Raw genomic sequence first — 56564 nt, 5'->3', positions numbered from 1 at the left:
GCGGCAAGGCCGAGGGTTATGGCTGCAGACAGAAGAAGATTGCGGGCATGGAAAGTCATGTCGATATCCTTTCGAAGGAGAAATCAGGCAGTGGGGCTGATCAGGCGTTGGGTTGTGACCAGCGGCAAAGGTTGCGCTGAAGCAAAACGAGTAGCGCGTTGGCGGCGAGCCCAAGCAGGGCGAGCAGCAGGATTGCGGCAAACATCAACGGGATCTGGAAATTGTACTGCGCGTTCATGACCTGGAAGCCGATGCCCTTGTTCGCGCCGATCATCTCGGCAGCGATCAGCAGCAGAAGGGCCGTGGTGGCCGAAAGGCGCAAGCCGACGAAGATCGCCGGCACGGAGGCGGGCAGCACCACCCGGCGGAAGACGGTGAGCGGTCCGGCCCCGTAGGTTCGGGCCATTTCGATCAGCTTCCTGTCGACCTCCTTGACGCCGCCGATGGTGGATAGCAGGAGCGGAAACAGCGTGGCCCAGAAGATCACGAAGACCTTTGAGGTCTCGCCGAGGCCGAGCAACAGGATAAAGACCGGATAGAGCGCCAGGGCCGAGGTCTGGCGGAAGAGCTGCAGGATGGGATCGAGCGCCTGTTCGACCAGCCGCACCTGACCCATGAACAGGCCGAGCGGGATGCCGACGACAACGGCTGCCGCAAAGGCGATCCCCGATCGCTGCAGGCTGATGGCAATGTCATCCAGCAGCGCGCCACTGGCGAGAGCACCCCAGAGCGCCGACAGGATCACATCGAGGGGTGGAAAGACCGCCGGGTTGACCCAGCCGAGCGTGCTGGAAAGCTGCCAGAAGGCGAGAAAACCGAGCACCACACCATAGCGCGCCACGATCGACCCAAGCAGGGCGCGCCAGCGGGAAACGATGGCCGGGAGGGCAGTGGGGGCCTGCCCCTCGGCACGGCCAAGTCCGAAACTTGCGGCAAGCGATGTGTTGACGTGTTCATAGGACATGATCGTACCTCACTCTGCTGCCTGAACGGCCGATCGCGCGACGGCCCAGCGGTTGACGGGAACGGGCAGGCCGAGGTTTTCGCGGAGTGTCCGCCCCTCGTATGCCGTGCGGAAGAGCCCGCGGCGCTGCAGCTCCGGGATCACCAGCTCGACAAAGTCGTCAAGCGCGGTCGGGAACCAGGGCGGCAGGATGTTGAAGCCATCGGCCGCTTCGTTTTCGAACCACTCCTGCAGGGTGTCGGCGATCTGTTCGGCCGAGCCGACAATCGTGTAATGGCCGCGCGCCGAAGCAATCCATTGATAGAGCTGGCGAATGCTGAAGTTGTTCTCGTCGGCGATCTGGCGGATCAGCGCCTGGCGGCTCTTCATGCCCTCGGTCGGCGGCGCCGGCGGCAGCGGCCCATCGAGATCGTAGCCATGAAGATCGAGCGTCCCGCCGGTCAGGCCATTGAGCAGTCCGATGCCGTCTTCTTCGACGATGAGCGAGGTCAGGCGTTCGTACTTCTCGCGCGCCTCGGCCTCCGTTCGTCCGACGAACGGAGAGACGCCCGGCATGACCAGAATGTGGTCCGGGTTGCGACCAAGACCGCGGGCGCGGGCCTTGATGTCACGGTAGAATTCCTGCGCCGTCTCGATATGCTGGTGCGCGGTGAAGATTACCTCCGCGGTCGCCGCGGCCAGCCCGCGTCCGTCATCGGACTGGCCAGCCTGCACGATGACAGGGTGGCCCTGTGGCGAGCGCGAGATGTTGAGCGGGCCGCGGACCTTGAAATGTTCGCCGCGGTGATCCGTGTCGTGCAGCTTCGCCGGGTCGAAGAAGACACCCGTTTCCTTGTCGCGGATGAAGGTGTCGTCCTCGAAACTGTCCCAGAGCTTCTTGACGACGTCCACATGTTCGGCCGCGCGGCGATAGCGCTCCGCATGCGGAAGCTGCGTGTCTCGGTTGAAGTTCTGCGCTGTCGGATCGCCCGTTGTCGTCACCACGTTCCAGCCGGCGCGGCCACCGGAAATGAGATCCAGCGACGCGAACTTGCGCGCGGTGGTGTAGGGCTCCTCATAGGTCGTCGACGAGGTGGCAATGAAGCCGAGATGAGTGGTGAGTGGCGCCAGTGCCGAGAACAGGGTCACCGGCTCGAAGCCCGCCACGCGGGCATTGCCGCCCTCACGTGCGCCGCCGAAGCCGATCGCCAGCCCGTCGGCAAGGAAATACGCATCGAACAGGCCGCGTTCGGCCGTTAGCGCCAGTTGCTTGTGAAATTCGAAACTGGTCGCCCCGTCGGCGGGTTGGTCGGGGTGGCGCCAGGCGGCGATATGCTGTCCGCCACCGGGAAGAAATGCTCCAAGCCGGATCTTGCGTGTCATCTCAATCCTCTCCTCTTCTCGCTGCAAACTCATGGGGGTCAAGCGCCCCGGCGCCGGAGATGAAGGGCTGTCTGCGGCCAGACCCAAGACCTCGTTGCCATACAGACAAGGTACATTATCTATAATGTTTATAGAGAAAGAGTATTTCGTAAGCACCCGAAGCAAGTGAAATGATTTTCGACGCAAACCCAGAAAGCGGGATCAGTCGCCGCATGCCTGGAAGCGAAGACTTGTAAGAAAGGGGATGCGGCGAAAGTTTTGCAGGAGCGGACCCGACGGGTTGAGCTATTCGACAGCTCTCCATCGCTACTCCCGCCACCCAGGCGAACGCGCAAAGTCGACGCCGCATGCGTCGCTTCGGCCGAAGCACAGCCTCTCCGTGAGATCCGAGTAGTCGTCGGGCACAATCGCGTCGGGGAAATTATTCCACTCTGAGTGGTTTTCGAGCCAAAGGGTTTCTTATCCCGAAGCAGGCACTCGACTATTTCCTGGGCACTTGCGGCGACCGTTGCCTAAAAATGCGGCCGCCGCCGTTCAATGAGAGTGCAAGACGTGTCCCAAGCAACCACCAAATCCTCACAAAAGCCGATTTTCACCTCCTTCGGCTTTCAAGTCCTGGCCGCCATGGTCATCGGCCTGCTGCTCGGCCTCATCGCCCGCAATATGGGCGTCGATGCCAGCGGCAATGCCAACTGGCTGACCGTGACCCTGCAGACGATCGGCTCGATCTTCGTCCAGCTTCTGCGCGCTCTCGTGCCGCCGCTCGTCTTTACCGCGATCGTCGCCTCGATCGCCAATCTGGCGACGCTGCAGAATGCCGCCAAACTCGTCTGGCAGACGCTTCTCTGGTTCGCGATCACCTCGCTGATCGCCGTCGTCATCGGCATCGCACTCGGCCTCATCCTCCAGCCGGGCGTAGGCTCGGCCGTTTCGCAGGAGGCCGCGAAGGCGCCTTCCTATTCCGGCTCGTGGCTCGATTTCCTCAAAGGCTTGGTGCCCGCCAACATGCTCGGGCTCGAAGCCAGCACCAAGGTCACCGATACGGGCGCCACCACCTCGCTCAATTTCAATGTCTTGCAGATCCTCGTCGTTTCGATCGCCGTCGGCGCCGCTGCGCTCAAGGTCGGTGACGCCGCCAAGCCGTTCCTCGCCTTCAATCAGTCGCTGCTTGCAATCGTGCGCAAGATCCTCTGGTGGGTCATCCGCCTGACGCCGATCGGCACCATCGGCCTGCTCGGCCGCGCCGTCGCACAATATGGCTGGGAAACGCTGGCGCAGCTCGGCTGGTATGCCGCTGCGGTCTATATCGGCCTCGCCATCGTGCTCTTCGTGGTCTACCCGGCGCTGCTCGTCGGCCACGGCCTGAAGCCCTCGCGCTTCTTTGCCGGCGCCTGGCCGGCGATCCAGCTCGCCTTCGTTTCGCGTTCCTCGGTCGGCACTCTGCCCGTTACCGAAACCGTGACCGAAAAGAGCCTTGGCGTGCCGCGCGAATACGCAGCCTTCGCCGTCCCGCTCGGCGCGACCACCAAGATGGATGGCTGCGCTGCGATCTACCCGGCAATCTCGGCGATCTTCATCGCCCAATTCTTCGGCGTGACACTCGGCATCCAGGAATATGTGCTGATCGTCTTCGTCTCGGTGCTCGGCTCTGCCGCCACCGCAGGCCTCACCGGCGCGACCGTCATGCTGACGCTGACGCTTTCGACGCTCGGCCTGCCGCTCGAAGGTGTGGGCCTGCTGCTCGCCATCGACCCGATCCTCGACATGGGCCGCACGGCAGTCAACGTCGCCGGCCAGGCGCTGGTACCGACGATCGTCGCCAAGCGCGAGGGCATTCTCGACGAGACCGTCTACAACGGCGACAAGGTCCTCGACGACATCGAGCCGCTCGCCGCCGCAGCACGGGCTGCTTAGCGGCCTGGAACAAAGCATGCGGGCCGCGAGGTCCGCATGCCATGTTATACTTCAGGCCATCTGCCTGTTGAGGGATCGGCGATGTCGTCGACCAATTTTCATCTCGTCACCGAATGGACGATCAACGCCCCTCTTCAGGATGTGTGGCGAGAACTCGCAGCGCCGGAGCGCTGGCCCGAATGGTGGCCGTCGGTGAAGCAGGTCACGCTACTGCAGGAGGGTAACGACCGCGGCGTCGGTGCCGTGCGTCGCATGCGCTGGTCGACGGCCCTGCCCTACGAACTGGTCTTCGATATGGAGACCGTCAAGGTCGAACCGCCTCTGCTCATCGAAGGCAGGGCCGTCGGCGAACTCGACGGCATCGGCCGCTGGACGTTGCAAGGCAACGGCGCCAGCTGCCACGTTCGGTACGATTGGATCGTAGAGGTCACGAAGCCCTGGATGGTCCGCCTTTCCTTCATCCTCAGACCGGTCTTCCGCTGGAACCACGGGGTCGTCATGGAGCGAGGCCGCCGCGGTCTCGTGGATCGGCTGGCCCAGATCCAATTCGGAGCATCCCTCCCCGAGGACGAGACCCATGCAGGCGGCGCGAATGGAGGTTGCCCTTGAGATCCTCGATGCCGAGCTCGGCGACGCCGTCGTACATTTCGCCGGGTGGAGAGACTATGCGGTCATCGATGCAGCGACGGCACGCAGGATCGAGCCGGGCCTTCCCTCTCAGGCCTATCTCGGCGGCTCTCGGCTTTCCCGGCCTCACCGCCTATGTGGGGCTGTCGCGGATCGCCAATGCCGGGCCTGGCGAAACCATCTTCGTCTCGGCCGCCAGCGGCGCCGTCGGCAGCATCGTCGCCCAGATCGCCAAGCTCAGCGGCTTGCGGGTGATCGCCTCCGTCGGCTCGTCGGACAAGGCCGACTGGCTCAGAAGCGAGATCGGCGCCGACGCCGTCATCAACTATCGCGAGACGTCCGATCTGACCGAAGCGCTCGCGGCCGCAGCACCTGACGGCATCGACATCTACTTCGACAATGTCGGCGGAGACCATCTCGAAGCGGCGCTCGCGCTTGCCAACGACCACGCCCGCTTCGTACTTTGCGGCATGATCACCGGCTACAATTCCGGCGGCGCCGCCGGTCCGCGCAACATCTTCCAAGCGATCGAGAAGCGCATCCGCCTGCAGGGGCTGATCGTTTCCGATCATGTCGACCTCATCCCGGAGTTCGATCGCAAGATGAGCGCCTGGATCAAGGAACGGAAGATCCATCTGCGCGAGACCGTCGTCGACGGGCTGGAGAACGCGCCCGATGCCTTCGTCGGCCTGTTCAAGGGTGCCAACACCGGCAAGATGCTCGTTCGCCTCTGACACCGGCGCGCCCGGGCGGCCCATCGGCTGCCCCGAGCAACGCCTCGATCCGCGAAAAAAGTGCCCCGCGCGATGGCGGGGCAAGCGGGCATCCCCAGCTTAAAGGATGCGAGGGAACTCTGTAGCACCGCCGGCCTCTGGAGGCATCGACGAGCGTCGCTTAGGCTCTATGCTGGCGAGACCTCCTGCTGAAGGAGAGCCGAGCGCTTGCCGCGATGAAGGTCGGCAGCGAAGGTACAGGCCGCCGTATGACCCGGCGAAAGCACCCGCGATGGCGGCATCGCCTTGGCGCAATCGTCGATGGCAAGCGGGCAGCGGGTTCGGAACCGGCAGCCGGAGGGTGGATTTGTTGGGCTTGGAACCTCACCGATCATCAGCGGTCCCCTGCGGTTCTTTTCGATCCTCGGGTCCACCTCGGGCGCCGACGCCAGCAGCATCTGCGAATAGGGGTGGCTCGGGTGGTCGTAAAGCTCGCGCGACGAGCCATGCTCGACGATCTTGCCGAGATACATGACATAGACCCGCGACGCAGCCTGCCTGACCAGCGCCAGGTCATGGGCGATGAACAGGCATGCGACGCCGAGATCCTTCTGCAGCCGCAGGAAGAGGTTCATCACCTGCGCTCGAATCGAAAGATCGAGCGCGCTGACAGGCTCATCGCATATCAGCACCCTTGGGTTCACGGCGAGTGATCTGGCGATCGCCACACGCTGGCGCTGGCCGCCCGAAAGTTCGCGCGTGTGACGGTCCCTGACTGCGGATGCAAGGCCGACCTGATCCAGCAGTTCCTTTGTGCGACGATTGCGCTCCTCCGGCGATCGGGTGCCGGCGATCACCAGTGCTTCGTCGATCGCCTCGCCCACCGTCTGACGATCGTTCAGAGACGAGTAGGGATCCTGGAAGACGTATTGCAGCGCCCGGCGGCTGTCGCGCAGCGCAGCTCCCGAAAGCGCACTGAGATCGACGCCATCGAGCAGAACGCGTCCGCTGGTCGCCTTCTCGAGCCCGACAATAGTGCGTCCGAGGGTCGACTTGCCACAGCCGGATTCGCCGACGAGGCCGACGATCTCGCCCGGATAGAGCTCGATCGAGACATCGTCGACGGCATGCACAAACTTGCCCCGCTGAACGCTCTTGAAGCGCGTCTGCAGGTTTTCGACTTTGAGAACGGGTGCTTGTGTCATGCCGCAGCCTTTCCTTGATTGACGACGGGGCAAGCCACGAGAACCACGCTGTCGTCCGACCGGACCAATGGCGGCCGGCTGTTGCCGCATGCCGGGACGGCAAGCTCGCAGCGCGGTGCAAGGGCACACCCCCTGATCGGCGCGCCGAGCGTCGGCGGAATACCGGGAAGCCCGCGGAATTCCGACCCGATCGGGTCCTCCCGCCTCGGGATCGCGTTGATCAGGCCCCGCGTATAGGGGTGACGCGGACTGACCAGAACCTTTTCCACTGGACCGCATTCTGCGGCACGCGCCGCATACATGACGACGATGTTGTCGGCAGCACCCGCCACCACGCCCATGTCGTGGGTAATCAGCACCATCGCCATGTTGAGCCGACGCTGCACGTCCTTCAGCAGCCGCAGGATCTGCGCCTGAACCGTGACATCGAGTGCGGTCGTCGGCTCGTCGGCGATCAGCAGCTTCGGCTCGCCGGCAAGCGCAATGGCGATGACGATGCGTTGCCGCAAGCCGCCGGAGAGCTCGTGCGGATACTGCCGAAGYCGTGCCACCGGGTCGGAGATGCCGACGAGCTTGACCAGTTCCAAGGCGCGCGCTTCGGCCGCCTTCGGCGTCATATTCAGATGCAGTTCGGCCATTTCGGCAATCTGCCGGCCGATCCTGCGGACGGGATTGAGCGCGCTCATCGGGTCCTGGAAGATGAAGCCGACGGACTTGCCGCGCAGCTTCTGGATCTCGGCTTCCGGCAGGCCGATCAGTTCGCGGCCCTCGAGCTTGACCGAACCGGAAAGCATCGTCGTCACGCCGGTTGGCATCAGCCCGAGCGGCGCGAAATTCATCACCGTCTTGCCGCTGCCGCTTTCGCCGACAATGGCGAGACACTCGCCTTGCCGGACCGAGTAGCTGACCCCATCGACGGGACGAACTGCGGATTTCGCCGTCAGCAAGTTGACGGTCAGATTGCTGACTTCAAGGAGCGGTTGGTCATGCATCGGAATTCTCCTTGCTCCAGCTTGCGACCTCGGCGCGGCGCAGTGCCAGCATGCGCCGGGTCAGCGGCTTCGGAATACGGTTAAGCGCGATGGATTCGCCGAGCGTGTTGAATCCGATGACGGCTGCGGTGAGAGCGAGGCCCGGAAGCAGAACCTGGCGCGGGTCGGATTCGAGATAGGGCAGCGCATCGACGAGCATCTGCCCCCACTCCGGCGTCGGCGGCTGGATGCCGAGGCCAAGGAAGCTCAAGGTCGCGACCGCGAGTGCAGCCGTGCCGGCATCGGCCGTCGCATAGACCATGACAGAGCCGATGGTGCCCGGCAGAAGGTGCCCAAAATAGATGCGCCACGGGCTGGCGCCCAGCACCCGCAAGGCCTCGATATGCGGCTTGCTCATGATGCTGACGGCGACCGCGCGGCTGATGCGGCCGCTCATCGGCCACCAGGCAAGCGCCAGCGCCAGCACCATCGTCCAGTAGCCGGGGCCGACGATGCCGATGACGGCGAGCGAAATGATCAGGCTCGGGACGGACAGACCCACATCGACGACGCGCATCAGGAGGTCGTCCACCCAGCCTCGGTGATAGCCGGCGATCGTTCCGAGCAGGATGCCGATGGTCATGGCAACGCCGAGAACCGAGCCGACGCTGACGAGCGAGGTGTTCGCAGCGATGATCAAGCGACTGAAAGTGTCGCGTCCGAGGTGGTCGGTCCCGAGCCAATGAGCGGCGGACGGGCCGAGACCGGCATCCAGCAGGTTCTGGGTGCTCGGGTCCTGGGGCGCCAGCCACGGCGCAAAGGTTCCAAGCGCGAGGAATAGGCCGATGGTGATCAGTGCCGCGCGCGGCATTTTGTTCAATCGGGCCAGGATGGGATTGAGCATGTTCATGATCAGCTCCATTGGCGACGGATGCGTGGATCGGTCATGAGCACGGCCAGATCGACGATCAGGTTCACCACGATGAAGAAGGTGAGGAAGATGAGCAGGCATGCCTGCACCACCATGAAATCGCGGAAGCGCACACCGGCGAGGAAGTAGTCCCCCACCCCCTGCCAGGCAAAGAGCGGCTCGACGATGATCGCCGTTGCGGTCATCAGACCGACCTGCGTGCCGAGCGCATTGATGAAGAGCGGCGTGATATTGGGCAGTGCCTCGCGAAAGAGGATTGCGGTACGGCCAAGCCCCTTGCTCTTTGCCGTGAGAACGAACGGGCTTGTCATCGCCTCCTCCAGCCCCACCCGTACGACACGGCTGAGGACGGCGGCCGGCAGCACCGCGACGGTGAGCCAAGGCAGGATCCAGCTCTCCGGCCCGTTGAAGCCGAAGGACGGCAGGAGCTGGAAGGTAACGGAGAAAGCGTAGATCATCAGCGCGCCGACGAAGAAGGTCGGGGTGGACGCGCCGAGGAGTGCCAGACCGCGCGAGACGCGGTCTGGCAATCTGTAGGGCCAGAAGGCTCCAAGGAACCCAAGAGCCAGGCTGATGAGAGTGGCGATCACGGCCGAGCCCGCAATCAGCGTACCGGTCACGAGCATCCGGTTCGCGAGATCCGCGCTGACGTCCTGTCCGGTTCTGTAGGAGATGCCAAAGTCTCCGCGAACCGCATCGCCAAGCCAATCCACGTAGCGCATCAGCAGTGGCTTGTTCAGTCCTATCTCTTCTTCAACCTGTTCAACGTAACCGGGTGTGGCGACGGCTCCCCGTAGCTCGGCAATCAGAACGGCAACATTGCCGGGTGCTGATACGACGAGAGTGAAGCAAACCACGGATGCCATGAACAATAGGACCAGGGAGTGCTTCAGCCGCTTGCTGATGAAGTGGATCAAGATACCCTCCTATTCTTCCAGCAGAATGTTTTCGTAGGGCATGTCGTATTCGGTGACCGGGCTGGTGAAGCCGTGGACCCGCTGCGAATGTGCCCAAATGCTCGGCACGTAGACCAGCGGCGCAATCGCGTCGTTGTCTCTCAGCCAGTCGTAGACCTTCTGGATGGTCGGCTGGATCTGATCCCCGGTCGCAGCCGTCGCCGCATTGATCAACGGATCGAGGTTGACCGGATCGGTGACCAGCTTGCCTTCGACGTCGTTCTTGAAGGTCGAAAGGCAAAGCGCCACGATCGAGCCGAACGGATCATAGGGCGCGCCATAGGTAAGGAAGAAGCCGAGATCGTACTTCTGCTCCAACATGTCGGTGTGCTTGGAGGCATGGTCGACCGAGCGGATGACGAGGTCGATGCCTATCTCCTTCATCTCGGACTGGATGACTTCGGCGATCACGCGCGACCCCGGCACGGCGTCCGGGCTAACCACGAGTTCGAGCGTCAGCGGCTTGCCGTCCTTGGACCTGATCGGGCTACCCGTCCAACCGGCCTTTTCGAGCAGCGCCGATGCGGCCGCAACGTCGCGGACGGGAGCATCATATTGCGTCCCGGCGTAGGGCAAGGCGCCCGAGAACATGTTGCCAGCAGGCTTGGCGTAACCGTGGTAGAGCACCTTGGAGATGGCCGCGCGGTCGATGCCGATGCTGACGGCCTTGCGCACTTGCGAATCCTTGAGCGCCGCGGCGCGATCAGGATTGAACGCCAAGACCAGCGTGACGTTGCCGGGATCGACGACCACGTTTAAGCCCGCCCCCTCGAGCTGCTTGCCCTCTTCCGGCGTCAGCGGCGCAATCCAGAAACCGCCGATCAGGTCGATTTCGCCGGCGCGCAGCGCCGCGACCCTCGACCGAGCGTCGGGGATGACCTTGGCTTCAAGGCGTTCGTAGGACGGCAGTTGACCCCAGTAGCCTTCGTGGTGCTCGAAGACGCTCTGCGTGTCATCCGCGCTGACCTGGCGCCAGGGGCCAGTTCCGACCGGATCCTTGAACTTGCCGTCCGCACCAACCGACTTGGGCGAAAGGAAACGCGTCGGCCGCGTATAGGAAAGCTCCTGCATCAGCGCGAGCACCGGCTCCTTGAAGTGCAGCGTAATGTTGTAGTCGTCGACCACGTCCAGCGACTGGAAGTGCTTGGAGCAGTTCATCCAACTGAACTGGTCGAGGCCCATCCAGCGCTCAAGATTCCATCTGCAGGATGCGGCGTCGAACTTGGTGCCGTCCTGGAACGTCACACCCTGGCGCAGGGTCAGATGCAACGTCTTGCCGCCGTCCTCGATCTTCCAGTCGGTCGCAAGGCACGGCTCGATCTGGCCGCCCTTGCCGTATTTGACGAGCGGCTCGAACATCAGGTCCTGGATCGCCCAGATGGCATAATGGCTCTGCGGATCGAGATTGCCCGCAGGCTTGGCGATGGCGACCCTAAGCGTGCCGGCCGCACCCTGCGCATAGGCGATTTTCGACAAGGCACCCTGTGCAATGGCCAAGCCGATAGCGCCGGCCGCCCCTTGCAGGAACGTACGTCTCTTCACTGACATAAATTTTCTCCTCCTGGTTGGCGCTCCTTGCGCCGTCGATACAAGCGGCCTCCACACCATTTTGTATAGACAAATAACTGTCTCATGTATGCAATCTTGCGTCAATATCGTATTTTAGATTGTAGACATTTTAGAGCAGGAGTGAAAAATCGACTGCCCTGCGCAAGGCGAAATGAACAAGAAGACAGCTTTCGGACTGACAAGACGGCCCGCGTTCGACCAAATCGTTGAGGTTAGACAGCCAAACACCGCTTCTTCAGCGTAAAAATCCCGCAGGGTGCCGATACTTAGATTGCATACAATATGAACGCACGAACTCACCCTAGAAGGCCCGCAGGCGGGTTGAGCGGGGCAGAACCAGGCTGGCGTCGCGTGGAACGATCCCGTTAAATTCACCACTTGATATATCCCCTCCAGGAGGATAGGTTATGGAAATGACCGAGCACAGACACGACACACACCCCGAGATCGTCAAGCGACTGAAGCGCGCCGAAGGCCACCTGAGGAGCGTCATTGCCATGATCGAGGGCGGCCGCCCCTGCCTCGACATCGCCCAGCAACTCCACGCGGTAGAGAAGGCGATCAGCCAGGCGAAGCGAACCCTGATCCAGGATCATCTGGACCATTGCCTCGAAGACACGATCGGGGCGCTTCCACGAGACCAGCGCCACTCCATCGACGAGTTCAAGGCGATCACGAAATATCTCTGATCGGCCGGACCTCCCGTCGCGCCGACAGCCACCGAGCGAGCCCCAACATCATGCTGCAGATCCTTGCAAACCGGACGTATCGCCATCTGTTCCTGGCACAGGTGATCGCGCTGATCGGAACCGGTCTTGCGACCGTCGCGCTCGGGCTTCTCGCCTATGATCTGGCCGGCGCCGAAGCGGGCGCGGTGCTCGGCACAGCGCTGGCGATCAAGATGATCGCCTATGTGGGGGTGGCGCCAGTCGCCGCCGCCTTCGCCGAACGGCTTCCGCGTCGCGCCATGCTCGTCTGCCTCGATCTGGTGCGCGCCGCCGTCGCACTCTTCCTGCCGTTCGTGACCGAGATCTGGCAGGTCTACCTGCTGATCTTCGTGCTGCAGTCGGCCTCTGCCGCGTTCACCCCGACCTTCCAGGCGACCATCCCGGACGTGCTGCCGGACGAAAAGGAATACACCCGCGCCCTGTCGCTCTCGCGGCTTGCCTATGATCTCGAAAGCGTCGCAAGCCCGATGCTGGCCGTTGCCTTGCTGACGATCATCAACTTCCACAGCCTGTTCGCCGGCACGGTCATCGGCTTCCTCGCTTCGGCCGCCCTCGTCCTCTCGGTCCTGCTGCCGAGCCCGAAGGCTGCAGAACGCCGCGGGATTTACGACCGGACGACCGGGGGCCTGCGTATCTATCTCGCAACGCCGCGCCTGCGCGGGCTGCTGGCGCTCAACCTCGCTGTGTCCGCGGCTGGGTCGATGGTCATCGTCAACACGGTGGTGCTGGTCCAGTCGAGATTCGGACTTACCCAGACCGACACAGCTATCGCACTCGCCGCCTTTGGCTGCGGCTCGATGATCGCCGCGCTGCTGTTGCCCCGCCTGCTCGACAGGACGCCGGATCGCGTCGCCATGTTTTCGGGTGCAACGATCCTGACCGCCGGCCTGTTCATCGGCGCCCTTGTCCCCAGCTTCGTTTCGCTGCTGCCGCTGTGGCTCGCCATCGGTCTCGGCTATTCGCTGGCGCAGACGCCATCCGGCCGGCTGCTGCGTCGCTCGTCACGCCCGGAGAACCGGCCGGCTCTGTTCGCCGCGCAGTTCGCCCTGTCGCATGCCTGCTGGCTGATCACCTATCCGCTTGCCGGATGGCTCGGCGCCACCGTCGGCATGCCCATGACCTTCACGGTGCTTGGTCTCATCGCCGTCGGCGCCATCCTTGCGGCGGCCCGGCTCTGGCCGGCGCAGGATCCCGACGAAATCGAGCACGTGCATCATGCACTTGCTGACGATCACCCCCATCTTGCCGGCGCAACGCGCGTCGGCAGCGGCCATCGGCACACCCATATGTTCGTGATCGATAGCCATCATCCGGACTGGCCGGCCGAACGCTGACAGACGCGCGCCGCTATTTGGCACGACTGCCGGCAAAGGACAGGATCGCCGCATCGGCGATCTCCGCAAAACGGGCGCTCGGCCCTTCGGCGCCGCTGCTTTGCTGAGCGGCGCGCGCGCCCTCGATCAAAAGCAGCAGCGTGTCGCCGAGCATTTCCGCATTGGCGACACCGGCCCTGCGGCAAAGCTCCACGACCCGGTCGCGCTGCCCGTCCTTGAACATGCGGATCAGCGAGCGCGCGGGATGATCCTCATCGGTCAGTTGCGCGGCGGCGCTCATCATTTCGCACTGGCACCTGTCGTCACCGAGATGCTCGGCGATCCGCCGAACCCAGGCCCTCAGCTGCCCCAACCCGTCACCAGGGTGCGCGTCTTCCAGCTCGCGCCAGGAGCCGTCCATCTCCATTCCCGCATGGCGCAGGCATTCGACGATCAGCTCGTCCTTCGAATTGAAGTGGCGGTAGAGCGTCATCTTGTTGCTGTCGGCGGCATCGGCGATCGCATCGACGCCGGTTCCGCGAATGCCGTGCCGGCGGAAGAGGTCACGCGCGGCCTCGACGATGCGCTCGCGCGGCGAACGACGGGATGGCTTGCAGGTATCCGTTGTCATCACATTGGCCCGGCGTGGGTGGCGTGGAAAATCTTGCCCCTTGACGCCCTGTCATTGGTCGATAACATGCGACGATGTTACCAACCAGTAACATTTTCGCCAGCACGGCACATCGAGGCGTAGCCGCTTGCCGCGAAGGCCTTTCCGGATATGCGGTAACCGCAGAAAAATTTCTTGCGCAGTGTCGGTGGGCGCAGTCGTCAGGCGTCTTTTAGCCAGAGTGCACACTGCAGTGACTTTTTAAGATTCGATAACGCTCGTGATTTGGTCGTCATGATTGGGGTCATATCGGCCCATCATGATCTCGTGCTGGAGCCTTACGATGCGCATGCTGGATGGGCTGAAGGCTGAGGTGGACGTCGCTGGCTGCAAGGTCCGCGCGGCGCGCGTGCGCATGCCCGGTTTCGAAATGCTCCGCTTTGCCGCCCGCCACGGTGGCAACACCTCACAAGGATCGATCCCGCCATGATCGACTTCTTCATTCACCGGCCGATCTTCGCATCGGCCATCGCGATCATCATGACGCTCGCCGGCGGCATCTGCTATTTCCTGCTGCCGATCTCGCAGTTTCCCGACGTGACGCCGCCACAGATCGTGGTTGCCGCCAACTATCCCGGCGCCAGCGCCCAGGTGGTGGCCGATACGGTGACGACCCCGCTCGAACAGCAGATCAACGGCGTGCCGGGCATGCTCTACATGACCTCGACGAGTTCGAACGACGGCTCGTCGCGGATCATCATTTCCTTCGAAGTTGGTTACCCGATCGATGTTGCGGCGCTCGACGTGCAAAACCGCGTATCGCAGGCCGCCTCCTCGCTTCCCGCGCTCGTCAACCAGACCGGCGTCACCATCGCCAAGCAGATCCCGAACTTCACCGTGCTCGTCAGCCTGGATTCGCCAGACAATTCGGTCGATTTCGCCTCGGTCAGCAACTACGCCTACCTGCAGATCCTCGATCCGCTGAAACGTCTGCCGGGCGTCGGCGACGTCCAGCTCTTCGGCGAGCGCCGCTATTCGATGCGCGTCTGGCTCGATCCGGACCGCATGGCCAATCTCGGCATTACCGCCGTCGACGTCCAGAACGTCATCGCCGAACAGAACATCCAGGTCGCGGGCGGCAAGATCGGGCAATCGCCGGCGCCGGCAGGAACGCCCTTCGAGATGCAGATCAACGCACTCGGGCGCCTGAGCGATCCCTCGCAGTTCGGCGACATCGTGCTTCGAGCCGACCAGACGACCGGGGCGACGACCAGATTGCGCGACGTCGCGCGGATCGAACTCGGCGCACTGCTCTATTCGTCCTCCGTCACCTTCAACGGCAAGGAAAGCGTGGTCCTTGCCGTCTTCCAGGCGCCGGGTTCCAACGCACTCGACCTGCAGAGCCGGGTGCAGGCGAAGATGGACGAGCTGTCGCAGCGTTTCCCCACGGGCATCGCCTACCACATGTTCTACGACACCACGCGTTTCGTCTCGGCGGCGATGAAGGATGTCGTCTATACGCTGCTGGAGGCGCTCGCCCTCGTGGTCTTCGTCGTCTTCATCTTCCTGCAGAACCTGCGCACCACGATCATCCCGACCATCGCCATTCCGGTCTCGCTGATCGCAACGCTGGTCGTCATGTATCTGCTCGGCTTCTCGCTGAACATGCTGAGCCTGCTCGGCATGGTGCTCGCCATCGGCCTCGTGGTCGATGATGCGATCGTCGTCGTCGAAAACGTCGAACGCCAGCTGGAGGCCGGCCTGCCGCCACTGGCCGCCACCAAAAAGGCCATGCAGGAGGTGACCGGCCCGATCATAGCGACGACAGCCGTTCTGCTCGCCGTTTTCATCCCTGTTGCCTTCATTCCGGGCGTCGCCGGCAGCCTCTACAACCAGTTCGCGCTGACGGTCGCAATCTCGGTCGCCTTCTCCGCCTTCAACTCGCTGACCCTCAGCCCCGCACTCAGCGCCGCATTCCTGCGTTACCGCGGCGAGCCGCGCTTTGCCCCCTTCCGCTGGTTCAACAGCGGCTTCCATGCGCTGTCACATGCCTATGCCCGCAGCGTCGCCGGGCTCGTTCGCTGGCACTGGGCGCTGTTTGCTCTGTTCCTGCTCGCCGTCGGGTCGACCTATGCGCTGTGGCAGCGCATTCCCTCAACCTTCCTGCCGGTGGAAGACCAGGGCTATTTCTTCGTCGTCATCCAACTGCCCGACGGCGCCTCACTCGAACGCACCGAGGCGGTCGCGCGGCGATCCGAAGAAATCCTTCGCGGTACCGCGGGCGTCGATTTCGTCGGCTCCGTCGTCGGCTTCAATTTCCTGTCTTTTGCCGCCCAGTCGAACTCGGCCGTGCAATTTGCCGTCCTGAAGCCATGGGACGAGCGACCGCCGGAACAGGGCGCCTCGGCACTACGTCAGGCCGTCACCCCGCAACTCCTGCAAATCCCGGATGCGCTGGTGCTCGCCTTCGATCCGCCGTCGATCCAGGGGCTCGGTGCAACTGGCGGCTTCGAATTTCAGGTCGAAGACCTCGCCGGGCGCAGCGCGCAAGCCCTGAGTGACACGACCCAGGCGCTGATTGCCGAGGCGCGCAAGCAGCCAGAGATCAATCCCTATCAGCTCTTCACCACCTTCAGCACGTCGAGCCCGCAATTCAACTATGATCTCGACCGTGACAAGGCGAAGCTGTTGGGCCTGAGCCTGCCGGACATCTTCAACACGCTGCAGATCTATTTCGGCTCGCTCTATGTCAATGACTTCAATCTCTTCGGCCGCACCTTCCGGGTGACGCTGCAGGCGGACCAGGGCGCGCGGGCCTCGGCGACCGATCTTTCACGTCTTTACGTCCGCAACACCCAAGGCGAAATGGTGCCTCTCAATACGCTCGGGACGTTCAAGCCGACGGTCGGCCCGGAGACCATCACCCACTACAACAACTACCCTTCGGCACTGATCAACGGTGCGGCAGCACCCGGCTTCAGCTCGAGCCAGGCGGTGGCGGCGATGGAGCGCGTGGCCCGCACAACGCTGCCGCGGGACTACACATTCGAGTGGACCGGCATTACCTATCAGGAGATCCGGGCAGGCTCGATCGCCGCGCTTGTCTTTGCGCTCGCCCTCGTCTTCTGCTTCCTGATCCTGGCCGCCCAGTATGAAAGCTGGTCGATGCCGTTCATGGTGCTGCTTTCGGTGCCGCTCGCGCTTTTGGGCGCGCTATCGGCGCTGTGGCTGCGCGGTATGCAGATAGACGTCTATTCGCAGATCGGTTTCGTGATGCTGGTAGGACTTGCCGCCAAGAACGCCATCCTGATCGTCGAGTTCGCAAGGCGACGGCGCGAGGAAGGCCTGGATGTGGTGGCTGCGGCCGCGGAAGCAGCCCGCCTGCGCCTTCGGCCGATCCTGATGACGGCCTTCGCCTTCATCCTCGGTGTGCTGCCGCTGATGTACGCCAGGGGCGCGGGCGCGGCCAGCCGCCAGTCGATCGGCACCACCGTCTTCGGCGGCATGCTGGCGGCAACCATTCTAACTCTCATTTTCGTCCCGGTGTTCTACGCGGTCATCGAACAATGGCGCGAGAGTACGTCCTCCAAGCCAATCGGCCAGCGGGAGCCGGAGGCGGCGGAATAGGAATTGGAGCCTGACATGCGTGGTTCGAGACTGGTCCTTGCCGCAGCGGTCGTGATCGCCGCCTTCGCTGCAGCCTATCACTACAAGAACGGCGGCTTTGAGCTCAAAGGCGGCGATGCCGGCGCCGCGGTGGGTCCACCGCAGCAGGCCATGCCCGTTCCGGTCGCAGCAGTCGTCAAGCAGACGATCCCGATCTATCTCGACTATTCGGCCCGGACCGAGGCGATCCGTAACGTCACGCTTCGCGCCAAGATCACGGGCTACATCGCGTCACAGGCCGCATCTGACGGTTCGGATGTGAAGCAGGGCGATCTTCTTTACCGGATCGACCCACGCGACTACCGGGCGCAACTCGATCAGGCGAAGGCGCAAGTCGAACGCGACGAAGCATCGCTCATCTATCTTCGCTCCAGTCTGACGCGCGGCAACGAGCTCGCGACCACAGGCTATCTCAACAAGGACAGCTTCGACCAGCGCCAGAGCGCAGTCCACCAGGCGGAGGCCGCGCTGGCGATGTCGCAGGCGGCGGTCCGCACCGCCGAGATCAATCTCGATTACACAGAGATCCACGCTCCCTTCGCCGGCCGGCTGGGACGCAACCTGGCGCCGGAGGGCACGCTGGTCAGCAATACGACCGGCACCCCGCTCAACAACCTGGTACAGCTTTCGCCGATCTATGTTTCCTTCAACCCGAGCGAATCCGAGCTCGCGGACATCCAGAAGGCCCGGGCGAAGGGCAAGGTTGAGGCCGAAGTGCTTCTGCCCGGCGACAAGGAGCCACGCTACCGCGGCGACCTCAGCTTCATCAACAACACCGTCGAAGGCAACACCGGAACGGTCGTGGCGCGCGTGACGATCGACAACACCGATCTCTCCCTGCTGCCCGGCCAATATGTGCGCGTGCGGCTGAAGATCAGGGACGATCAGAACGTGCTGATGGTCCCGGAAACGGCGCTTGGCTCCAGTCAGCTCGGCAAGTACGTCTATGTCGTCGGCAAAGGCGACACGGTCGAACAACGGCTGGTCTCCCTTGGCCCGGCGAGCGGCGACCTTATCGGGGTGACGTCAGGGGTTTCGGAGGGCGACCAGGTGATCGCGGGAAACCTGCAGAAGATTTTCCCGGGCGCGCCAGTCAAACCGATGCCGGCGGTGCAGGCGCAGAAATAGGCCGGTCGCCGGCGCGGCCTACGCCCTTTTCAGGATCGGGAAGACCATTCCGAACGTGATGACGGCAATGGCAACGACCTGAAGCAGCGTCGGAACTTCGCCGAGAACGACGACCCCCGCCGCGGTCGTCGTCACCGGGACGCACGGCATGAACAGCGACGCAGGCTGCGGGCCCAACTGACGGATGACATAGGTGTAGAGAACGCTCGCGAGCGCTCCGGCAAGAAATCCCTGGATGACGAATTGCGTGGCAATTTCGGTGAAAGAGGCGGCAGCGAGCCCGCTGGGCGCCAGAATGTGCAGCAAGGGCAACGGCAGACAAGAGAAGAACACCACTGCGATCGTCGCCGTCACGGCGTCGACGGACCATAGCCGCACCAGCACCGCAAAGGTGGCAAACATCAACCCCGAAACGGCGAACAACAGATCACCGCGCAATGTCCCGGCGTCAGCAACGCCCGATTGGACCACGAACAGCAAAAGGCCGGCAATGACCGTGGCAACGCCAGCAAGGCGCGTGGCGGAGGCCTTGTCCTTGAAGACGAGACGGGAAAACAGGAACGAGAAGAAGACGATCACGGCGGGAGAGAGTGCTGCCGCATGGGCGACCGGTGCCAGCGAAAGTCCCTGGTTGATGATCAGCGGATAGGGCAGCCCCGTCAGCAGCGCCAGCACGGCCGCCTTGCGCCAGCCAAGCTGCATCAACTTCGGCAAGCCGGCGCTGAGGAACATCGGCAGGAAGGCCAGGGCGGCCCCGGAGAACCGCAAGGTGACGATGTCGGCGGCGGTCAGATGCTCGCGCAGACTGAACCGGGCGGCCACGAACTGTAAGGTGGTGATTGCGACGACCGCCACCCCTGCCCATATCGCCAGCCGCCGGCTGCGGTCGCCCTCTCCGATTGTAGCACTTTGCACGCCCGTCTCTCCACATTGCGGAAGCCTTACCCGCGGCTTCGACAGAAACACCGTATTGCGCAAACGGCTGCGTCAAAATACACTGATTTCAATGAATCTGAGCGATTATCACTCTTTCGTGGACCAAATAGCGTGAAGAACGAAATTGCAGGCCTCGACGCCATCGATCGCACCTTGCTGAGATTGCTGCAGGACGATGGCCGGCGGACCACACTGGAGTTGGCAGAGCGTGTCGGCCTGTCGCCAACGGGCACGAGCCAGCGCGTGAAGCGCCTCTTCCGCGAGGGTTACGTGAAGGCCGTGCGAGCAATCCTCGATCCGAAAAAGATCGGCCGGGGCACCGTCGTCTTCATCCAGGTGCGCCTCGATCATACCGCCCCGCATATCTTCGAGCGCTTCTCCGAGGCGGTTGCAAAGGCGCCGGAAGTTCTGGAATGCCACATGGTGATCGGAGGCTTCGACTATCTGGTGAAGGCCCGGATTGCCGACATGTCGCTGTTCCAGGATTTTCTCGAGCGGGTCATCCTGCCCCTTCCCGGCGTCAGGGAGACGCATACCTATGCGTCGGTAGGGGATGTGAAGCCGGATGCGTTGTTGCCGATCTGAGCAATCGGGATCGCTGGTCAGCGAGTGCCGCCGTCGCGGCCGAGCCAGGGATCCGCCCCCGGATCGCGCCCGGACGCAACCTGCCCCAGCCGTTGCAGGTAGTGCGCCCAACCTTCCGCATGCCCGGCGCATTGTTCGGAATTGGGCAATCCCGTTTGCGTGAGACGCAGCAAGGTTCCGGGCGGCTGCTCGATCAGGTCGATCTCGATCAGGCTGGAACCGGGTGGAACGATGTCGCTGCCTTCCCAGCCGAAGCTGTAGGCGAGCCGATGCACCGGCACCACTTCACGAAAAGACCCGCGGGCGAAACGCGCTCCGGTTACGTTGACGAGATAAAGACCGCCAGGCTCTGCCTTGGTATCGGCCTCAGTTCCCATCCAGCGGAGAATCTTCTCCGGGTCAGTCAAAAGCGCGAACACTGCGGCGCGCGGCGCCTGGATATGCGTTTCGCGGCGGACGACGAGGGCTTCCTGCATCGGTCTTCCCTTTGCTGTTTGGCCGGCCCGCCGGTTCAGGAGAGGTGAAGCACGGAACCCTGGCTACCGCGATCATAGACCCGCACACCCACTGGCGCCACCACGCAGGCGAGGCCCTTGCCCCAATGGGGCGCGGCGCTATCCTCTTCGGCATGGATTTGTCTGCGCCCCTCGCCTGGCTCGTGGATGAAGCGAGCGCCTCACCTGAGCCGGACCGGTTCCTGTCCGAGCTTGGACGACTGCTTGTCGCCGACGACCTGCCGCTTGCCGGCGGTGCCCTCACCCTGGCCGTGCCGCACCCGATTATCGCCCGCCGCACCTGGCTGTGGCGGGCTGAGACAGGTGTGGTGATCGAGAGTCTGGGCTTTGCGGGCGCGGTCTCCGACCAGGCCGGGCACGAATGGTTGGCCGTGCTTGGACCGGTGCTGGAGCGATCGACCGGCACTGGGACGGACCGGGCGACCCTCGGTTGGGCCGGAACCCGGCCTTTCGGCCCGGACGAGACGGTACGACTTCTTGAGGTCGGGCGTTTTGCCGCCGCGCCCCTGGCAGCACTTGCCGAGCGGGCGGCGCTCGCTGCCCTGCTTGAGGCCTATCTCGGCCGTCGCAGCGCCGCTCGCGTTCGCGCCGGGGCGCTCACGCGCGGGACCGGCGAGACCATTCGTGCGGCATTGTTCTATGCCGATCTTCGCAATTTCACGGTTCTGTCCGAGGCGACGGAACCCGCTTTGGTGATCGCGACGCTCGACGCCTGGTTCGAACGGGTGGCCGGCGCGATCCACGCCTTCGGTGGCGAGGTGCTGAAGTTCATCGGCGACGGCGTCCTGGCGATCTTTCCCGTCAGCGGCTCGCCTGTCGATGCATGCGATGCTGCCCTGCGCGCGGTCACCGCCGCGCGCGCCGGCATGGCCCATCTCGATCAGACACGGCAGGCCGAGGGGTTGCCGCCGCTCACTTTCGGCGTGGCGCTGCATCTCGGAGAGATTCTCTGGGGCAACATCGGCGCGGCCGACCGGCTCGACTTCACCGCCATCGGCCCGGCGGTGAACCTCGTCAGTCGTCTGGAGGGGCTATGCCGGCCGCTTGGCCGGTCTGTGTTGATCTCCGGCGCCGTCGCCGCAGCAACGTCGACGCCGCTCGTGCCGCTCGGCGAGCATCCGTTGCGTGGAATCGCAACGCCCTGCGCCGTGTTCACCCTGCCGGATGCGTGACGGCTGCCCGGAACCGGCTTCGGTTGGCGACCTTCACAGCCGCGGAAAGACGGTCGCCCGCTTGACCGTGCCATAGGCAAAGCTCGTATCGATCGCCGCTATGCCCTCGATGTTATGCAGCTGGGTGCGGACGAATTGCTCGTAGTCCTTGAGGCTCGTCACCAGAACACGCAGCAGATAGTCCGCCTCGCCGGTCATGACGTAGCAATCCTGGATGTTGTCGATCGTTCTCACCTTGCGTTCGAAGGCGGCGACGGAGGCCTCGGAATGGCGCTCCAGCCGGATGCGTACGAAGGCCGTGATCGGCAGGCCATAGGCCTCCTCGTCGACGATCGCCGTATAACCCTTGATGATCTTCGCCTCCTCGAGCAGGCGCAGCCGCCTGAGGCAGGGCGACGGAGACAATGCGACCTTCTCGGACAGGTCCTGATTGGAAAGGCGGCCATCCTTCTGCAGCGCCCAGATGATCTGCATGTCCTTTTCGTCCACTTAGTCCTCCCTGTTGGCAGATTCTGCCAAACGTTTCGCAATGGACAGGTGAAATAGCAAGAAATCAGCAGCGCGAGAAGCATATCATGGGAACCATCCTAGCGATGAGGCCGCACATGACCGACGTGACGTCAGATTTCCAGCAATCGAGAGGCGGATGGCTGTCACCGACGGCCATCGGCTACATCGTGCTTTCCATCGTCGTTCTGGTCTGGGCGGGCTTCGCGCTGACCATGCGGGCAATCGGAGCCTCATCGCTCGCCACCGCCGACGTCGCGCTGATCCGTTTCGCGATCCCGATCATCGCCCTGCTGCCGGCGATCCCGCAGCGATTGTCGGCGCTTCGCAAGGTCAGACCGATGGACGCCGCCATCGTTCTGCTCGGCGGCGTGCCCTTCTTCTTCATCGTCTCCGAAGGCGCGAAGGCAACGTCTGCGGCCTATGTCGGCGCGCTCGTTGCCGGCACCACGCCGCTTTCCGTCGCCCTGCTCGCCTTTCTGCTTGAGCGTAAGGGCGTGCCGAGGAAGCGCTGGCTGCCGCTCGCGCTGATCCTCGCCGGCGTCATCGGCATCGTCGCCGGACAGCAGCATGCGGTAACAGCCGAGACGCTCCGCGGCGTCGGCATGCTTCTGATCGCGAGCCTCATCTGGGGCGCCTATACGATCGGCCTGCGCCGCACCGGGGTGGACGCAATCAGCAACGGATTGCTGCTGTCCATCGGCTCGCTCGTCATCCTCGTCCCGTTGCTGCTCACGGGCGCCGTCACCACACATATCGGGCAGTTCTCCTGGCACCAGGCCCTGCCCTTCATTCTGGTCCAGGGGCTCGGCGTCGGCCTGATCTCGACGGTCGGCTACGCCTTCGCGATCTCGCGGCTCGGCGCCGCCCGGAGCGCGACGATCGGCTCGCTGGCGCCGGCGCTTGCAAGCCTGATGGCCATCCCGATCCTCGGCGAGGCGCTGGCCGTTGCTACCGCGATCGGCATTCTCGTCATCACGACGGGCGTGATCCTGGCAAACCGCCACTAGTTTCATATACGACAGGGGACCAATGATGCTCGCAACTCTGCCAATTGCCGAACCCGATCCGTTATGGGCACTCATCAATGCGTTCCGGCAAGATCGTCGGGCCGACAWGATCGACCTTGTGGTCGGCGTCTATCGCGATGCTTCGGGCCAAACCCCGGTCATGCAGGCCGTTCAGGCTGCGGAAGTGCGCCTTGCTGCCGCCGCCGTCTCCAAGTCCTATGGAGCCCTTTCGGGGAACCTGGCATTCAACGACGGAATGTCGAGACTCCTTCTCGGCGAAGGGGCCGAGGCGCTCGACCGTCAGTGCACGATCCAGACGGTCGGCGGCACCGGCGCACTCAGGATCCTTGCGGATTTCATCGCGCTCGTCTCGCCACAAGCGACGATCTGGAACACCAACCCCGGCTATGTGAACCACCGCCCGATCATGACAGCCGCAGGCCTCAGCGTGCGAACGTTCCGCTGGCATGAGAACGATGCTGGTCTGGATCTCGACACCGTCATCGCGGATCTTGCTGAGGCTCGCCCGGGCGACGTCGTTCTACTGCATGGCTGCTGCCACAACCCGACGGGTATCGATCCGACGCCCGAACAGTGGCGCCGGCTTGTCGGCCTTTGCAAGGACAAGGGACTGATCCCGCTGATCGACATGGCCTATCAGGGCTTCGGTGACGGGATCGAACAGGACGCCGCGGGCCTGCGCCATTTCGCTAAAGAACTCGACACGGTGCTGGTCGCTGCAAGCTGCTCCAAGAACATGGGCCTCTATTGCGAACGCACCGGCGCGGCGATGGTGATCGCGCCCGACCGGGGGCCGCTCGCCAATATTCGCGCGACGCTGGAGAGGATCACGCGGGCCAATTATTCCATGCCGCCGGAGCACGGCGCCGCGATTGCAGCGCAGCTCTTCGAATACCCCGAAACGTGGCTTGCCGAACTGGACACCAGCCGCCGGCGCGTCGCCGATATTCGCCGCGACCTCGCCGATGCGCTTGTTGACTGCGGCGCTCCGGAATTGTTCCAGGCATTGCGCCGGCAAAAAGGCATGTTCTCGCTGCTGCCACTCGACCCGCACCAGATGGACCGGCTTCGCGAGGATTTCGGCGTTTACGGAACGTCGAACGGTCGCATCAACATCGCCGGCCTGTTGCCGCGCGACATCGAGCGGCTGGCGGAAGCGCTGCGGGCGGTTTCAAGCGCTGCGTGCCAGGTTCACGCGGCTTGAGCGGGATGCGGAAATGTGTCGGGCGATCGTGGTCTAGAGCCAGCGCCTGACGCGCGTCTTGTAATCGCGATAGACATCACCAAACTTGCGCTCGAGATAGGCCTCCTCGCGCGCCACGACGCCGTAGCGGATGACGAGATAGAAGGGCACGAGCAGGATCAGCAGCCAGAGGCTGTCGAAGACGATGGAAAAGCCGATCAGGCCCAGGAACATGCCGGTGTAGATCGGATTGCGCGTAAAGCGGTAGGGACCGATTTCGACGATTTTCGATGTCGGCCGGTTGATCTGGATTTCGGTTCCCGCACGGCCGAAGGTCATGGCTGCCCAGATGAGCAGCGCCAATCCTGCGAGAAACACGATGCCACCGACCAGGGCGTCGGGCACCATGGCAGGCACGAACGGCAGCGGGTAGAGCCGATCAAGCACGAGGCCGCCACCCACCGCCAGCACCCAGGCGATCGGCGGGTGCACCACCGCGCCGGACCTGTCAGGCGCATTTCCGGTCGTCTCGTTCATCCGATCAATCCTTGCCGGTTTCGCGTGCGTCGCGCAGGCTTTCCATTTTAACGGAAGCGGACCATTTGCGAAAACCCTTCGAGACGTTATGTGAACAGGCGATCATCGGCCGCGCTGGTCTATGATCGGGGCATAGCTGCAACAGGACGAGACACATGAAAGCACGCGTCAAATGGGTGGAAGACCGGACCTTCGTCGGAGAATCCGGTAGCGGCCACAAAGTCGTATTGGGTACCGCCTTCGGTGAAGAAGGACGCACGCCGGGGCCGAGCCCGATGGAACTGGTGCTGATCGGCACCGGTGGCTGCTCGGCCTATGATGTCGTGCACATCCTGGAAAAGGGCCGCGAGCCAGTCGAAGACTGCGTCGTCGAACTCGATGCCGACCGCGCCGAGACCGAGCCGCGCGTCTTTACCCGCATTCACATGCACTTCATCGTCAAGGGACGTGGGCTCGCGGTCAACAAGGTCGAGCGCGCCGTTTCGCTTTCGATCGAAAAATACTGCTCGGCCTCGGCGATGCTCGCCAAGACCGCGACGATCACGCACGATTTCGAAGTGGTCGACACCAGCGCCGGCTGAGACCCGACGCGGCACTCGCATCCCAGAGGTGCGAGCGGCATCAACGACCGGGACGCGCGCGGTCGCTATCGTCGCGCCGGCTGAAACAGCTCGACGACATTTCCGGAGGGGTCGATCAACAGGATCTGCGCCCCGCCGGGACCGGTTACGATGTCATTGCGGAACATGACACCGGCGCGGCGCAGCCGCTCCACTTCGGCGTCGAGGTCATCGACGATGAGATGGATGCGGTTCCAGCCGCCCGGCGCTGGCTGTTCGCCGTCCGGCATCGGCCTGCCGGCCGAACTCGTCGGTCCACTGAGCAGCAGCCGTAGCGCACCGCGCTGGACATCCGCGAAGGCCGGCGCGTAGCTCGACAGCAGCAAAAAGCCGAGATGGGTCGTGTACCAGGCGACCGCCGCCTCCACGTCGTCGACCATGTAACGGACGTTGACCGTTTTCGACATTGCCTTTCCTCCCACTGAATGCGGCCGATGCGGCCCCTCCGCGCATCATTCCGGCAAACCCGCAAGCCGCAGGCCTTCAACATAACGCGCGAGCAAGGCCTCATCCCGATAGGGTGCGCGAGAACCGTATCGTTCGATCGAGAATTCCGGATTGAGCTTCAGGAGTTCGGCAGCGGCACGACGTGCGTCCTGCAGCCGCCCGAGTTGCGCGTAGGTTGCGGCGAGCAATCGATAGGCCGAACCAAGATCGGCCATCTTTTCCAGGAGCGCCAACGCCTCTGCGTATTGGCCCGAGAGATATTTCGCGGCAGCGACGTTCCAGAAATACCAGTCGGGGCGACTGGGGTTCAGCCGCAGGGCCAGCTCTCCGATCCTGATCGCGTCTTGAAGAAGACCGAGATAGCCCAGGGCATCGCAATACTCCGCGAGCAAATCGCAATTGTTGGGCGCCAGTTCGCGACCGCGCTCGTAGCACCCGATGGCCCGCTCAGCCTCGCGCCTCCACAGGTGCACGACGCCGAGCGCCCAGTGCACGTCGGCGTCGCGGGGGCTACGCTCCAGCGCCTTGTTTGCCCAGGCGAAGGCATTGGCGAGCGTGGTTTCCATGTCAACGCGCTCGTTCCACTTCAGCTTGCGGATCTCCAGCCAGGCCAGCCCGAGATAGCCGCGCGCATAAGCCGGATCAGCGTCAATCGCTGCCAGGAACATCTCCTTCGCCAACCTGCCCTCATCCGGTTTCAGGCTCATTTCAATGTGTCGACCACGCAGATAGAAATCGTAGGCGCTCGACCCTTTGAGCGGCTCGGCGAGAACCCTGTATCGTTCAGCTTCTTCGATTTTGACATTCAAGGCGGCCGGAATCGAGCGGGACAACTCGTCCTGGACGTCAAACATGTCGACGAGCTCGAAATCGTATTTCTCCGCCCAGATGTGTTCGCCAGTGGCGTTCGTCAGGCTCGTATTGACCCGGATACGGTCGCCACCGCGCCTGACGCTGCCTTCCAGCGTGTAGTAGCTGGCTGATGCTTGGTGTTGCGGCTCGACGCGCGGCACCCGAACAATCACGTTCAGCCCGGAGAAGCGCGACAATGCTGCGACGACATCCTGCGTTATGCCGGCCGCGAAATACTCCTGGTCAGGATTGCCGCTCAGATTTGCGAAGCGCGACACATGGAGAAGCGTCCGACCCGACTTGACCGGGGGATTTTCTCGCACCTCTTGTGATGGTGGCGCCATGAGTGCGGCAGGCCCAGACCCGGCGGCGTCGATGGAGACATTGTAGATGTGGACGGGGCGACCGATGTTCTTCAATGCCTGCTCGCCCGCATCCTCGAAGCGGATGCCCAGGCGACCGCCCAAGGTGTCGTGGACCGAGGAGGAGACGGATACACCACCCGGTTTGGCGAGACCCTCGATGCGCGCCGCCACATTGACGCCGTCGCCATAGACGTCGCCGTCTTCAAACAGGATGTCGCCAATGTTGATCCCGATGCGAAATTCTATCCGGCGATCCGCGTCTATGCCTGCGTTTCTGCTCCGCATTCCCCGCTGGATCTCGACCGCGCAGAGAACTGCGTCTTCCACAGCACGGAATTCCACCAGCATGCCGTCGCCGATGAGCTTGACGATGCGCCCGCGATGCGCGGCGACCTCGAGGTCCCAAAGCTCCTGTCGATGAGCCATCAGGGCCGCAAGCGTACCCTTCTCGTCGAGCTCCATCAGCCGGCTATAGCCGGCAACGTCCGCGGCCATGATGACGGATAGCTTTTGTTCCATCGGCGCCCCCGGGCTCCTGCAACCATATGGATAGCACATCCAGACGCGCAGGGCACCGAAAGAGCCGTCGTCCGGCGGCAAGGATCCCTTGGAGGGAGTGTTTTAGCCGCCAGGCAGCCGATGGCCGCCGGGCTGCTCAATCCCTGTAGAAGTTGCGCTGCCAGCGGTGGGCGCTCAGCTTTGCACGCTGCGCGTCCGGCAAGCCGGCACCGTCGCCGATGGCGCAATTGCGCTCGACATTACGGACCGAGCGCATGCCGGGAATGACGGTCGACACAGCCGGGTGGCTGAGCACAAAGCGCAGAGCCGTTTCGGCAAGTGCATCCGGGGCGATCTGCAGGTCCCCGACGATCTTCTGCGTGCGTTCCTCTACCTCGCGCTTGCGCTCGCCACGGAAGTACGTCTCGCGAAAATCGCCCTCGGGGAAGACCGTGTCGGAACGGATCTGCCCGGTCAGGCCGCCTTCGTCGAGCGCCACACGGACGATGACGCCGACATTGTGCTTGAGGCACGCGGGCAGCAGCTTTTCTTCCGGCGCCTGTTCGAAGATGTTGTAGATCACCTGGACGCTGTCGACGACGCCGGTCTCGATCAGCCGGAGCGCATTGTCCGGCTCGTAGTCGTTGATCGAAACACCGAAGAAGCGGATCTTGCCGTCGCGCTTCAGCCGTTCGACCGCCTCCAGCCAGTCGCCGCGGCCGACCCATTCGTCCGACCAGACATGGAACTGCTGCACGTCGATCGTCTCGACGCCGAGGTTACGCAGGCTCGTCTCGGTGCAGGCGATCACATGGTCGGCCGGAAAGGTCTGCTCGGCCGGCGTACCGGCATGGGCGGGCCATTGCATGTTCTTCGGCGGGATCTTGGTCGCGACATGGATGGTCTCCGAGCGCTCGCGCAACAAAGCCCCGATCAGCTTTTCGCTGTGGCCCTGGCCGTAACCAAGCGCCGTATCGATGAAGTTGAGGCCGAGATCGACGGCACGGTTGAGCGCGCGGGCGGATTCGTCGTCGCGCGCTCCCTGCCAATGGCTCTTGCCGATGCCCCAAGCGCCATAGCCGATTTCGGAAACGCGAAGGCCGCCACGGCCGAAGGTTCTGTAGTGCATGATGAGCTCGCTGATATTGGAAGGAGGCGGGATGTCGCCGGTTATCTAGGGTGTGGCCGCCCTTCGTCAACCGTGGCTGTATCGTCGATGCCCGGAGATTTCGAGGGACACTACGCGCGTCCTCGTCGCGCTACGCGAGAAACCAGAAGAAAACCGCCGACAGGAAGATAAATGCAAGCACCAGTCCCATGAACTGTCGCATGGCTTCACTGGTGTTGTCGCCGAGCACGGCCAGCCACACCGGCCCGCCGGCACCATCTTCGTCGCGCATATTCTGGGCGGCAGGCAGCTTGCCAAGTTTGAGCGAAGGACGGCTATAGTCGTGCGGAGGCGGTTGGTGGTTGCGATCGGGGGCAAGATCGCCTGCAAGGTCGGGCGCGACCAGGCCACCGTCGCCCGCGTCGACGATCTGCGCCTGCTCTGCTTCATTGGTCGGCCGGCTGCGCACTTCGTCGCCTTCTGCCCGGCGGAGACGTCCCGCACCATGGTGAAACGCCCATCGCGGTGTTTTCGGTTCCACATTGGATTTCGACTGACGGATAGACATCGAAACCTCCTGGCGGCTCAACGATCCGGCGGGCACTTTGTTCCGCAGGGCCGGACCGCGCCACGCGCCAAAGTTCATTTCGAGGCATGTGCGGAGGCTGAAAACAAAAGAGCCCGCCGCGGGAGGAGCGGCAGGCTCTTAGAAAACCGATCAGCAGCCTTAGGAGGAGGAGTGGCGCTGATCTCGCAAACGACCTTTGGGAGGAGGAGAAGGTCGTTCGCCTGTCGAAGCTCTGCGGGAGGAGGTGCATCGCTTCGATGATTTGAATATACAGGGATCGCGCCGAAATCGTAGACGGGATTTCGCAAGCCAGCCATGCGCCCCGCGCAACACGATGCCAGACCCCGCACCATTCCCCCTCGTTCATCACGCCATTTCGATTTTACTCCACCAAGCGCGACCATTAGGCTTCTGCCCGAAACCTGACGGGAGAGAGACCAATGAAAAGCGGACTTGCAGCCCTCGCATTCGTCCTGGCCTGCTCCGGAGCGGCCCATGCTCAGGACACCAGCATGAGTTTCTTCGTCACCAGCGTGAACCCGGGAAAGGGCGGCGATCTCGGCGGGCTCGCAGGCGCCGACGCCTATTGCGACGCCTTGGCAAAGACGGCCGGATCGACCGGCAAGACCTGGAAGGCCTACCTGTCCACCGATAGCGAAAATGCAAAGGACAGGATCGGCAAGGGGCCATGGTACAACGCCAAGGGCGAGAAGATCGCCGACGACGTCGCTTCCCTGCACAGCGACAAGAACAACCTCACCAAACAGACCGCGCTCAACGAGAAGGGCGAGATCATCAACGGTCGCGGCGACACCCCCAACCGCCATGACATCCTGACCGGCTCAAAGGCGGATGGCACCGCCGCACCGGATACCTGCGGCAACTGGACGATGGGCGGCGCCGACGGCGCGGCGATCGTCGGCCACAGCGACCGCACGGGCCTGAACGATTCCGCCCAAGCGAAATCCTGGAACTCGTCGCACGCGACGCGAGGCGGATGCACCGTGGAAGCCTTCAAGGGTACGGGCGGCGAAGGCCTGTTCTATTGCTTCGCCGCGAACTGAGGGCTGGGGAGAAGTACGTAACCTTCTCTCTCTCTCTCTCTCTCTCTCTCTCTCTCTCTCTCTCTGCCGCGTCGTCATCTGGGCGATGCCAGGCAAAGGCACGGCTCCCCCAACGGCCTTCGAGGGGCCTTGCTTAGTTTTCCATGAAAGCGCGAGCCATGCTGTCGCGGATCGGCTTCGTGAGATAATCGAAGAAGGTCCGCTCCGCCGTTTGGATGAGGATTTCAGCCGGCATGCCCGGCGTCACGGCGAAGTTATGGACCCTTGCGAGCTCACTTGCCGGCAGGCTGACGCGGGCGAGGTAAACCTCGCGCGTACCATCCTGCGTCTGCACGGGTAACGCATCGGCGGACAGGTAGAAAACCTGGCCGTTCAGCACCGGCGTCGTGCGCTGGTTAAGCGCCGTCAGGCGTACGGTTGCCTTCTCGCCGACCTTGATGTTGTCGATCTCGGTGCGCAGGACCTGCGCCTCGATGATGAGGGGCACATCGGCCGGCAGGATTTCCATGATCGGCTTGCCGCTTTCGATGACGCCGCCTGACGTGTGGTAGTGCATCCGGATGACCGTGCCGGTCACCGGTGCATTGATCGTCGCGCGGCGCAGCACGTTGGTCGCCCCGCGCAACTGCTCGCGCACGGTGTCCAGTTCGGCTTCAGCTTTCTGCAACTCGTCGAGCGCCGCCTCTTTGTAGCTCTCTTCCGTCTGGTTGACCTGTTGCTCCTGCTTCAGGATCTGTGCACCCGTTTCCGAGACTTCGGACATCAGCCTCCCGATCTGACCTTCGGCATCGGCGATCGCACGCTGGATGGTCTTGATCTCCGTCTTGCGGATCAGGTCTTTTGCCAGCAGCACTTTCTTGCCGGCATATTCCTCGTCGAGAAGGGCGCGCTGCTCGCGGACCGCCTTCAGCTGCTCCTGAAAGCCTTCGGAACGGAACTCCAGGCTCTCGATGTTGCGCTTCAACAGACCAATATCGCTGTCGAGCTTGCTTCTCCAGGTCTGGAAATTGAGCTGCTGGCTTTGCACGATCGGGCGGATCTCCGGGTCATCCTTCAGATGCTCCGTGATCGCCTCCGGCAGCGCGATCTCCTTGAGACCGTGGGCCTGTGCGTTCAGTCGAGCAACAATCGCCTCCAACCGTGCCCGCCGCAGGAAGAACTGGCGTTCGTTCGCCTGTGCCGCTGTCTCGTCCAGGCGGATCAACGGCTGGTCTGCCGTAACGTGATCCCCCTCACTGACCAGGATTTCCTTGATGATCCCGCCTTCGAAATGCTGGATCACCTTGTTCTGGCCCGTCGCGACGAAACTTCCCTGGGCGATGATCGCCGCAGCCAACGGTGCGGTAACAGCCCAGGCACCAAAACCGCCGAATGTGACACCGATCAGCACAAAGCCGATCAACGTGTGTTGCCAGATGGAGCGCGGAACCTCCGCGTACCATGTCAGGTCCTGTATTTTGGCTGCGTCCGTCATGTTCGCCTACGGAAGTTGGGGCTGGTCGAGTGGGTTGCCTTCGGTGTTCACCCCGCGGGAAGCCAGCGCCTTGAGAACATCCTGCCGATGGCCGAAGAGGGCCACCGTGCCGTTGACCAGGAGCAGCACCTTGTCGACGCTGTTGAGAAGCGCTGGGCGCTGCGTGATGGTGATGACCGTGATCTTCTCACGCTTTGCATGTGTCAGCGCGCGGGTGAGCGCCGTTTCGCCGGATGTGTCCAGATTGGAATTCGGCTCGTCGAGCACAACCATGCGCGGATTGCCGAAGAAGGCACGAGCAAGCGCGACGCGCTGCTTCTGGCCGCCCGACAACGGCGAGCCGTCGGCCGCGACGACGGTTTCGTATCCGTGCGGCAGCATGGCGATCATGTCGTGCACGTCGGCGAGCTTGGCAGCGGCATAGATCTCCGCATCGGTGGCATCCTCGCGCATGCGAGCGATGTTCGCCTTGATCGTTCCCGGGAAGAGTTGGACGTCCTGCGGCAGATAACCAATGCTCTCGCCGAACTGGCGCTGGTCCCAGTTCCTCAAGTCCATGAGGTCGAGACGCACGGCGCCCGACGTTGGCAGGATGGAGCCGACGAGCATCTTGCCAAGCGTCGTCTTGCCCGCGCCTGAACTGCCGATGACCGCCAGCGAGTCACCCGGTTCCAGTGCGAAAGTGATCCCGTTCAGCACGACGCGCTTGGTGCCCTGCGGAACGAAGAGCAGCCGCTCGACGTCGAGGCGTCCTTCAGGGCGCGGCAGCTTCAACCGTTCGAAATTGAGCGGCGACGTATGCAGCAGCGCGGAGATGCGACCGTAGGCGGCGCGTGCCTGGATCACCTGGTGCCAGCCTTCGATTGCCGCCTCGATCGGGCCGAGCGCGCGGCCGGCGATGATCGAAGCCGAGATCACCATGCCCCCGGTCAGGTGACCGTGCAGCGCCAGGTTCGCGCCCCAGCCGAGCATCGTCACCTGGGTAAGCAGCCGCACCGCCTTGGAAAGCGATGCGAAGGCGATGTTGCGGTCCTGCGCCAGAACCTGTGCCTTCAGCGAGCCGGCCATGTCCTTGCCCCAGATGTGTACGGCTTCGGGGATCATCGCCAGCGCATTGATGATCTGCGAGTTGCGTGACATCGAATCGAGGTGAAGGTTCGCCTTGGTCTGGTAGTTGGTCGCCTCCCCGAAGCCCGCGGCGGTCGCCCGCTGGTTCAGGAGGGTCACGATCAGCAGAAGAAAGGCCGAAGTGATGACGATCGCGCCGAGATGCGGATGGATGAGGAACACCGCCAACACGAAGAACGGAGCGATCGGCGCATCGAGAAAGGAAAGCAGCGTGCCCGATACCAGGAAGGCGCGAAGTTGCTGCAGATCGCCAAGTGTTTGATATTCACGTCCGTTGCTGTGCAGGGCCGCTCGTGCGGCAGCGCTCAGGATCGGCGCGCCGAGCTGGGCGGCGACCTCCACCGCCGTGCGCATCAGGATCATGCGACGGATGCCGTCAAAGATCGTCTGCAGCACAACTGCGCCGACGATCAGGGCCGTTAGCATCACCAGCGTGTCGATCGACCGGCTGGTCAGCACCCGGTCCGAGATCTGGAACAGATAGACCGGTATCGCAAGCACGAGCACGTTGGTGGCGATCGTGAAAACCATGACGATCATCAGGTTCTGTCTGATCGCCTTGAGGCCCGCCTTCAGGCTCGCGGTGAAATCTACAGCTCCAAGACGTTTGTGAAAGACACCCGCGCCACCAGCACCGCCACCACCATTACCATTGCCCCCGCTGCCGTTCGAAGTCCCGCCGTCCTTGGCGGCTGGACGCGGCTCCGCCTTGATCGGCCCGCGGTCACCATCGATCACGACCATGCCGGACGGTGTGTTCCTGTCCTTCATTTCGGCCGTCGGCCAGACGACCGGCTTCTCGAAGCGGGGTTCGGGCTTGCGCTGCTCCTGCGGCGGCCGCTGTTCCGCCGACATGCGATCGCGCAGCGCCGAGAGCGTTTCTACCTTTGCCGGGGTTTCGACCCTCGGGGGCCACGCGCGCTGTGCGGGGTTGCCAGCCTGCGCGGCATTGGCTGCTGGAGGCGCAGCATTCGTCGTCGGCATCGGATTGATTGGCCGGGGCGCAATGTTCGTCGGCGGCGGAGTTGTGCTGGCGGCCGGAGGCGTGGGGCCTGCAGCCTTTGCCCCCGGGCCTGGAACGGGTACCCCGCCGGGATTTGCAGACCTCTGATTTTCGCTGGCGCCGTCGGTCGCTGCTCTGCGTAGTTGATCTGCCACCCCGTCGATCTCCTTGACAGCTCTGTCCAGAATGTTCTCCTGATGGTCAAGTCTGCGAAGGAACCGCTGCTGAACGGTTTGCGCATCCGACCATCCGGCCTGCCGCGGCTTCCCATCGGCGTCCGCAGAAGGTGAATTTCCGACTTCGGTAACGTCTTGCCGCGACGGGTCGGTGCGGTCGGTCATGGAATCCTCCCGCGCCCGTTCACGCGACCATGCTGTGCATGGGATCGACGCTGGCCGTGTCTATCGTGTGCATAGCCGGGTTCGGCGATGCGTGGTCCTGTGTCTGATGGCCGGTATCCGGGCTCAGCATGCCATCGCCAAGGAAGACGACCGCCTCGCTCGCCAGCGCATTCGGATCCTGCCCTCCCAGGAATGGCTCGTTCTTGATCAGTTCGGCCTGGACCAGCACCTCGTCAGAATAGATGCCGCCCCCGGCATAGATGGACTTGCCGGTATCCACATCGACGATGCCGGCATAGTTCATCAGGGCGTTCTTGCCGGTCGAGATAGTCCAGTCCGCATCCGGACGTGCCGCCAGCGCGTTCATCGCCAGCGTCACCTGGTCGCTGTCGCCCAGAATATTGGTCTGCTGGATGTAGTTGAGGCTGAGCAGGTCTCCGGAAATATAGAGTATTCTCAGGCCCATCAGTCCGGCGAAGGCGGCATCGTGCATGAAATCCTTCGACGACGGATTCTTGCCTTCGGAAAGGTCCTGCAGGGCCGAAAGATAGCTTTCCGGCATCGGGTTTACCGGACCCGCGCCACCGGCCTCAACGATGCTGGCATAGTTCCAAAGGAGGTTGCCGCCCGTCGAGACGGATCCGTGACCGCTCATATGGAAGCCACCGACGGCCCCGATGAAATCGTTGTCGAGCAGGATGTTGGTCTGCTGGATGATGTTGGCGTCAAAGACGTTTCCACCGACGAAGACCAGATCGTAGCGGTATCCCAATTCCAACAGCGAGAGTTGGTTGGCAGCGGTGTTGTCGCCGGCGATGACCGAGAGCTTGGACCCGGAAGCCGCAAGGATGGCCGTGTCGTTGTCGGACATAAAAGTGAATTGCTGATGCCAATTCACCATCATCAGGTCGCCCTTGATCTCGGTGATGGCCCAGGCCTTGGGAAAGACATTCGTCTCGTTCTGCGCGGTCTGCGTCGGTTCGACGTGCTTGAACGACGCGATATTGAACGCCTCGGTCGCCTTCTCTGCGCCCAGGCTCCCACCGGTGAGCGTAGCGCCCACAGCGTCATTGTCGGAATAGACGTTGGTCTGGATGATGGCGTTGAGCTGGACGTGATCGCCCGCGACCGCAAGCACATTCGATTGCAGCCAGTTGCCTGTGATGACGACCTCGTTGACCAGCGTGTTGCTGCCGGCATCCAGCTCGACCGAAGCTGCGATCGGAACGGTACCTCCGCCGTGCGCGACGGCACCGCTGGCCTCCTTCGGGCCGTTGGTCAGTTCAGGCTGGTCGGGCGTGCTCGACGGTTCGTCGGGGTTCGGCAGATGATCCTTGAGGACCGGCGCCGTCTCAACCAGCTCACCGTTGACATAGATGCCTTCCAGCGTGTCGCCCTTGGCGACGAATTGGCTGGCGGACAGTCCGTCCACCTGTCCCGTATCGTCAGGAGAATAGGCATCAAGCGTCGCGGCGGTCGTCGTAACCAGGCTGGCGATCGTTGCGCCGGAACCGGCAACGTCCACGGAGCCGAGTGGCGAAACCTGCTGCGCGGCGTCGATGAGTTGGGCCATCGTCGCGCTATCGTCGATATGCAGGCCGGATTTCAATCCGTGCCCACCCATGTCGACGAAATCGTTGTCGGAGAGCTCGACAGTCTGCTGGCTGTAGACCACGACCGACCCCGGAGGATTGATGATGTGCGGGGTGGCGGCATAGGACGCCTTGAAGGACCACGTCTGCAGGACACCTTCAGGACTGCTGCTACCAATCACGCCTTCTGTGAGCGGGTACTCCGGAAAAGGCAAACCGGCATATCCACTCGGAACAGGCCCGTAGATGTCCATATCGAGCGGGCGGTAGGGAACGTCAGGATTGAAGTCGTCGAGATCGTAGGGAGCCTGCGCCTTGACGGGCGCGGCCTCGATGTCCTTCGGATCCTTGTGAACTTCGCGCGTCGGGTCGAATTTCTCGTGTGCTTCGCGTACGCGAGCATCTTCGGTCGAGAGCTGGAAAAGACCGATGAAATGGGCGATGGTTTCGGAGATTTTCGCGGAGTACATGGTCAGGGCCTCCTTTTTGTAGCCGGTAGTGCCCCTTAGCGTATCGGGTCATGACGGGCTGCGCGGGTACCCGCGCAGCCCTGTTCGAAGCCGATTGCGAACCGTAGAACCGGCCGCGGCACCTGACGATCAGGAGTTGTCGTCGTGACCGATTACGTCCGCATGGTAGTCGCCACCGACGACCGTCATGTCGATCGTGTTGCCTTGCAGGTTCGCGCCAAGCACGATCTGCTGGTTGAAGGCATTGGTGTCGATCGTCGCATCTGCCGTCGCCTGGGAGAGGCCCTCGACCACAGAGTCGCCGCCGTTGTACGAGCCCCACATGCCGGCATTGCCGCCCGTGCCGCCATCGCCGTTGGTCGCGAAGCCACCGTTGCCGCCAGCACCACCGTCACCGCCCCAGGCGTCGCCACCATAGGCCGCACCACCGTCGCCGCCGCCGGCCCACGAACCCGTGAGAGCGAGGCCGCCGAGACCATGACCACCGGTCGCTGCGCCGCCGGTTCCGTCGCCGCCATAGCCGTCGCCGGTCGTTCCGCCGCTCGCGTCGGCAGCGCCGCCGTAACCGCCGTCACCACCGTAGCCGACGCCTGCGCCGTAGCCGCCACCAGCCCCGAAGCCCGCACCGAGCGCATTGCCGCCGGCACCGGCATCGCCTGAATCGCCACCGTCCGCGCTGCCGGTCCGGCCGAGCGCAACACTGTTGCCATCGCCGCCGGCACCGCCGTCGCCGCCGTCGCCAGCGAAGTTCAGGATCGGCAGGATGAACCCACCAGCATCGCCGCCGTTACCAGCTGCACCGCCGTCACCACCGTCACCATTTCCGCTCTGGACGTTACCGGACTGACCGCCCGCGCCGCCTGAGCTGTCGCCACCGTCGCCGCCGCCTGCTGCGCCGACACCGAGGCCAACACCGAGGCCGAGGCCAACACCGAGACCAGCAGCACCGGCACCACCGGCACCACCAGCGGCGGCACCGCCATTTGCGTCACCGCTGGAGCCATCGGCGCCGACGCCAACGCTGGCTGCAATACCACCAAGGCCATGCCCGCCGGTTGCGTTGCCGTCGTTTTCGGAATGGCCGCCGTCACCCTCGCCGCCTGCAGCGAAGCCACCGATCGTGTGACCGCCATCGCCGCCGTCGCCACCATCGGCATAGGCCTTGCTTCCGCCTGCGCCACCGTCTGCGCCGGACTGGATGCCGTCGCCGGACTTGGCCGTGCCACCCCAGGCGCTGCCGTTCTGGTTCAGCGTACCGCTGTTGTGGATGTTTTCAGCCTTGTCGTCGTCCGACATGATGGCGTTCTGGCTGAAGACGTTGGCAACGTTGTTGTTGCCGTTGAGCGAGTCGTTCAAGATGTCCTTGAAGCTCGTGCTCGCCATGCCGTCGATCTTGGAATGGTCGATGTCGTTGAAGTCGTCGTCGGACGGCTTGTAGCCATCGAGGTCGAGATTGACCTTCACGTCGACGTTGGTCTTGCTGTCGACGTCGACATGGGTGTTCGACGTGTTTTCGTTGTGGTTGGCGTTCAGGTTGCCGTTGGCATTGAAGTTGCCATTACCGTTCAGGTTGGCATTGCCGTTGCCATTGGCGTTACCGTTGGCATTGCCATTACCGTTGCCGTTCAGGTTGCCGTTGCCGTTCAGGTTGCCATTGTAGGATTCGCTGTGCTGCGACTGATCCTGTCCTTGCCCCTGGCCCTGATCCTGGCCCTGGTCCTGACCTTGTCCCTGGTCCTGGCCTTGTCCCTGCCCCTGGAGCTGACCCTGGAGTTCAGCCTGGAGCTGGCCTTGTCCCTGCCCTTGTCCCTGGTCCTGGTCCTGGCTCTGATCCTGGCTCGGGTCCCATGGGAACAGAATGTTCTTGTCCTTACTCATAACGATGACCTCAAGTTGAGGCCGCCATAGCCGAACCGCATTCTTCTCTTACGCGGATTTGGGCCATCGCGGGCTACGGTTGGATTTGATGAAGTTTTGGATCCTCCGAGGCGCTCAAGCGCCTGTATGCCATAATGTGCAATCAACAAAATTTGAGCTGCTCTCCCTCCCACTTGGTCGAGAGGAGCTGGTCAGGTGCTGAAAAAGGGCATTGTCCCATTCGCTGCAGTACTAGCCCTCAATAGGCCTGAACACGTCCTGCTCGCCGGTTGCGGAAAGAAGTCTGTCGAAAACCGACCCGCATTGTAAGTTGTCAGTTCGGGTTAACCTTGGCGGGGTAGCCCGGGCTCGAAATGYGGTCCGCCCAAGGTATTATCTATTAGAATTTTCTTTTAAACGGCATCATTGCATGCATAATTTCCGGCACTGAATGCGTGCGCCGGATAGTCTTATTGGAACAATTTACTGACAACGGGAATGCGCTATTCTGGAACGGAATGGTTCTTGGACAGCAAGTTTTGGCAGGGGCCCATGGCAAGATTTCATGACATCCTTCTTCTGATCGGACAGCTCAACTACACCTGGACCAACACGGAAAGCCTGCTCATCTATCTGATCGCCGGTCTTGCGCGTGTGGACAAGGAAACCGCGATCATCATCTTCCTGACGCTGAACACGACACGAGCGCGGATCGAGCTCGTCGAGCGATTGGCCAAGACAAACAAGACGCCGCCGCACCAGCGGCAGGAAATCCTCGCGCTGACGCAACAGCTCGGTCGGCAGGCGAAGCTTCGCAACAAGTACAGCCACTGTATCTATTCCTTCGACGAGAACGGCGACCAGGCAAGCACGCAGCTGATGGCGATCTTCGACAGCAAGGACACGATCAAGTACGGCAAGATCGAACAGATTAACGAAGCGGAAATCACTCGGATCAACGAAGTCATCGAGCAGCTGCAGGAGGTCAACCGGGAAATCTGGTCGATCGTCGAGCGTTACTCCTTCCCACGCTGATGCGCGCCTAACCCGCGAGGGCTACTGAAAACCATGGGGTGGACCACGTCGCGAAACGGCATGGCCGCAGATTTCGCCTAGCCGGCAGTTGTCGTCCATCCTTATTTCAACCGCATTGTCCCGGCATTCGCGTCGCCAGTGGTGAAGCGGAGGCCATACGCGTGGCTCGAATGTCGGACGATAGGCGTTTCACGAGCCGGGAAGCCCGTATCGATGCTGCTGCACATCGCCTGCTCGACCGCCTTCCGGCGAGCGGCCTCCTCGGCGGCCTGACGGAATTCCTGGTGTTCGGCATCAAGCAGGCCTTCGCGTGCCTTTTCGGCGGCGCCATGCTTGCCCTCATTCTCGCCACGAAATTGTTCTGGCCGCAGGAGATCGGCTTCGCCCGCTACGATTTCCTTTTCCTCGCGGCGTTGGCCATCCAGATTTCCCTGATCGTTTTCAAGCTAGAGACCCTTGCGGAAGCCAAGGTCATCCTGATCTACCACATCGTCGGCACGGTGATGGAGATCTTCAAGACGTCGGTCGGGTCCTGGATCTACCCGGAGCCAAGCATCTTGCGCATCGGCGGCGTTCCCCTGTTCTCGGGTTTCATGTATGCCGCCGTCGGCTCCTATCTGGCGCGCGTGACCCGCATCCTCGACATGCGCTACACCGGCTATCCGCCGCTCTGGGCGACAGTGCTGCTCGCCTTGGCGATCTATGCCAATTTCTTTATGCACCATTTCATGATCGACCTGCGCTATGGTCTGTTCGCGATCACGGCGGCCCTTTTTCTGCGCACGACGGTGCACTACCGCGTCTTCCGGTTTCGCCATCGCATGCCGCTGCTACTCGGCTTCCTGCTGGTCGCCCTGTTCATCTGGTTTGCCGAAAACATCGGCACCTGGTCGCGCGCCTGGATCTACCCCTCGCAGCACAATGCCTGGACCCTGGTTTCTCTCCAGAAGCTCGGCGCCTGGTACCTGCTGATGATCCTGTCCTTCGTGCTGGTCACGCTCGTCCATCGCCCAAAAACACAGGTGGCGACGATGGCAAGCGCAGGGACGCCGGACCTCACGGCGGATGCGGGGAGTGCCGCGGCTTCCGGTTGATTGCAGCGCAAGAGTTGCAAAACACGCCTGCGTGGAAAACGATACCGAATCAATCGCTTTCGCAACGGAGAGGCACATGCGGCGTTTCTTTCTCGGCCTGCTGGCGCTCGGGGTTCTCGCGGTCGTCTCCCTGATTGTCCTGCCGAGCTTCGTTTCCAGTGACTGGATGCGCGCCGAACTCAGCCGTCAGCTCTCGAGTGCAACGGGCAGTTCGATCGCGCTGAAAGGCCCCGTCCGGCTCTCCGTCATCCCGCATCTGGCTGTTGTGGCCGAGGACGTTTCGCTCGACGCCGAAAGCGATGGCGTGACCGCCGAGATCGGCGAAGTTGCAGGTTCGGTGACGCTGTCCTCGCTCTGGGCCGACCGTTTGCACATCAGGGAAGTCCGGCTCATCCGGCCGCTCGTGGTGATACGGCCGATGTCGGAAACCGCGTCGACGGCAGAAGCCGGCGGCAGCGCCGGTGACAATGGCGAGGCCAAGCCGAACGATCCGCTCGCAGCCCTCGTCGCCTTCCTCGAACGAAGCGCCATTGATACGATTTCGATCACCGAGGGCACGCTGAGACAAGAGGATGCGGCCGGGGCGACCGAGGTCGTCAGCGATCTCGACCTTACGCTACAGGCTCCAGACATCGACGGAGAACTATCGCTGTCGGCTGGCGCCCGGCTCGACGACCGGCAGTATAAAATCGCACTTTCCGTCGCTCCGCTCCGCCCACTCCTCGAGCGGAAGCCGGCCGACCTCAGCCTCTCGGTGGAGACCGACCCGGCGCTTGCACCCGGCCTGACCCAGCTCAAGGCAAGCGGACAAGTGGCGCTCAACAGCAACGGCAGCTACCAGATCCGTGGTGGCAAACTGCATGTCGGGGACGAGGAGCTCAATCTCGATGCGCTGTTCATTCCCGGCGACCGGCCGCGGTTCATGGCCGACCTCAACGCCGATCGACTGGATTTCAGTGCCTTTGCCGGAACCAGCGGCTTGGGATCGTCGCAATCCACCGCAGGGACGCCTCAAAAGCAGCCTACCTCGGCTGGCTTGCAGGCACTTACCGGATTCGATGCCGATGTCAGCGTCACCGTGGGTGCTCTTACCATCAACGATATTTCCGCCTCCCATGTGGCGCTGACGGCGGCTCTTAAAGATGGGCTGCTGACGACACGGCTTGAACATCTCGGCATCGACGCCGGCGGCATTTCGGCCGAGATCTCCGCCGACGTCCGCAAGAACGAGCCGACGTTCAAGGGCCGCGTGACGAGCAAAGGGCTCGACATCTCCAAGCTCGCGGGCCTTGCCGGCCAGTCTTTTCCACTGTCCGGCACGCTTGCGGTGGATAGCGGTTTCGCGTTCCGCGGCCTTGGCGGAGATGCGTTTAGAAAGTCCGCCAACCTGAGCGGCACCGCAAGCTTGCGCGATGCGATCTTCATGGTACCCGGCGTCAACGATCCGTCGATGAGCCAGGTGAAGATCAAGAAGCTGGCGGTCAAGATCGACGATCTTACCAAGCCCGTGCTCTTTTCCGGCAACCTGGCCTGGCGTGGGAAGGCGGTCGATGCCGACTTGCGGCTGCCGGTGCCCGACCTGCTCTCGGGCTCGGTTCCGGATGAACTGCCCTTGAAGCTCGATCTGCGCACGCCGGAAGCGACACTCTCGCTCGACGGCAAGGCGGCACTCGGCGGCAACTATGTCGGAAAGGCGAACCTGGCGGTGGCGGATCTGCGCGCCCTTCTTGCCTGGGTGGGCCAGGGCGGCGGCGACAGCATCGAGCAATTCGCCCTCAAGGGCGAGGTCAATGCGGCCCCCACCGGCGTTTCGTTTCAAAAAGCCAGCCTTTCCGTCAATGGGGTCGAAGGGAGCGGCAACGGTTCCGTAGCACTCGGCACTCCGCTCAAGATTTCCGGCGCGCTTCATTTCGCCGAACTGGACCTGGCGCGGTTTGCCGGCGCCCGCCCCGCCGCGCCGCAAGCAAAGGGCAAGGCAAGCAGCCCCGAACCCAAAGACGCGCCGCTCGACCTGTCGTCACTTCGCACGATCGATGCCTCCATTAAGGTCGATGCGGTAAGGCTCGGCTATGGACGCGTTTTTGCGGGACCGGTGGCTACGACCCTGGTGATCTCCGAGGGTGTGGCGAGCCTCGACCTTCCCGAAAGCCCGTTCTATGGCGGCCGGATGGTCGCAAGTCTGAAGGCGGACGGTACCGGAGAGCAAGCTTCGATCGCTCTCAAGGCCTCGATCGCCGGCGCCTCGGCCGCCCCGCTGTTGATCGACCTCGCGAACTTCAAGCATCTCGAGGGCGCACTCCAGGCCCAGTTCGACGTCGCGGGGGCTGGCGCAACGACCGGCGCGCTCAAGCGCGCGCTTCAGGGCTCGGCAAACGTCCGCTTCTCCGACGGGGCGATCCGCGGCATCGACGTCGCCGACGTCTACAACAATCTCGTCGGCCTCATGTCGTCCGGCTTCAAGCAGAACGAGAACAAAGCGACGGGCTTTACCGAACTCGGCGCATCCTTTGCCATCGAGAACGGCGTCGCGCGAACCGAAGATATCAAGCTCGTCGGCCCGCTGGTGCGCATGAGCGGCAGCGGTGAGGCAAACCTTCCGGACGACCAGCTGAACTTCCGCCTGGATCCGCGCGTCGTCGCATCGCTCGAAGGCCAGGGCGCCGACATCGCAACCGAAGGCATCGGCGTGCCCGTGATGATCGAGGGCTCCTTCGCCGCCCCCCGCATCTATCCCGATCTGTCAGGCCTGCTGAAGAACCCGGACGCTGCACTTTCGGCGCTGAAGAAGCTCGGTCTGCCCACGGGCAAGCTGAAGCTCGACGAGCTTCTCTCCGGCGGCGGGAAGGCCGGAACGATCCGCGACATCATTGGTGGCGCGATCGGCAAGCCGCAGAAAGAGGGCGGGGACCAACTCTCCATCGAAGAGATCATCGGTGGCAAGGCGGCAGAGGGCAGCGAAACGCCGCCCGCTCCGCCGGCTGAAGAGCAAACCGTGACGCCCGAGGTGCCCGCCGAACAGCCGGCACCGGAGGCCCAGCAGCCCGACCAGCAACCGGCCGCTGAAACGGAGCAGCCGCAGGAAGAAGGCGGCACCCTGGGAAAGCTGTTCAACCAGCTTCTGCAGTAGCCGTTATATAAAGTGTCTGAGATCGCCGATCCGGCGGCCCATGTGGCCGCCGAAAGGCGTCACCCCAGGAGCTCGTATTTGCGAAGGATCGCCGCGATCTGCGCGTCCTGCTCTGCGTTCGGAAGCAGGGCCGGCTGGCGGCTGGCGCCGACAGAGGCGTCCTGCAGAAACAGTGCACGCTTGACCATGGCCGGAGCGAAGCCCAGGGCGTAGAGGTCAGTGCGGAAGGCGGCGAATATCGCCTGCTGCTTTTCGGATTCACCGATCTCGCCTGCATTGAAGGCGTTCAGGATGCCCGCAAGCACGTGCGGCATGGCGTTGCCGAGGCCCGAAATGCAGCCGGCCGCACCGTTTTGCAGCGCCCAGAGCACGAGGTGGTCAGGGCCGGAATAGACCTCGAAACCGTCGACTTCCTTGGCAACCTGCAGATAGGCCTCCAGCGTCTCCTTTGCGCCGCCGGAATCCTTGATGCCGGCAATGTTGCCGTGGCCGGCGAGTGTGCGCGCCGTGTCGGGCTCGATGTGGTTCTGCGTGCGGGCCGGAATGTCGTAGAGGTAGACGGGTGTCTTCACGGCATCGGCCACGGTCGAGAAATGGCGGACAAGGCCATCCTGGGTGCAGGCGATGAAAAACGGCGTGATCACCGCAATCCCGTCGACGCCGATCCGGTCGAATTCGCGCGCGAGCTTCACCGTCTCGAAGGTGGCCGGCATGCCCGCATTGACGATCACCTTGACGCGACCACCGACCTCGTCGACCACCTCCTCCGTCAGGCGCACCTTTTCCTCGAAGGTCAGGGCGGTGAAGTCACCGTTGGTTCCGGCACACATGATGTTATTGCCGGCCGCGACCTGGCGGTGGACCTGAGCGCGTGTCGCCTGGTAGTTGATGGTCTCGTCCTCGTTGAAGCAGGTCACGAGGGCAACGAAGGCTTGCTTGGTCATGCGGCTATTCCTTTGAATGGGCGCGCCTCAGGACGCGCGCTGAAGACGGGCGGCGCGATGAGCGGCCTGGACGTCGGGATCTGGGTCGAGGCCGGCGGCGAGCAGCGCACGCGTATAGTCTTGCTGCGGCGCGTCGAACACCTCGCGCACCGTGCCGAGCTCGACGATGTTGCCCTTCTGCATGACCATGACGTGGTCGGCGAAGTCGCGGACGACCGGCAGGTCATGGGCGATGAAGATGAAGGCGATGCCCATTTCCTTGCGCAGCCGGTCGAGCAGCGCGATCACCTGCGCCTGCACCGAAACGTCAAGCGCCGAGACCGCCTCGTCGCAGATGATAAGCTGCGGCTCGAGCGCAAGCGCGCGGGCGATGGCGATACGTTGGCGCTGGCCGCCGGAGAACTGATGCGGGTAGCGGCCCATGTGCTCCGGGCCGAGACCGACCTGCACCAGAAGTTCGGCCACGCGCTCGCGCCACTTCGCCTTGGGCAGGATATCCGGATGGATGACCCAGGCCTCGGAAATGAGCTGGTAGACGGTCATGCGCGGATTGAGCGACTGCGTCGGGTCCTGGAACACCATCTGCAGGTCGCGGCGCAGCTTGTAGAGTTCGGCAGGCGACATGGTGAAAAGATCGCGGCCCTTCCACAATGCACTGCCGCTATCCGGCTCGTCGAGACGCAGCAGGATACGCGCCAGCGTCGACTTGCCCGAGCCGCTTTCACCGACGACGGCCATGGTCTCGCCGGGCATGAGATCGAAGGACAGGCCCTTCAGCGCCTCGAAGGAGCCATAACGCTTGCGCACGTCGCGGACCGAGAGAACGGGCTCGGCGCGGACAGCCGGCGCATGCATCTCGCCCTTGCCGGGGGCGGCGGCAATCAGCTTCTTCGTATAGGGATGCTGCGGGTTCTTGTAGACCTCGCGCACCGTGCCGGCTTCGACCAGGACACCTTTTTCCATCACCACCACGCGATCGGCGATCTCGGCGACCACACCGAGGTCGTGGGTGATGATGAGGACCGCCATCCCGGTCTCCCGCTGCAACTCCTCTAGCAGGGCGAGCACCTCGGCCTGCACGGTGACGTCGAGCGCAGTCGTCGGCTCATCGGCGATCAGGAGGTCCGGTCGGAGCGCCAGTGCCATGGCGATCATGACGCGTTGGCGCTGGCCGCCGGAGAATTCGTGCGGGTACTTTTCCAGCGAGCGCTCGGGGTCGGGGATACCAACCCGGGTCAACAGCCGCAACGCCTCGGACGCGGCTTTCGTCGCATCCGTTCCGTGGGTGGTCAGCGCCTCGCGGATCTGCCAGCCCACGGTATAGACCGGGTTGAGATGGCTCAGGGGGTCCTGGAAGATCATCGCGATACGGCGTCCGTTGACCTTGCGCCTTTCCTGCGACGGCATCGTCAACAGGTCGACACCGTCCAGCAATATCTCGCCCGAACTGATACGCCCCGGCGGCATGTCGATCAGGTTCATGATCGCCGAGGAGGAAACCGACTTGCCGGAACCGCTCTCGCCAAGGATTGCGAGCGTCTCGCCACGGTCGAGATGGTAGGAGATGTTGCGAACCGCTTTCACAACGCCGACTGCGGTGTGGAACTCGACCGACAGGTCGCGGACTTCGAGGAGATGGTCAGCCATTCTTGCGACCTTTCATTTCGAGACGCCAGCGCTGCACCGGATCGAGCGCGATGCGCAGCCAGTTCGACAAGAGGTTCAGCGACATGGTGGTAAGGATGATCGCAAGGCCCGGCCAGAACGAAAGCCACCATGCGTTGGTGAGGTACTGGCGCCCCTGCGAGATCATCAGGCCCCAGGTGATTTCCGGCGGCTGGATGCCAATACCGAGGAACGAGAGCGCGCTTTCGGCCAGCATCACATAGGCAAAGTCGAGCGTCGCAAGCGTCGTCAGCGTCGGCAGCACCACCGGCAGGATGTGGCGGAAAAGGATGCGCTTGTTCGATGCGCCCATCACGCGGGCCGCCTGCACGAACATGCGCTCGCGAATCTCCAGCACTTCGGCGCGTGTGGTTCGCAGGTAGACCGGGATGCGGGTGATCGCCAGCACCAGCATGAGGTTCAGGACCGACGAGCCCAGAATATAAAGTACGATGACGGCAATCAGCAGCGACGGGAAGGACATGATGACGTCCGCGAGCCGCATGATGATCTGATTGACGCGCGGCGAGGAGAAGCCGGCGACAAGACCGAGGAAGGTGCCGACGGTTGCCGAAAGCGCGACGGCACCGGCGGCCACCATCAGCGTGTTCTGGGTGGCGACGATGATGCGGGCAAGCAACGGCCGCCCGAGGGCATCGGCACCCATCCACCAGACCCAGCCCCGCTCCCAGTCGAAGGGTACGGCGTTGCGGCCTCTGAGGTTCTGCTTGGTCGCGAGATCGCCGAGCCAGGTCGGCCCGATGATTGCGAGGATGAGAACGAAAAGCAGGAAGATCGCAGCGCAAAGCGCGAACTTGTCGGCAAGCAGCATGCGGAACATGCGGGTCGCAAAGCCCGGTTCTTCAGCGATGACGGTATCGGCGGTCTGCAGGGTCATGGTCCCCTCCTCAGTGCCGGATGCGCGGATCGAGCAGCGCGTAAGCCAGATCGATCAGCAGGTTCATGAGGAAGATCGCCAGCGCCGTGACGAGGATGGCGGCAAGCACGACATTGAAATCGCGCTGCAGAATGGAATCGATCATCAGCTTGCCGACGCCCGGAAACCCGAAGATGGTTTCGACGATCACCGCGCCGTTCAGAAGGCTCGCGGCCTGGTCGCCGATGACGGTGATGACCGGCAGCATGGCGTTACGCAACGCATGCACGAAGATGATCGGCCCGGATTTGACGCCCTTGGCGCGCGCTGTCTTCACATAGGCCGAAGAAAGCGCCCCGATCATCGAGCCGCGCACCACCTGTACGATGATGCCGAAAGGTCGGATGAACAGGACCGAGATCGGCAGGATCCAATGTAGCAACGACCCCGTGCCCGAAGTCGGCAGCCAGGCGAGGTTTACCGAAAAGACGACGATCGCGACGATGGCGATCCAGAAATCAGGAACGGAGGCGCCCACCAACGAGATCAGCGAGGAGAGCCGGTCGAAGAAACCGCCAGCGCGGAAAGCGGCGAGCGAACCGACGATAATTGCGGCACCGGCCACCAGCGTCATGGTGATGACGGCGAGCCAGAGCGTCCAGGTGAAGGCCTCGAGCACGACATCCAAGGCAGGCCGGGCCTTGCGCAGGGACTCGCCGAAATCGCCGGTGACGACGTCGCCGACATAGCGAGCGAACTGAACCAGCATGGGATCGTTCAAGCCATGCAGTTCGCGAAACTGCGCCTTCATCTCTGCGGAGGCTTCGACCGGCAGGAACAAGGCGGCCGGATCACCCGTCAACCGCGACAGGAAGAAGACCATGACGAGCAGCCCGACGAGCGAGATCAGACTGGCCACGGCGCGTTTTCGAACGAATTTCAGCATGGCGCCCTCGAAGAAATCCGGCGGCGGGATCATCCCACCGCCTTGATTGCTGTTGTGACTGGCGAACCGATCGTTCGCCAGGGCAGATTACTTGATCTTGATCTCCGAGAGCTGCAGCGTCCCGTTGGTCGCCATCGTCGGCTTGAAATCGAGCCGCTCGGAAACACGGGAGAAGCCTACCATGTGGAAGAGCAGGACGTCGGCAACGACGTCGTCGTGCAGATAGGCGATCAGCTCCGACCAGAGCTTGGCCCGCTCTTCGCCGACGGCAGCCGATGCACGCTTGATCAGGTCATCGACCTTCGGATCGGAGAAGCCGGACTGGGTGCCGTCTGTCGCGTATTTGAAGAACATCGAGAACGACGGGTCGCCCTTGGAATTGTCGTGCATGGCAGCGACAATCTGCGGGCCGCGGCCTTCCTTGAAGGGCTTCGAATAGTACTGCTCGTGCTCGGCAACCTCGACGAACTTCAGGTCGACCTTGAGGCCAACTTCCTGAAGCTGCGCCTGAATGGCCTCCATGATCTCGGTCACGTTCGGAAAGTTTGCCGAACGTGCGATGATGGTGATCGGCGTATCAACCTTCACGCCATCAGCCTTGGCTTCCTCAAGCAGCTTCTTTGCGCCTTCCGGATCGTAGGGGAAGACCTTGACGTCGGGGTTCCAGCCGAGCGTCGGCGGCGGCACGATCGCGGTGGCAAGCAGCGCGCTTTCGGGAACCAGGGTACCGAGGAAGGCCTGGCGGTCGATGGCGATGTTGAGCGCGCGGCGGACACGAACGTCGTTCAGCGGCTCGATGTTGTGATCGATGCGCAGGTAGACGGTTTCGCTGTCGAGGTAGGAAAAGTCCGTTGCCGGGTTCGTGGCGTCGAGCTGCGAGATCGACGGCGAAAGGTCGGCTTCGCCGGTCTGCACCATGGCTGCGCGCACCGACGGGTCGGCGCGGAAAAGATAGGTGGCTTCCGTCACTTCCGGCTTTGCGCCCCAATAGTCGTCACGGCTGGTCAGCACGATCTGCTGGCCCGGGGTCCAGTTGGTCAGCTTGTACGGACCGGTACCGACCGGTTCGCGTACGAATTCGAGCGGCGTTTCTTCCGGTACGATGGTGACGAGAGACATCAGCAGCGGCAGGATCGGCTGAACCGGATCGGCCTTGAAATCGATCGTATAGTCGTCGACCACGGTCGGCGTTACCGTGATGCCGCCGAAGTAGCGACGCGATTCACAGGCGTTCTTGTCGCTCATGATACGATCGAAGCTGTGCTTGACGTCCTTGGCATCGAAGGTCGTGCCGTCGGAGAACTTGACGCCCTGGCGCAGATGGAAGCGCCAGCTGCCATCGGCATTCTGCTCCCACTTTTCCGCCAGGCGCGGCATGACGCCCTTGTCGCCGCGGACGTCGAGCTCGGTCAGCGTTTCGCTGACGTTCTGCATGATGACGCGACCGATGTTCGAGCGCGTCGCCATGCAGGGCTCGAGCAGGTCTGCTTCCTCGGCCAGTACGATCTTGATCGGCCCGGATCCCGCAAAAGCGGGCGACAGGGCCGATCCCAGCATGAGTGCACTCAAGACCAATAGTTTCTTCACGGCATTTCCTCCCTAGTGAAATTCGTTCAGCCGGATGTTGCTTTTCCGGATCGCGCGGCGATCAGCGCCGCACAACCGATGAGCCCGCCGCCGCAAAGGGTGGTGAGGGCGATGTCTTCACCAAACAGCGCGAAGCCGCCGAGCGCCACGAGCGGCAGGCGCAGAAAATCGACCGGCGCGACGATCGTGGCCGGTGCGAGCGAAAAGGCATGGGTCATCATGCCCATGCAGGCGGTTCCGACGACGCCCTGCAGCGCCAGAAGCGTCATCTCTCTCGACCCCGGCATGGACCAGAAAGGCAGAGCGAAGAGAAGCGCAATCGGGACGGTCAAAAGAAGGTTCCAGACGACAAGCGTCGAAGTCTTATCGCCCTTCGACATGGACTTCAGGATCAACTGAATGGTCGACTGCAGCACAGCGCCCGTCAGCGCGAGAAGGATCGCAAGACTGAAACCGGTTCCGGAGGGACCAATGATCAGCATCGCGCCGCCGAAACCAAGCGCCACCGCGCCAATCATCGCCGGCCCGGGCTTTTCACCCAGCGCCAGCGCGGCGCCGAGCAACAGGAAGATCGGCGAGGTAAAGGCGATGGCCGTCACATCGGCAAGCGGGCCCCAGCTGAAGGCGGCGAAAAAGGCGACCATGGCGAGCAGCTTGAAGCCGGCACGGACTGCATGCTGACGCAAAGGGTGGCTCGACCTGAGCACGGACGGGCGCAGGGCGACCCAAGGCAAAAGGATGACCGCGCCGAAGAAAGCGCGGAAGAAGCCTATGACGAAGGGATGCACGGCGCCATTCAGCGCTCGCACGATCACCGCGTCGAGCGCTGCCAGGATCGCGGCACCGACCGCGAACATGACTGCCATCTTAGCCCCCCGAGGGCTGGCTTCCGGCATAAGATCCTCCTCCCCGGCATCCTCTCGCCGGCTTGTCCAGACAATCCACTTTTCGCTCAAGTTTGTCAAATTAATTCGCGATGTAAAATTCGTTCCATGACTTTTGTTCAAAAAATAATATATATATCAATGCGTTATTTAATTCTAAGAGGGAGTTATCTTGCATTTGTAACTTTATCAAACTTGACAACTTTGAAATTTTGGCGATTTTCAAAGCACAGAGGAGGAGCCCATGGACCCTGAAGAAATCGCCAGCAACATGAATGGCCAGCTTCAAACCGCGTCGCCCGGGCGCATGGAAGCGCTGTTGCCTTCGCCGATGATCCAAAACCATGCTGCCTTCCTGCATCTGCTTTCAGACGGCGCGCTCGTCTGCGCCTGGTTCGGCGGCACGCTCGAAGGCAAGTCGGATATCTCCATCTTTGCTTCCGTTCTGCCGAAGGACGCGACGCAATGGGGACCGCCACAGCGCCTGAGCTTCGACAGCGCGCATTCGGAGCAAAACCCGGTGCTCTTCAACGCGCCCGACGGCAGGCTCTGGCTCTTCCACACCTCCCAACCCTCAGGCAATCAGGATGAGTGCCGGATCCGGATGGCGGAGGTCCGCCGCGATGCTTCCGACCCGCTGGTACTAACGACCAGCGAAGGCCGCTATCTGGACCTTCCCCGTGGCTGTTTCATCCGCGCGCCCCTCGTGGTGCGCAGCGACGGCGCGTGGCTGCTGCCGATCTTCCGCTGCGTCCAGCGCCCTGGCCAGAAGTGGAACGGAAGCCACGACACGGCAGCCGTCGGCATTTCGCTTGATCAGGGAGCGACGTGGCAGCTGGAGGAACTGGATCAGTCCATTGGCTGTGTGCACATGTCCCCGGTGTCGCTCGGCGATGGTCGCCTTGCCGCTCTCTTCCGTCGGCGGCAGGCCGACTGGGTCTACAGGTCCGAGAGCCTCGATGAGGGCAGATCCTGGTCCGTGCCCGAGGCTAGCGACGTCCCGAACAACAACTCCTCGATCGCCGCCCATAGCCTCAACGACGGCCGGATCGCGATGATCTGCAATCCCGTCAGCGCAGCCGACACCGCCGAGCGGCGCGCCTCGCTCTATGATGAACTCGGCGAGGACGACAACCGCCCCGACGCCGACCCTACGGGAGGCTGCGTGCCGATCTGGGGCGTCCGGCGCGCGCCGGTCGCCCTCTGCCTCTCCAAGGATGGCGGCAAGACCTTTCCCGTCCGCCTGCTGATCGAAGACGGCCCCGGCACCTGCCTTTCCAATGACTCGACCGACGGCCGCAACAAGGAAATGTCCTATCCGTGGCTGCTCGAGGGGCCGGACGGCACCATGCACCTCGCCTACACCTACCACCGGCGCGCCATCAAATATGTTCGCCTGGCCCCTGGCTGGGACCACGCCGACCAACGGAGACCTTCATGAGCAACATCATCGGCATAACCATGGGCGACCCGTGCGGCGTCGGCCCCGAGATTTCGGTGCGCGCGCTGGCCGACATGTCGCAGCAGGAGCGCGACACGGTCCGGATTTACGGCAATCTCGCCACGCTCGAAGCGGCCCGGACCGCTCTCGGACTTGAGGTTGATCTCACCGGGCACGTCGTAGATCTGCCGATCGAGGGCGCACCGCTTCCCTGGGGGCAGTTGAGCCCGGTCGCCGGCGACGCCGCCTTCCGCTTCATCGAAAAGGCGGTGCGCGACGCTGAAGCCGGCATCATCGGCTGCATCGTCACCGCGCCCATCAACAAGGAAGCGCTGAACCTTGCCGGTCATCACTATGACGGCCACACCGGGATGCTGCGCAGCCTGACGGGCTCCAAGGCGGCCTATATGCTGCTTGCCTCCGAGCGCCTCAAGGTCATCCACGTCTCGACCCATGTGGCGCTGCAGGAGGCGATCCGGCGCTCGACGACCGAACGGGTTCTCGCCACGATCCGCGCCGGCGACGCCCATCTGAAACGCATCGGTTATGCGGCCCCCAAAATCGCCGTCGCCGGCATCAATCCCCATTGCGGCGAAAACGGCCTGTTCGGAACCGAGGACGACGACCAGATCGCGCCGGCCGTTACGGCGGCGCGGGCGGAAGGCATCGACGCCTATGGGCCGATCTCCGCCGACACCGTGTTTCACCGCGCCTATTCGGGCGCCTTCGACCTCGTGGTCGCGCAGTATCACGACCAGGGGCACATCCCGGTGAAACTCGTCGCCTTCGATACCGCCGTGAACGTATCGGTGGACCTGCCGATCGACCGAACCTCCGTCGATCACGGCACGGCCTTCGACATCGCCGGCAAGGGCATTGCCAATCACGGCAACATGAACTCCGCCATCGCCTATGCCCGCAAGCTCGTGGCGGGCGACGCCAAGCGAGGATGACACCATGACCATCGCCCCCATTACCCTTCATCAGCCGCGTCGCCTCGCCGTCGGCGCCGGCACGATCGCCGAGGTCGGCGCCTGGGCGGCCGACGCCCGTTCGGTGCTCGTCATCGCAACGCCGATCACCGCCGGCTTCGTCGATCGCCTGAAACTCGCCGGCCGCGTCACGGTGTTCGACGCGATCCCGGGCGAACCCGATGTCTATACCCTGAACGCCGCGCTCGACGCCGCGCGCCAGAGCAAGCCGGACCTGGTCGTCGGCCTTGGCGGCGGATCAGTGCTCGACGTCGCCAAGCTGGTTGCCGTGCTTTGGGATTCGGAGCAGACGCTGACCGATGTCGCCGGACCGAACCGGGTTCTCGGCCGCAACACCCGCCTTGCCCAGGTCGCCACCACCGCCGGCACCGGCTCGGAGGCCGGTATCCGCTCGCTGATCACCGACCCGGCCAAGGGAAACAAGATCGCGGTCGAAAGCCCGCACATGATTGCCGACTTCGCCGTTCTCGATCCAGAGCTCACCTATTCCGTACCGTCGGCGGTAACCGCTGCTACCGGCGTCGATGCCATGGCCCATTGCGTGGAAGCCTTCACCAATCGCCGCGCCCATCCGATGATCGACGGCTTTGCCCGTATGGGCTTCAGGCTCGTGGGCAAATATCTCGCCCGCGCCGTCAGGGATGGATCAGATACCGAGGCACGCGAAGGCATGATGCTGGCTTCCTACTACGGCGGCATCTGCCTTGGGCCGGTCAACACCGCCGCCGGCCATGCGATCGCCTATCCGCTCGGCACGCGGCTTCGCCTGCCCCATGGCCTGGCAAACGCCATCATCTTTCCGCATGTGCTCGCCTTCAACCAGCCGGTTGCGGCAGGCAAGACGGCGGAAGTTGCCCAAGCCCTGGGTCTCGGGGAAAGTCTCTCCGCCCGAGAACTTCTGGGCGCCGCGCGTGGCTTCTGCCGCGATCTTGGTATCGAAATGTCGCTCGCTGCCCACGGCGCAAGTGCCGATGACCTGCCGCTCTATGCCAGCGAGGCGCATGCAAACCGCCGCCTGATGGACAACAATCCGATCGACATGAGTGCCGAGGACGTACTCGCCGTCTACAAGGCAGCTTTCTGATCCATCCGTTGGCGCAAAGAACAAAACCCCGGCGGCTTGCCGGGGTTTTCGCATTTTGAGGCGGCTACTTGCTCGCCTGGAACAGGCGCTCGCGGGATCCGGAAAGGTGTTCGTGCATCAGCTCTCTCGCCTTTGCAGCTTCTCGGGCAGCAATGGCTTCGGCGATCGCCTCGTGCTCTGCGAAGACCCGCGTCAAGCCGGTGGTTTCGCGTTTGACCGAAGCACCGTGAAACCGCATGCCGACGGCGATGTGATCCTTGAGCGCTTCCATCGCTGTGAAGAAATAGCTGTTCTGGGCGGCGCGCGCGATCGCAAGATGGAACTGGAAGTCCGCATCCTCCCGGTGCGATTGCCGGTTGGTGGCGTCCCGCATCAGTTCCAGCGCCTGGCGGATGGCGGCCAAGCTGGCCGCGTCGTGCCGCTCTGCGGCCGCGGCGGCCGCCGCCGGCTCGACAGTCAGGCGGAACTCGTAGCAGTTCAGAAGATCTGCTACGTTTTCCAGTTGTCCGAAGCCAAGGGGCTCACGCATGCCGACGGCGCGAACGAAGCTGCCGGCGCCGCGGCGCGAATAGATGAAGCCCTGCTCGCGCAGCCGGCGCAGCGCTTCGCGGATGATGGGGCGCGAAACCTCGAACTCGCTTGCCAGCTCGTGCTCGGTCGGCAAGCGTTCGTCCGGCTTGTAGGCGCCGGACTTGATCGCACGGTGCATGCGCTCAAAGACGAGATCGCCGAGGCTCTTGCGTGCTGTTCCGTTCTCCAGTCCCATCCGTCATCCCATCTTGCGGAGGACAGCCTCCGCGATTTCCCTCAGCGTGCCCGGCGCACCGAATCCGCCAGACTTGGCGATGATGCAACGTCCGTCGACCTCAGCCAAGCCCAGGCCCGGCAGGCATTCGCCCAGCAGGCGAAAACGCTGTACGCCCATCTTTTTCAAAACCGCCTCCGCGGTTGCGCCGCCGGACAAAAGCACCGTTCCTGCCGCTTCGACAAAGCCCGGACAAACGCTCTCGGCAAGCGCCTCGGAAACCGCTTCCGGTGTCACCTCCCCTTCGCCCGGCACCGCCTGAACGAGCGTGATCGCGCCGGCGACGTCGCCCGCTCTCACAAGCCGGCCGTTCGGCGCCGGCAGATAGGATAAAGCGAGGGCATCGCGAAGCGCATCGATCTGGGCAAGGGTAATCGGATCGCGGGATCCGATGACGAACAAGGCCGGGCCGGCCGACACCTCGGCAGCTCGCGCTTCTGCGCCGCCACTCATGCGCTCGGCAAGCGCCTCGGCGAGGCCACGCGCGCCGATCAGCAGGTCCGTGCCGTTGCCTTCCGCGTCCTCAAGCAAATCACGCATCTCGGCCTCGGTGGATGCATCCGGGATCGAAGCCTTTGCCGCATGTCCGCCGAGCCTCTCGGCAACGGAAATCGGCACCTCCACCCCAAAGCCTTGAACGCGGCCGGATACCACCACCCGGCCAAAGGCCGGAATGGCCGGCGCCACCAGCGCAGCACGAAAGGACATCGCGTCGAGTTCGGCAACGATGTTGCCCTTCAGACGGGAGTCGACCTTCTTGAAGATCCGCGAACCCGAAGGCAGCGCGGCGAGAGCGGCCTCGGCACGCCGCCTGGCATTCTCAGTGCTCAACTCGCGCGAGCCGAGATTGATCGAGAGTACATCCGGACCCGCCCTCAGCGCATCGCCGATCGCTTCGACCGCCAATGCAACTTCGACATGGAAGCCCCTCGCAGCAAACGGCGCCGCGGCATCCAGTGCGCCGGTCAGGTCATCAGCGACAATGGCGAGCATCTAACAGATCCAAATATTTGTTGTTATCTTTATAACCAATTTTTCTATTGAAATGTCAATATTTTTTGAGATCTATTTACAAGTAAGAGCCCGTTTAACCGTGTACGTTCGCCATCCGCCGCCGTGTTTTTCCACGCGCCGCGGGCAAGACCAAGGAGTTAGAGCCCATCGGCGATCGGCTGATCTTCGTAGACGATTGTGATCCCCTGGCACGCGGTTTTCAGATAGGATAACGGATCGGAACAACAGTCTGCGAGACGCCGGGCTTGCGGCTGCTGTCGTCGGCGACTGTGCGATGCCGCGGCGCCCCTCCGAAGGCGCCGCGACCGCGACAACGGCGCGCCAGCCAATTGGCATGAGTAGTTTAAAGTGGGTTCGCAATGACGATAAACACGAAATCCAACGATGCTGCAGCCAACCGCCTCAAGATTGGCTTCGTTCTCGCCCGGTCGTTCACACTTTCGGCTTTCGCCCTCTTCGTCGATACGCTTCGGCTGGCAAGCGACGAACTCGACAAATCGGGCCGCGTGCGCGCCGATTGGCAGGTGCTCGGCAACACGAGCCATCTGATCGCATCGAG

49 protein-coding genes and 1 pseudogene (1 of these 50 running past the window's edge) are annotated in these 56564 nt (G+C 63.1%); 21 read left to right on the top strand and 29 right to left on the bottom strand.

Features of this window, described 5'->3' with window-relative positions; all coding sequences use genetic code 11:
• The 3 genes in view from AB4Z53_RS15355 to AB4Z53_RS15345 are tightly spaced (at most 41 nt apart) and all read right to left on the bottom strand, a layout consistent with a single transcriptional unit that may run on beyond the window.
• On the bottom strand, positions 1-59 hold the beginning of the coding sequence (locus AB4Z53_RS15355) for an ABC transporter substrate-binding protein (RefSeq protein WP_441596511.1). 925 nt of this gene lie to the left of the window's left edge; the window shows 59 of its 984 coding nt (coding positions 1-59); it begins with the start codon at positions 57-59; its stop codon lies off the left edge, out of view.
• Positions 60-100: 41 nt separating this feature from the next.
• Positions 101-964 carry an ABC transporter permease gene (locus AB4Z53_RS15350; RefSeq protein WP_441596510.1) on the bottom strand — a complete coding sequence of 288 codons (864 nt, stop codon included), beginning with the start codon at positions 962-964 and terminating at the stop codon, positions 101-103.
• Between the two features lie 9 nt (positions 965-973).
• Positions 974-2326 (bottom strand): LLM class flavin-dependent oxidoreductase, encoded by a 1353-nt coding sequence (locus AB4Z53_RS15345; protein WP_441596509.1) that lies wholly within the window; start codon positions 2324-2326, stop codon positions 974-976.
• Between the two features lie 552 nt (positions 2327-2878).
• Here AB4Z53_RS15345 and AB4Z53_RS15340 point away from each other — a divergent pair.
• From AB4Z53_RS15340 to AB4Z53_RS15330, 3 genes are all read left to right on the top strand, one after another.
• A complete protein-coding gene (locus AB4Z53_RS15340; RefSeq protein ID WP_441596508.1) occupies positions 2879-4240 on the top strand; it encodes a dicarboxylate/amino acid:cation symporter in 1362 nt (453 codons plus the stop codon).
• An 81-nt stretch (positions 4241-4321) separates the two neighbouring features.
• On the top strand, positions 4322-4849 hold the full coding sequence (locus tag AB4Z53_RS15335) for an SRPBCC family protein (protein WP_441596507.1): 528 nt from the start codon (positions 4322-4324) through the stop codon (positions 4847-4849).
• A gap of 56 nt (positions 4850-4905) precedes the next feature.
• Positions 4906-5601: a zinc-binding dehydrogenase gene (locus tag AB4Z53_RS15330; RefSeq protein WP_441596506.1), complete on the top strand. Its 696-nt coding sequence runs from the start codon at positions 4906-4908 to the stop codon at positions 5599-5601.
• Positions 5602-5768: 167 nt separating this feature from the next.
• Here AB4Z53_RS15330 and AB4Z53_RS15325 read toward each other — a convergent pair whose 3' ends face one another.
• Genes AB4Z53_RS15325 through AB4Z53_RS15305 form a run of 5 tightly spaced genes read right to left on the bottom strand, consistent with a single transcriptional unit; the run spans position 5769 to position 11191 of the window.
• Positions 5769-6785: an ABC transporter ATP-binding protein gene (locus AB4Z53_RS15325; protein ID WP_441596505.1), complete on the bottom strand. Its 1017-nt coding sequence runs from the start codon at positions 6783-6785 to the stop codon at positions 5769-5771.
• On the bottom strand, positions 6782-7777 hold the full coding sequence (locus tag AB4Z53_RS15320) for an ABC transporter ATP-binding protein (protein ID WP_441596504.1): 996 nt from the start codon (positions 7775-7777) through the stop codon (positions 6782-6784). Before AB4Z53_RS15320 ends, AB4Z53_RS15325 begins: the two co-directional genes overlap by 4 nt.
• A complete protein-coding gene (locus AB4Z53_RS15315) occupies positions 7770-8678 on the bottom strand; it encodes an ABC transporter permease (RefSeq protein WP_113539816.1) in 909 nt (302 codons plus the stop codon). Before AB4Z53_RS15315 ends, AB4Z53_RS15320 begins: the two co-directional genes overlap by 8 nt.
• Positions 8669-9604, bottom strand: a complete 936-nt coding sequence (locus AB4Z53_RS15310) for an ABC transporter permease (RefSeq protein WP_113539817.1) — start codon at positions 9602-9604, stop codon at positions 8669-8671. Before AB4Z53_RS15310 ends, AB4Z53_RS15315 begins: the two co-directional genes overlap by 10 nt.
• A gap of 9 nt (positions 9605-9613) precedes the next feature.
• Entirely contained in the window at positions 9614-11191 is a 1578-nt protein-coding gene (locus AB4Z53_RS15305) for a nickel ABC transporter substrate-binding protein (RefSeq protein WP_441596503.1), read from the bottom strand.
• A 434-nt stretch (positions 11192-11625) separates the two neighbouring features.
• Between AB4Z53_RS15305 and AB4Z53_RS15300 the strand changes: the two genes are divergently transcribed.
• Entirely contained in the window at positions 11626-11901 is a 276-nt protein-coding gene (locus AB4Z53_RS15300; RefSeq protein ID WP_113539871.1) for a metal-sensing transcriptional repressor, read from the top strand.
• A gap of 50 nt (positions 11902-11951) precedes the next feature.
• Positions 11952-13274 carry an MFS transporter gene (locus tag AB4Z53_RS15295; RefSeq protein ID WP_441596502.1) on the top strand — a complete coding sequence of 441 codons (1323 nt, stop codon included), beginning with the start codon at positions 11952-11954 and terminating at the stop codon, positions 13272-13274.
• A gap of 13 nt (positions 13275-13287) precedes the next feature.
• Here the strand turns inward: AB4Z53_RS15295 and AB4Z53_RS15290 are convergent, their stop codons facing one another.
• On the bottom strand, positions 13288-13884 hold the full coding sequence (locus AB4Z53_RS15290) for a TetR/AcrR family transcriptional regulator (RefSeq protein ID WP_113539820.1): 597 nt from the start codon (positions 13882-13884) through the stop codon (positions 13288-13290).
• A 322-nt stretch (positions 13885-14206) separates the two neighbouring features.
• On the opposite strand from AB4Z53_RS15290, the gene AB4Z53_RS15285 reads away from it, so the two are divergent.
• From AB4Z53_RS15285 to AB4Z53_RS15275, 3 genes are read left to right on the top strand one after another with little or no spacing between them, the layout of a single operon-like run.
• Positions 14207-14353, top strand: coding sequence for a hypothetical protein (locus AB4Z53_RS15285; protein ID WP_162768881.1), 147 nt, complete (start codon positions 14207-14209; stop codon positions 14351-14353).
• Positions 14350-17490, top strand: a complete 3141-nt coding sequence (locus AB4Z53_RS15280; protein WP_113539821.1) for an efflux RND transporter permease subunit — start codon at positions 14350-14352, stop codon at positions 17488-17490. Before AB4Z53_RS15285 ends, AB4Z53_RS15280 begins: the two co-directional genes overlap by 4 nt.
• A gap of 15 nt (positions 17491-17505) precedes the next feature.
• The gene (locus AB4Z53_RS15275; RefSeq protein WP_113539822.1) at positions 17506-18657 is read left to right on the top strand and encodes an efflux RND transporter periplasmic adaptor subunit; all 1152 of its coding nucleotides are present in this window, start codon (positions 17506-17508) and stop codon (positions 18655-18657) included.
• Between the two features lie 18 nt (positions 18658-18675).
• Here the strand turns inward: AB4Z53_RS15275 and AB4Z53_RS15270 are convergent, their stop codons facing one another.
• Positions 18676-19572: a DMT family transporter gene (locus AB4Z53_RS15270; protein ID WP_441596501.1), complete on the bottom strand. Its 897-nt coding sequence runs from the start codon at positions 19570-19572 to the stop codon at positions 18676-18678.
• A 144-nt stretch (positions 19573-19716) separates the two neighbouring features.
• Here AB4Z53_RS15270 and AB4Z53_RS15265 point away from each other — a divergent pair, with 144 nt between their 5' ends.
• Positions 19717-20178: an Lrp/AsnC family transcriptional regulator gene (locus AB4Z53_RS15265; protein WP_113539873.1), complete on the top strand. Its 462-nt coding sequence runs from the start codon at positions 19717-19719 to the stop codon at positions 20176-20178.
• Positions 20179-20195: 17 nt separating this feature from the next.
• Here AB4Z53_RS15265 and AB4Z53_RS15260 read toward each other — a convergent pair whose 3' ends face one another.
• A complete protein-coding gene (locus AB4Z53_RS15260; RefSeq protein ID WP_441596500.1) occupies positions 20196-20654 on the bottom strand; it encodes an SRPBCC family protein in 459 nt (152 codons plus the stop codon).
• A gap of 152 nt (positions 20655-20806) precedes the next feature.
• Here AB4Z53_RS15260 and AB4Z53_RS15255 point away from each other — a divergent pair, with 152 nt between their 5' ends.
• Positions 20807-21865, top strand: coding sequence for an adenylate/guanylate cyclase domain-containing protein (locus AB4Z53_RS15255; protein ID WP_441596630.1), 1059 nt, complete (start codon positions 20807-20809; stop codon positions 21863-21865).
• A gap of 33 nt (positions 21866-21898) precedes the next feature.
• On the opposite strand, the gene AB4Z53_RS15250 is transcribed toward AB4Z53_RS15255, so the two are convergent.
• Positions 21899-22354, bottom strand: a complete 456-nt coding sequence (locus AB4Z53_RS15250; protein ID WP_057255347.1) for an Lrp/AsnC family transcriptional regulator — start codon at positions 22352-22354, stop codon at positions 21899-21901.
• Between the two features lie 86 nt (positions 22355-22440).
• Here AB4Z53_RS15250 and AB4Z53_RS15245 point away from each other — a divergent pair, with 86 nt between their 5' ends.
• Both AB4Z53_RS15245 and AB4Z53_RS15240 read left to right on the top strand, forming a co-directional pair.
• Positions 22441-23382 (top strand): DMT family transporter, encoded by a 942-nt coding sequence (locus tag AB4Z53_RS15245; RefSeq protein ID WP_441596499.1) that lies wholly within the window; start codon positions 22441-22443, stop codon positions 23380-23382.
• Between the two features lie 22 nt (positions 23383-23404).
• Entirely contained in the window at positions 23405-24607 is a 1203-nt protein-coding gene (locus AB4Z53_RS15240; RefSeq protein ID WP_441596498.1) for an aromatic amino acid transaminase, read from the top strand.
• Between the two features lie 33 nt (positions 24608-24640).
• On the opposite strand, the gene AB4Z53_RS15235 is transcribed toward AB4Z53_RS15240, so the two are convergent.
• On the bottom strand, positions 24641-25123 hold the full coding sequence (locus tag AB4Z53_RS15235) for a methyltransferase family protein (RefSeq protein ID WP_113539825.1): 483 nt from the start codon (positions 25121-25123) through the stop codon (positions 24641-24643).
• A 155-nt stretch (positions 25124-25278) separates the two neighbouring features.
• Between AB4Z53_RS15235 and AB4Z53_RS15230 the strand changes: the two genes are divergently transcribed.
• A complete protein-coding gene (locus AB4Z53_RS15230) occupies positions 25279-25704 on the top strand; it encodes an OsmC family protein (RefSeq protein WP_060604512.1) in 426 nt (141 codons plus the stop codon).
• 65 nt (positions 25705-25769) lie between these two features.
• On the opposite strand, the gene AB4Z53_RS15225 is transcribed toward AB4Z53_RS15230, so the two are convergent.
• The 4 genes from AB4Z53_RS15225 to AB4Z53_RS15210 form a co-directional block, all read right to left on the bottom strand.
• Entirely contained in the window at positions 25770-26150 is a 381-nt protein-coding gene (locus AB4Z53_RS15225) for a VOC family protein (RefSeq protein ID WP_441596497.1), read from the bottom strand.
• A gap of 45 nt (positions 26151-26195) precedes the next feature.
• The gene (locus AB4Z53_RS15220; protein ID WP_441596496.1) at positions 26196-27926 is read right to left on the bottom strand and encodes an adenylate/guanylate cyclase domain-containing protein; all 1731 of its coding nucleotides are present in this window, start codon (positions 27924-27926) and stop codon (positions 26196-26198) included.
• A gap of 136 nt (positions 27927-28062) precedes the next feature.
• Complete coding sequence (locus AB4Z53_RS15215; RefSeq protein ID WP_113539828.1) at positions 28063-29034, bottom strand: aldo/keto reductase; 972 nt, start codon at positions 29032-29034, stop codon at positions 28063-28065.
• A 130-nt stretch (positions 29035-29164) separates the two neighbouring features.
• Positions 29165-29659, bottom strand: coding sequence for a hypothetical protein (locus AB4Z53_RS15210; RefSeq protein ID WP_441596495.1), 495 nt, complete (start codon positions 29657-29659; stop codon positions 29165-29167).
• Positions 29660-30021: 362 nt separating this feature from the next.
• Here AB4Z53_RS15210 and AB4Z53_RS15205 point away from each other — a divergent pair, with 362 nt between their 5' ends.
• The gene (locus AB4Z53_RS15205) at positions 30022-30645 is read left to right on the top strand and encodes a hypothetical protein (RefSeq protein WP_113539830.1); all 624 of its coding nucleotides are present in this window, start codon (positions 30022-30024) and stop codon (positions 30643-30645) included.
• Positions 30646-30778: 133 nt separating this feature from the next.
• Here AB4Z53_RS15205 and AB4Z53_RS15200 read toward each other — a convergent pair whose 3' ends face one another.
• From AB4Z53_RS15200 to AB4Z53_RS15185, 4 genes are all read right to left on the bottom strand, one after another.
• Entirely contained in the window at positions 30779-32119 is a 1341-nt protein-coding gene (locus AB4Z53_RS15200) for an HlyD family type I secretion periplasmic adaptor subunit (RefSeq protein WP_441596494.1), read from the bottom strand.
• 6 nt (positions 32120-32125) lie between these two features.
• The gene (locus AB4Z53_RS15195; protein WP_441596493.1) at positions 32126-34231 is read right to left on the bottom strand and encodes a type I secretion system permease/ATPase; all 2106 of its coding nucleotides are present in this window, start codon (positions 34229-34231) and stop codon (positions 32126-32128) included.
• A 379-nt stretch (positions 34232-34610) separates the two neighbouring features.
• Complete coding sequence (locus AB4Z53_RS15190; RefSeq protein ID WP_441596492.1) at positions 34611-36653, bottom strand: type I secretion protein; 2043 nt, start codon at positions 36651-36653, stop codon at positions 34611-34613.
• A 129-nt stretch (positions 36654-36782) separates the two neighbouring features.
• Positions 36783-38531 (bottom strand): hypothetical protein, encoded by a 1749-nt coding sequence (locus AB4Z53_RS15185; protein WP_441596491.1) that lies wholly within the window; start codon positions 38529-38531, stop codon positions 36783-36785.
• A 531-nt stretch (positions 38532-39062) separates the two neighbouring features.
• Between AB4Z53_RS15185 and AB4Z53_RS15180 the strand changes: the two genes are divergently transcribed.
• The 3 genes from AB4Z53_RS15180 (at position 39063) to AB4Z53_RS15170 (ending at position 43766) form a co-directional block, all read left to right on the top strand.
• Positions 39063-39545 (top strand): hypothetical protein, encoded by a 483-nt coding sequence (locus tag AB4Z53_RS15180; protein ID WP_162768884.1) that lies wholly within the window; start codon positions 39063-39065, stop codon positions 39543-39545.
• 170 nt (positions 39546-39715) lie between these two features.
• Positions 39716-40639: a DUF817 domain-containing protein gene (locus tag AB4Z53_RS15175; RefSeq protein ID WP_441596490.1), complete on the top strand. Its 924-nt coding sequence runs from the start codon at positions 39716-39718 to the stop codon at positions 40637-40639.
• Positions 40640-40715: 76 nt separating this feature from the next.
• Complete coding sequence (locus AB4Z53_RS15170) at positions 40716-43766, top strand: AsmA family protein (protein ID WP_441596489.1); 3051 nt, start codon at positions 40716-40718, stop codon at positions 43764-43766.
• Between the two features lie 59 nt (positions 43767-43825).
• Here the strand turns inward: AB4Z53_RS15170 and AB4Z53_RS15165 are convergent, their stop codons facing one another.
• The 6 genes from AB4Z53_RS15165 to AB4Z53_RS15140 all read right to left on the bottom strand — a co-directional run bounded on the left by AB4Z53_RS15165 (position 43826) and on the right by AB4Z53_RS15140 (position 50651).
• Positions 43826-44710: a dihydrodipicolinate synthase family protein gene (locus tag AB4Z53_RS15165; RefSeq protein WP_113539842.1), complete on the bottom strand. Its 885-nt coding sequence runs from the start codon at positions 44708-44710 to the stop codon at positions 43826-43828.
• A gap of 27 nt (positions 44711-44737) precedes the next feature.
• Entirely contained in the window at positions 44738-46357 is a 1620-nt protein-coding gene (locus AB4Z53_RS15160) for an ABC transporter ATP-binding protein (protein WP_113539843.1), read from the bottom strand.
• The gene (locus AB4Z53_RS15155) at positions 46350-47273 is read right to left on the bottom strand and encodes an ABC transporter permease (RefSeq protein WP_113539844.1); all 924 of its coding nucleotides are present in this window, start codon (positions 47271-47273) and stop codon (positions 46350-46352) included. Before AB4Z53_RS15155 ends, AB4Z53_RS15160 begins: the two co-directional genes overlap by 8 nt.
• A 10-nt stretch (positions 47274-47283) precedes the next feature.
• The gene (locus AB4Z53_RS15150) at positions 47284-48198 is read right to left on the bottom strand and encodes an ABC transporter permease (protein WP_223730347.1); all 915 of its coding nucleotides are present in this window, start codon (positions 48196-48198) and stop codon (positions 47284-47286) included.
• 87 nt (positions 48199-48285) lie between these two features.
• A complete protein-coding gene (locus AB4Z53_RS15145) occupies positions 48286-49755 on the bottom strand; it encodes an ABC transporter substrate-binding protein (RefSeq protein WP_441596629.1) in 1470 nt (489 codons plus the stop codon).
• 56 nt (positions 49756-49811) lie between these two features.
• A complete protein-coding gene (locus AB4Z53_RS15140; RefSeq protein ID WP_291158235.1) occupies positions 49812-50651 on the bottom strand; it encodes a DMT family transporter in 840 nt (279 codons plus the stop codon).
• A 262-nt stretch (positions 50652-50913) separates the two neighbouring features.
• Here AB4Z53_RS15140 and AB4Z53_RS15135 point away from each other — a divergent pair, with 262 nt between their 5' ends.
• From AB4Z53_RS15135 to AB4Z53_RS15125, 3 genes are read left to right on the top strand one after another with little or no spacing between them, the layout of a single operon-like run.
• A complete protein-coding gene (locus AB4Z53_RS15135; RefSeq protein WP_441596488.1) occupies positions 50914-52110 on the top strand; it encodes a sialidase family protein in 1197 nt (398 codons plus the stop codon).
• The gene (pdxA, locus tag AB4Z53_RS15130; RefSeq protein ID WP_113539847.1) at positions 52107-53063 is read left to right on the top strand and encodes a 4-hydroxythreonine-4-phosphate dehydrogenase PdxA; all 957 of its coding nucleotides are present in this window, start codon (positions 52107-52109) and stop codon (positions 53061-53063) included. Before AB4Z53_RS15135 ends, pdxA begins: the two co-directional genes overlap by 4 nt.
• A gap of 4 nt (positions 53064-53067) precedes the next feature.
• A complete protein-coding gene (locus AB4Z53_RS15125; RefSeq protein ID WP_441596487.1) occupies positions 53068-54186 on the top strand; it encodes an iron-containing alcohol dehydrogenase in 1119 nt (372 codons plus the stop codon).
• Between the two features lie 64 nt (positions 54187-54250).
• Here AB4Z53_RS15125 and AB4Z53_RS15120 read toward each other — a convergent pair whose 3' ends face one another.
• Together AB4Z53_RS15120 and AB4Z53_RS15115 are read right to left on the bottom strand one after the other, a co-directional pair.
• The gene (locus AB4Z53_RS15120; protein WP_441596486.1) at positions 54251-54952 is read right to left on the bottom strand and encodes a FadR/GntR family transcriptional regulator; all 702 of its coding nucleotides are present in this window, start codon (positions 54950-54952) and stop codon (positions 54251-54253) included.
• A gap of 3 nt (positions 54953-54955) precedes the next feature.
• Complete coding sequence (locus AB4Z53_RS15115) at positions 54956-55984, bottom strand: four-carbon acid sugar kinase family protein (protein WP_441596485.1); 1029 nt, start codon at positions 55982-55984, stop codon at positions 54956-54958.
• Positions 55985-56364: 380 nt separating this feature from the next.
• Between AB4Z53_RS15115 and AB4Z53_RS15110 the strand changes: the two are divergent.
• Positions 56365-56564, top strand: a pseudogene (locus AB4Z53_RS15110) (GlxA family transcriptional regulator); the annotation flags it as partial.

The sequence above is a fragment of the Ensifer sp. 2TAB8 genome (assembly GCF_052115125.1).
GTDB lineage: Bacteria > Pseudomonadota > Alphaproteobacteria > Rhizobiales > Rhizobiaceae > Ensifer.
Note: the sequence above shows the minus strand (reverse complement) of the source record. Positions and strands in the feature narration are given on the sequence as shown.

What these genes read in the sequence shown, in the direction of transcription:
- AB4Z53_RS15300 (WP_113539871.1), top strand. Translation starts at nt 11,626, where the DNA reads ATGACCGAGCACAGACACGACACACACCCCGAGATCGTCAAGCGACTG.
- AB4Z53_RS15305 (WP_441596503.1), bottom strand. Translation starts at nt 11,191, where the DNA reads ATGTCAGTGAAGAGACGTACGTTCCTGCAAGGGGCGGCCGGCGCTATC.
- AB4Z53_RS15155 (WP_113539844.1), bottom strand. Translation starts at nt 47,273, where the DNA reads ATGACCCTGCAGACCGCCGATACCGTCATCGCTGAAGAACCGGGCTTT.
- AB4Z53_RS15230 (WP_060604512.1), top strand. Translation starts at nt 25,279, where the DNA reads ATGAAAGCACGCGTCAAATGGGTGGAAGACCGGACCTTCGTCGGAGAA.
- AB4Z53_RS15325 (WP_441596505.1), bottom strand. Translation starts at nt 6,785, where the DNA reads ATGACACAAGCACCCGTTCTCAAAGTCGAAAACCTGCAGACGCGCTTC.
- AB4Z53_RS15295 (WP_441596502.1), top strand. Translation starts at nt 11,952, where the DNA reads ATGCTGCAGATCCTTGCAAACCGGACGTATCGCCATCTGTTCCTGGCA.
- AB4Z53_RS15185 (WP_441596491.1), bottom strand. Translation starts at nt 38,531, where the DNA reads ATGAGTAAGGACAAGAACATTCTGTTCCCATGGGACCCGAGCCAGGAT.
- pdxA (WP_113539847.1), top strand. Translation starts at nt 52,107, where the DNA reads ATGAGCAACATCATCGGCATAACCATGGGCGACCCGTGCGGCGTCGGC.
- AB4Z53_RS15195 (WP_441596493.1), bottom strand. Translation starts at nt 34,231, where the DNA reads ATGCCGACGACGAATGCTGCGCCTCCAGCAGCCAATGCCGCGCAGGCT.
- AB4Z53_RS15175 (WP_441596490.1), top strand. Translation starts at nt 39,716, where the DNA reads ATGTCGGACGATAGGCGTTTCACGAGCCGGGAAGCCCGTATCGATGCT.
- AB4Z53_RS15120 (WP_441596486.1), bottom strand. Translation starts at nt 54,952, where the DNA reads ATGGGACTGGAGAACGGAACAGCACGCAAGAGCCTCGGCGATCTCGTC.
- AB4Z53_RS15125 (WP_441596487.1), top strand. Translation starts at nt 53,068, where the DNA reads ATGACCATCGCCCCCATTACCCTTCATCAGCCGCGTCGCCTCGCCGTC.
- AB4Z53_RS15345 (WP_441596509.1), bottom strand. Translation starts at nt 2,326, where the DNA reads ATGACACGCAAGATCCGGCTTGGAGCATTTCTTCCCGGTGGCGGACAG.
- AB4Z53_RS15290 (WP_113539820.1), bottom strand. Translation starts at nt 13,884, where the DNA reads ATGACAACGGATACCTGCAAGCCATCCCGTCGTTCGCCGCGCGAGCGC.
- AB4Z53_RS15200 (WP_441596494.1), bottom strand. Translation starts at nt 32,119, where the DNA reads ATGACGGACGCAGCCAAAATACAGGACCTGACATGGTACGCGGAGGTT.
- AB4Z53_RS15150 (WP_223730347.1), bottom strand. Translation starts at nt 48,198, where the DNA reads ATGCTGAAATTCGTTCGAAAACGCGCCGTGGCCAGTCTGATCTCGCTC.
- AB4Z53_RS15285 (WP_162768881.1), top strand. Translation starts at nt 14,207, where the DNA reads ATGCGCATGCTGGATGGGCTGAAGGCTGAGGTGGACGTCGCTGGCTGC.
- AB4Z53_RS15260 (WP_441596500.1), bottom strand. Translation starts at nt 20,654, where the DNA reads ATGCAGGAAGCCCTCGTCGTCCGCCGCGAAACGCATATCCAGGCGCCG.
- AB4Z53_RS15160 (WP_113539843.1), bottom strand. Translation starts at nt 46,357, where the DNA reads ATGGCTGACCATCTCCTCGAAGTCCGCGACCTGTCGGTCGAGTTCCAC.
- AB4Z53_RS15255 (WP_441596630.1), top strand. Translation starts at nt 20,807, where the DNA reads ATGGATTTGTCTGCGCCCCTCGCCTGGCTCGTGGATGAAGCGAGCGCC.
- AB4Z53_RS15275 (WP_113539822.1), top strand. Translation starts at nt 17,506, where the DNA reads ATGCGTGGTTCGAGACTGGTCCTTGCCGCAGCGGTCGTGATCGCCGCC.
- AB4Z53_RS15140 (WP_291158235.1), bottom strand. Translation starts at nt 50,651, where the DNA reads ATGGCAGTCATGTTCGCGGTCGGTGCCGCGATCCTGGCAGCGCTCGAC.
- AB4Z53_RS15220 (WP_441596496.1), bottom strand. Translation starts at nt 27,926, where the DNA reads ATGGAACAAAAGCTATCCGTCATCATGGCCGCGGACGTTGCCGGCTAT.
- AB4Z53_RS15180 (WP_162768884.1), top strand. Translation starts at nt 39,063, where the DNA reads ATGGCAAGATTTCATGACATCCTTCTTCTGATCGGACAGCTCAACTAC.
- AB4Z53_RS15190 (WP_441596492.1), bottom strand. Translation starts at nt 36,653, where the DNA reads ATGTACTCCGCGAAAATCTCCGAAACCATCGCCCATTTCATCGGTCTT.
- AB4Z53_RS15350 (WP_441596510.1), bottom strand. Translation starts at nt 964, where the DNA reads ATGTCCTATGAACACGTCAACACATCGCTTGCCGCAAGTTTCGGACTT.
- AB4Z53_RS15280 (WP_113539821.1), top strand. Translation starts at nt 14,350, where the DNA reads ATGATCGACTTCTTCATTCACCGGCCGATCTTCGCATCGGCCATCGCG.
- AB4Z53_RS15215 (WP_113539828.1), bottom strand. Translation starts at nt 29,034, where the DNA reads ATGCACTACAGAACCTTCGGCCGTGGCGGCCTTCGCGTTTCCGAAATC.
- AB4Z53_RS15205 (WP_113539830.1), top strand. Translation starts at nt 30,022, where the DNA reads ATGAAAAGCGGACTTGCAGCCCTCGCATTCGTCCTGGCCTGCTCCGGA.
- AB4Z53_RS15245 (WP_441596499.1), top strand. Translation starts at nt 22,441, where the DNA reads ATGGGAACCATCCTAGCGATGAGGCCGCACATGACCGACGTGACGTCA.
- AB4Z53_RS15165 (WP_113539842.1), bottom strand. Translation starts at nt 44,710, where the DNA reads ATGACCAAGCAAGCCTTCGTTGCCCTCGTGACCTGCTTCAACGAGGAC.
- AB4Z53_RS15335 (WP_441596507.1), top strand. Translation starts at nt 4,322, where the DNA reads ATGTCGTCGACCAATTTTCATCTCGTCACCGAATGGACGATCAACGCC.
- AB4Z53_RS15330 (WP_441596506.1), top strand. Translation starts at nt 4,906, where the DNA reads ATGCGGTCATCGATGCAGCGACGGCACGCAGGATCGAGCCGGGCCTTC.
- AB4Z53_RS15135 (WP_441596488.1), top strand. Translation starts at nt 50,914, where the DNA reads ATGGACCCTGAAGAAATCGCCAGCAACATGAATGGCCAGCTTCAAACC.
- AB4Z53_RS15235 (WP_113539825.1), bottom strand. Translation starts at nt 25,123, where the DNA reads ATGAACGAGACGACCGGAAATGCGCCTGACAGGTCCGGCGCGGTGGTG.
- AB4Z53_RS15115 (WP_441596485.1), bottom strand. Translation starts at nt 55,984, where the DNA reads ATGCTCGCCATTGTCGCTGATGACCTGACCGGCGCACTGGATGCCGCG.
- AB4Z53_RS15210 (WP_441596495.1), bottom strand. Translation starts at nt 29,659, where the DNA reads ATGAACTTTGGCGCGTGGCGCGGTCCGGCCCTGCGGAACAAAGTGCCC.
- AB4Z53_RS15145 (WP_441596629.1), bottom strand. Translation starts at nt 49,755, where the DNA reads ATGCTGGGATCGGCCCTGTCGCCCGCTTTTGCGGGATCCGGGCCGATC.
- AB4Z53_RS15315 (WP_113539816.1), bottom strand. Translation starts at nt 8,678, where the DNA reads ATGGAGCTGATCATGAACATGCTCAATCCCATCCTGGCCCGATTGAAC.
- AB4Z53_RS15225 (WP_441596497.1), bottom strand. Translation starts at nt 26,150, where the DNA reads ATGTCGAAAACGGTCAACGTCCGTTACATGGTCGACGACGTGGAGGCG.
- AB4Z53_RS15170 (WP_441596489.1), top strand. Translation starts at nt 40,716, where the DNA reads ATGCGGCGTTTCTTTCTCGGCCTGCTGGCGCTCGGGGTTCTCGCGGTC.